This window comes from Pyrinomonas sp., assembly GCF_040289685.1.
Lineage (GTDB): Bacteria > Acidobacteriota > Blastocatellia > Pyrinomonadales > Pyrinomonadaceae > Pyrinomonas.
In genome coordinates this window covers 1-43,826 of record NZ_PSLQ01000010.1, presented here as the reverse complement: position 1 = coordinate 43,826, position 43,826 = coordinate 1, and the positions used below count along the sequence as shown (strand labels likewise).

The following is a 43,826-nucleotide window of genomic DNA, read 5'->3' as shown; positions in this document are numbered from 1 at the left end:
TGAAACTTGGGAAGGAAGGCGCAAGTTGAACCCTCTCTTTATCCTTATCTTGATCTTGTACAGCGCGCGAGATTGAAACCGAGACAGCTCCGCATCGCCGGCGCGTGCTTACTCCTCTTCGCGCGCTGCTTTGGCGCGATTGCCGACGTTTTCGACGAGCCAAGAGAGATACGGGGCGGAAGATTCCACGATGGGCAGGGCGATGATTTCCGGGGTCTGGTAGCTGTGAAGCGCGCGCACCTGTTGTTCGAGTTCGGCAAAGCGCGCGCGCGTCGTCTTCACGATGAGAAGTATTTCCGGATCGCGGTGAACCGCGCCTTGCCAATGATAGACCGATTCCATCTCGGGCATGAGTTGAACGCAGGCAGCGAGGCGAGAGCCGACCAACATTTCGGCCAAACGCGATCCCTCCTCGCGACTCGGCGCCGTGATCAGGACGACGATAGCTTCGTTATTCATTTCCAATCCCCCTCGCTCTCTCCGGTCAAAGGCGTCTCATCTTCGCCGAAGAAAGCGTAGTAGACCTCGCGCGCTCGGTCCAGATCTCGCTCATCGACGAGGACGACCGAGCCTTGTGCCGTGGTCGAAAGAAGCGGCGCGAAAGCATCGGCGCCACCCGCCTTCACGACAGCACGCACCTCGTTCTTCTGCAAGATGTCGGCGACCATCTCAGCTTCCGCTGGGGAGCCGAAAGCGTGCAGGGGGATGAATCGCGCTTCGCTTTGATCGCGCGCGCTCTTCTCCTGTGGAAGCTTTTCGACCAACTCAGCCCCGTCATCAGGGCAGCGCGTGATACCGGCTTCGTACTCCGACTCGCAAACTGGACAGAACATCTGGTTTCGCCTCCCAACCTTCTTCGGCGTTGCAGCCGCGGGCTTCGCCCAACGTCGGCGCTGATCGATTCGTGTTAGTTTAACGCCGTCGGCTCTTTGGCGGCAACAGGCGATCTGTCCGACTCATCCGGCATCGCTAAGCGCGCGATCCGCTCGAACGGGATCTCCTCAAAGTGCGTGAAGCGTTTGAACTCGCGGAAACGTTCGTTGATCTCCGCATGCGTCAATCTTTGTACGCGCTCGGTGCCGAACTCTTCAACGTTGAACGAAGCCATCACCGAACCGAAGATCATCGCGCGCCGCATGGCCGCCTCATCGATCTTTTCGCAACTGGCCAAGTAGCCCATGAAGCCGCCGGCGAAAGTGTCACCGGCGCCGGTCGGATCGAAGACCGATTCGAGCGGATAGGCCGGAATGGCAAAGTAGCTTTCGCGCGTAAACAGCGCGGCGCCGTATTCGCCCCGTTTGATCACTGCGGCGCGCGGTCCCCATGAGAGGATGCGTCGTGCGGCGCGGATCAGATTCGGTTCTTCGGCCAGTTGGCGCGCTTCGGCATCGTTGATGATCACAGCATCGACCTCTTCGATGGCGCGCCGCAGCGCTGGACGCGCCGTCTCGATCCACAGGTTCATCGTATCGAGCGCGACGAAACGAGCGTCCGAGACCTGCGCTCGCACTTCGCGTTGAAGTTCGGGCTGGATGTTGCCGAGGAAGACCAAGCGCGCGCGCCGCGATTCAGCCGATAGCTTCGGTTTGAAATCGGCGAAGACGTTCAATTGCGTCTCGAGCGTATGGGCTGTGTTGAGATCGTAGTCGTAGCGCCCGCGCCAGAAGAAGGTCTTCCCATCGGCGATGCACTCGAGGTCGGTCGTATCCACGCCATGGCGTTGGAGCAACGCGATGTTCTCTGCGCCGAAATCGCTGCCGACCACGCCGACAATGCGCACCTCGGCGAAAAAGCTCGCCGAAAGCGAAAAGTGCGTGGCCGATCCGCCGAGCATTCGGTCGCGCTTGCCGAACGGCGTCTCCACGGCATCGAACGCGACCGAACCCACCACCAATAAAGACACGGTCGAATTTCTCCTGTGATTCGAAGATGGGGTAGAACGTCTTCATTTTTCCGGCAAGTCAGTTTTGGGACCGCCGAGTTTGGCTAATCGCTCTTCAGCCTCTTTGCGAAAAGCGCTATCGGGAAACTCGCGCACGAGGCGCGTCAAATAGGCGCGCGCATCATCGCGCAGCTTTTCGGGGGAGAGGCGCGGGGCTTGTTTGCCCTTGTTCTCGGCCAGATAGAGGCTGCTCATGCCTGCGATGTAGAGCGCTTCATCCAAGCGTGAAAAGTTCGGGTTGCCGGCGATGATCTCTTCGACGCGATCGAGCGCGGCGCGGTAAGCCTTCTTCATCTTGAAGTAGTGTCGCGCCACTTCAAGATTGTGCAGCGATTCCTTTTCGAGCGCCGCATCGCGAATGGTCGTCGGATCGGGTCCGCGGCGCACGCCCGTTTGTGCCGTGACGGCGGGTGCGGCAACGAGGATCGCCAAAACCACCGCCCAACTCCGCAGCTTGTTTCCCATCGACCTTTCACCTCCCGCTCGGTTTATACTTTGCGATGATCGCCTCGAGCCGTTTGGTTGTCGCTTCGGGCCACAACTCGGGCGCGGTGAAGATGGCGTTCTTCAACGCCGAACCGCATGCACAGCGACGCTCCGCAGCGCTCAACCGGCGGACGGCTTCGCGCATGACGAGTTGCGCGTTGCGAACGTTCTTGTTCAAGTTCTCGACCACGGTCTCGACTGAAACCGCATCGTGCTCTTCGTGCCAGCAATCGTAGTCGGTGACGAGCGCAAGCGTCGCGTAGCAGATCTCGGCTTCGCGCGCCAGCTTGGCTTCCTGCAAGTTCGTCATGCCGATCACGTCCATGCCCCACGCCCGATAAACGTTCGATTCAGCCTTGGTCGAGAAGGCCGGTCCTTCCATGCAAAGATAGGTGCCGCCGCGATGTACGCGCACCCCAACAGCGCGACACGACGCTTCGAGCACGTCGCCCAGTTCATCACAGACCGGATGCGCGAACGTGATGTGCGCGACGATTCCATCGCCGAAGAAGGTCGATTCGTGCGCGCGGGCGCGCGTGCGATCAAAGAATTGGTCCGGGATCACCATGTCGAGCGGCGCGTATCGCTCTTGCAAAGAGCCAACAGCTGATGCCGATAGGATGCGTTCAACACCCAGCAGCTTCATCGCGTAGATGTTCGCGCGAAAAGGCAGCTCCGTCGGCAAGATGCGGTGGCCGCGCCCATGCCGCGGCAGAAAAGCGACACGGACGCCCTCGAGCGTCCCGACGATGAAAGCGTCCGACGGTTTGCCAAACGGCGTTTCGACCTCGACCTCTTCGACACCTTCGAGTTCGGGCATCTGGTAGAGTCCGCTCCCACCGATGATCCCTATTCGTGCTGTTACCATAAGCTATCGGTCCTTCGTCGTGAACTTTCCCGCTTGTTCTCTCGACCGCTCGGCGCTTCACGCGAGCACATCTATCCCCTTCAATTCGACGGGCACGATGCGCCCCTCTTGCTCGACCAACTTGCAGAGCGGCGCATCCCAGTCGTGATAGAAGTAGCAGATCCAACCTTCGCGCACGGCTTGCGGCAGAAGCCTCTTTTTCGCCGCCAGCGTCTCCAAAGGGAATAGATCATAACTCATGATCCAAGCGTATGGCACGTGAGCGCGCGTCGGCACGATATCGGCGAAGAAATAGAGCGTCCGTCCGGCCTGTTCGAGCCGTACGCACTGCATCGTGCGATTGTGGCCGGGAACTGTCTCCACGTGAAGGCCGGGAACGACCTCGTAGTGTGAGGGGATGAGTTCCAATTGTCCGTTGCGACGCAGCGCCTGCCAATCATCGGGCACGTAGCTGGCCCGATCTCGCTCGGTAGGCGCTTCGGCGTGCTCGTATTCGCCGCGCGAGACGAGATAGCGCGCGTTGGGAAACGTCGGCACGACGCGCTCCTCTTGCGCGTCGCGTATGGTGTTGCCGCCTGCGTGATCGAAATGGAGGTGCGTGTTGATGACGATGGTGATCTGTTCGGCGGAGTATCCGGTTGCGGCACGCACCGCTTCGCGCAAACTCCGTTGCCGCGCGATGGCGTAGATCTCCGCGTGCTTGGCCGACCATTTATCGCCGATGCCGGTTTCGATGAGGATGCGCTCATGTCCTGCTTCGATGAACAGGCAGTTCAGTCCGAGTCGGATGCGATTGCGATCATCCGGCGGGGCCACTTTGGACCACAGGACGCGCGGCACGATGCCGAACATCGCACCGCCGTCCAGACCGAACGCGCCATCCGAAACGATTTCAAGGCGATAATCACCGAACCGCACGAGCGCCCTCGCCTCCTATCACAGCGTCACGGCAACGCTCATCTTTGAAAACCTTTGCCACTCCTCATCGTTCAGCAGGCGATGGCTGTGTGGTGGGCGGTTGTGCTGGTGGCGGCGGCACGTTGTAATTCTCCGCGACGCGCACGCGCGACCGCCGCGTGATCTCCTCAAAAAGCTTCTTCTGCTTCTCTTGTTCAATGGCGGCGCGCGCTTGATCGCGTGGCGACATCGGCGGCAGGAACGGGTCGTTGGCCTGTTCCCTTCCGGGAGCGATCAGGATGTGGCGCGCATGGACCTCTTCCTCTCGCTTACCCTCTTTGTTCTGCGTGCGCCGCTCTTCGACCTTGATGATGTGAAAACCGAAAGGCGTCTCGACGATGTCGCTGATCTGGCCCGGTTGCAGCGCGAAGGCTGCCTCTTCAAAAGGTTTGACCATGGTCCCCCGCCCGAACCAACCGAGATCACCGCCCTGCTCTTTGCTCCCCGGATCGGCCGAGTACTGTTTGGCCAACGTCGCAAAGTCCTCGCCAGCCCGCGCGCGTTCGAGTATCTGTTGAGCTTTGGCGCGCGCCTGTTTCGGGTCCAGCTCCGGGTGCTGCGCGATGTACTGGTCTATCTCCTGATCTGTGGCGCGAATACGCGGTTCGAGATCACGCACGTAGGCGCTCGCCAGCAAGTTCGCCTCTTGCAGCGCGATCTGCAACTGCACACGCCGGTCACGGTCGAGTCCCGCTTCCATTCCTTTGCGCGCCGCGATCTGAATGCGCGCCCACTGCCGCTCAAGCTGCTGGAGTTGTTCTTTGAAGACTTCTTCGGGCGCGCCTTTCTTACGCAACATTTCCAAGAAGCTCTTGAATTGCGCCTGTTGTGCCGGATCCTTCAGGAAGCTTTCCACCTCAGCGGGCGACACGATCTGATCCGGCGACTTGCCTTCGCGTCGTAAGCCGCTTTCGTACTGCCGTGCGATGACCAAAGAGCGCAACAGCTCCAATTGCTGCCGCACTTCGGGCCGATTGTCCACGCCAGCAGCGCGCGCCGCTTCGGCGACGGCGAGCAACTCTTTGAGGTTTTCGGCAAACTCCTTGCGCGCCTCCTCGCTCGCCGCAAGCTGCGCGCGCACCGGAGCCGGTTGATCACTGGCGATCAACGCCATGTCTTCTGCGGTCAGCACCGTGGTCGAAGCCTTTCCGGCGCGCGTCCACCACGCGATCAAAACGATGGCCACGACGACGGTGATGACCGCCGCGATGATGCTCTTCTGTTTGGTGTTCAATCCTTTCTCCTCTGCTATTTCAACGATCTCGGCACTCAAGGTCTTGTCTTGATCCTCGCCATAAGGGTCTCAAGCGTCTGCGCATCCCAGCGCTCTCAACACTCAGGATCTTGCCCCCCATGCCGGACGAGTCCCGAAACGCCCTCAGTTTGCTCCGCCGATTCGCGGATGCGCGAACCGTCAAGATTATGTTTCTCCGGGCGCAGATGTCCAGTTGGCGCAAGGCAGGAGGCCCCCTGCTCCAACCGACGATGAGGGTGATAGCAGCGCGCCGCTGACCAGTTTTCGGGCGACAGAATAGCCACCTGAAGACGCATTGCCGCAAAGCGACCCGCTACCGCCGAAAGCCTTCCCCGCCAAACGCGATCCGACGCGACAAGCATTCGCCGCGGCCTGTTTCCCAGCGCTTTCGCTGCCGAGGCTGCCAGTTGATGTGCAAATAGAGGGCCAAAAGGTTTCTCGGCACCTTCACCCTTGAGATACCCGCTTCGCCGAAGTCGCGTCACGACGGTTTATTGTCGCACCGGCGCGAGCTTCCGGAATTCATTCTCAGGAGACGTTGATTTTCAACTCTTTCGCTCGGCACGCTCGACCAGCTCGATGAGCACGCCGCCCGTGGCCGATGGATGAATGAAAGCGATCGAACAACCGTCGGCTCCAATGCGCGGCTCTTCATCGATGAGACGCACGCCCCGCTCTTTCAAGCGCGCCAGCGCAGTGCGAATGTCGCCGACGCGCACGGCGATGTGGTGTATGCCGGGACCGCGTTTAGCGATGAATTTAGCGATGGGCGATTCCGTATCGGACGCCTCGATCAACTCAATGCGCGTCTCGCCAATGGGAAGCATGGCGACGCGCACGCGCTGATCGGCGACCTCTTCGACGTGCGCTAGCTCCAGTCCCAACGCATCGCGCCAAAAGGCAAGCGCCTCTTCGATCCTGTTAACGGCAACGCCGATGTGTTCGATCCGCGTGCTCTTTTCGTCGCGCATAAACGGATTCCGACAAAGCGAGATCTCTAGAGTCTGCAAAAAAGCTCGAAGACGGCCCGCAATGCCCGCTATTCAAGGATTGGCGTCCAAGCGAACCGTTCTTCTCCGTCCTTCCCCCCTGCTCTCTCTTCTTTGAATTTGAAGCTCCTGTGGCGATTTAGCGCCCTAAAAGTCCGGATGCAGGGCGAACCACATGACCCTAGCTCCCCATACGGCGCGCTTCAAGCAACGGATGGTGCCCCCCCATCTCCGCCGAGCAGTTCATCCACAGCGGAATAGGGATCGCGCTTCTTTTCGGCCACTTCTGCCGCCAGCTCCTCTAGCCGCGTCCGCACGTCTGCACGACTCAAAGCTTGCGCCAGCAGCTTGTCGCGTAATAGCTCCAGAATACGCCAACGCGCGATGGCCGCGCGGCGAGCGCGCCCGCTTTGTCGATCCGCTGAAAACGCCCGCCAACGTTCAATCGCTGCCGCCAATTCATCAATTCCTTTGTTCTCGGTAGCCACCGTGCGCACAATGGGCGGCGACCATCCATCGTCGCGTTGAACGAGCGAGAGCAACGCCTGCAATTCTTTCTCCGTGCGAAGCACGCCATCGCGGTCGGCCTTGTTGATGACGAAGATGTCGCCGATCTCCATGATGCCAGCTTTGATCGCCTGCACGTCGTCGCCCATGCCGGGCACGAGCACAACGCAGGTGACATCAGCCGCCTTGACGATCTCGATCTCGTCTTGGCCGACGCCGACGGTCTCGACGATGATGCGCCCGAAACCGGCCGCATCGAGAATGGTGACGGCATCCACCGTTGCGCGCGCCAATCCCCCGAGCTGTCCGCGCGTGGCCATGGATCGAATGAAGATGCCGGAATCGAGCCCCAATCGGTTCATGCGGATGCGGTCGCCGAGAATCGCGCCGCCCGAAAAAGGACTCGACGGATCAACGGCGACGATGCCGACTCGTTCGCCGCGCTCCCGATAAAGCGCAGCGAGCCGATCGACCAGCGAAGATTTTCCGGCGCCGGGCGCGCCCGTGATCCCGATGACCAATGCACGACCAGCGTGCGGAAAGAGCGCTCTCATCAGCGCGGAAGCATCTTCAGCGCCGTCTTCAACCTTGGAGATGGCGCGCGCAATGGCGCGTTCGTCCCCCGCCAGTATGCGTTCGACCGCAGTGCTCATTCGGTCAGTTCCCGCAGAAGTTGCCGTGCGATGATGATGCGCTGAATCTCCGATGTGCCTTCGCCGATGGTGAGCAGTTTGGCATCGCGCCAGCACTTCTCCGGCAGGTAGTCCTTGGTGTAACCATATCCGCCATGTATTTGAATCGCCTCTTCGCAAACGCGCACGCACATCTCGGAGGCGAACAGCTTTGCCATTGAAGCGTACTTGGTCACGGGACGCCCGAGGTCCTTCATGCGAGCGGCACGCAACGTCAACAAACGCGCCGCCTCGATGCTGGTTGCCATGTCGGCCAGTTTGAACTGGATGGCTTGAAATTCGGCGATGGGCTTGCCAAACTGCACGCGCTCTTTGGCGTACCTGATGGCCGCTTCGTACGCCCCTTGCGCGATGCCGACGGCCAACGCGGCGATCGAGATGCGCCCGCCGTCGAGCACCTGCATGGCGTTGATAAAGCCCATCCCCTCTTCACCCAGACGGTTCTCATCCGGTACGAAACAGTCTTCGAAGACGACGCTCGCCGTCTCCGATGCGCGCATTCCAAGCTTGTTCTCCTTTTTGGCGGGCGAAAAACCCGGCATCCCCTTCTCGAAGATGAAGGCCGTGATCCCCTTGCTCCCTTTGGAACGGTCGGTGGAAGCAACGGCGACGCATGTATCAGCGTGAATCGCGTGCGTGATGAAGTTCTTTGAACCATTAACGACCCAACCGCCATCGCGCCGCACGGCGGTGGTCCGCGTCCCCGAAGCGTCCGAACCAGCGCTCGGCTCGGTCAACCCCCACGCGCCGAGATGTTGACCACGCGCCAACGGAACGAGGTAGTCACGTTTCTGTTGCTCGGTCCCGAACATATAGATGTGGTTCGAGCAAAGCGAATTGTGTGCCGCCACCGACAGACCAATGGCGCCATCAACGCGCCCTAGCTCTTCGATGATGGTCGCATATTCGACGTATCCCATGCCAGCACCGCCGTACTCTTCCGGGAAGATAATCCCCATCAACCCGAGTTCGGCCAGCTTCGGGATGAGTTCCGCGGGAAAGTGTTGCGTTTCGTCCCACTCGCGCGCGTGCGGAGCGATTTCGGCTTCGGCAAACTCGCGCACGCTCATTTTGATCTGCTTCTGATCTTCGTTCAGTTCGAAATCCATGCTCGCTCCGATATAGAAGGTGTTCGGGCGCTCGACGCCCCCTTTTCGCCTTCTATTCTAGCCCAATCGCCGCCATAAATCTTCTTTATCCACACCAAAACAACGTCAATCTTCGGCGAGCGCAGCATAAGGCGGCTTTATGTGCGCCCGCGGCTGCGGCGCGAGAGCGTGCGCGAGCGCAGCGGCGCTTTGGCTGCGCGCAAGGCTTTGATCTCTTCAGCGCGTAGCAAGCGCCACTGGCCGGGAGCGAGCCGTTCATCGCGAACTGGACCGATGGCGACGCGACGAAGCTTGACGACCGAATAGCCGATTTCGTCGAACATGCGCCGGATCTGTTGATTCTTGCCCTCGCGCAGGACCACTTCATACCACGTGTTGGCGTCGGTTTCAGCTAGTTTGCGAATCTCTGCCGGAGCCGTGCGCGTCTTGTCGTCGAGTCGTAAACCGCGTCGCAGGCGTTCAATGGCCTCCTCAGGCGGTTTGCCTTTGACCTTCACTTCATAGACTTTGGCGACGGCGCGTCCGGCGGCGATGAAATTGGCCAATTCGCCATCGTTGGTCAAGATGAGCAATCCCTCGGTGTTGAAGTCGAGTCGGCCCACGGGCACGAGCCGCCCGAGCGAAGGCGGAACAAAATCGGTGACGAGCGGGCGTCCTTTGGGATCGGAGAGGCTGGTCAGTACGCCGCGCGGCTTGTTGAGCAAGACGTAGACCTTCTCGCGCCGTTGGAGCAAGGGATTGATGAGCCGCCCGCCGACCTTGATGTGGTCTCGTTCAGGGTCAGCTCTGGTGCCGAGTTCGCGCACCGTCCGACCGTTGACGCTCACCTCGCCGGCGAGGATCAATTCTTCGGCTTTGCGCCGCGAAGCGATGCCTGCCGCCGCAATCAACTTTTGCAATCGCTCTTCCATTTCCGCCCGTTCAAAGGCAAACCGATCGCCTTGCACTAAAGACTCCCCGCAAAAAACGGCGCTCTGCCAAAGTAGGACCAATTATCACTCGTGGTTATCGCCCCTGCCGATTACGGATTGTAACGCATCTGACTCGCCCGTTGCCATCTGCACGCCGTGCGCCGATGGTCGTTCTCGCCTTGATTTCGCGTCGATCTCAGCGGAACATCTCGCCTCGATCTTTCAGCAACGGCGGGGCGCTTGGTTTTGTGGCCCACCTCCTGACGTAGATCCAACCCGTGCAGCGCGCGAAAAAGCGCGCGAGCTGAAGCGAGCCGGAGATCGAAAGGCGCAACCGGTCAGGCGTTTTCCATCCGCAACCCCAGCGGGGAGCACAGCCCGTCAGAATAAGCTTTGCATCCTCGTTTGGTTAGCCGCCGTGCCTCTTGATCCAATCGGCGATGTCGGCGATCACCGTCTCGGCGACGTGACCGGGCACGTTGTACTCCGCGGGTGAACTCTTGCCGTTTCCTTCGATGAAGAGATGATTTAGATCAGGGTAGTACTTGAATTCGACATTTGGCCTTTTGGACAAAGCTTTTTCCCATCTTTGAAAATCACTCATCGTCACCTGATAATCCCGTCCGCCTTGCAAGATCAACATCGGTTGCTTCAAAGACTTCGCCGCCTCCGTTGGATCGTACCCTCGTAAATCGAGCCAGTAGGAGACGGGAGCGCCCAATATGTTTGCATCGGGGTTCGCCTCCGATGGCCTCAAACCCTTGATCTGGGCCACTTGCCTTTTGATCTCTTCCAGTTGCGCTTCCTCCTCTTTGGAGATCATTCCATCGAGCGAGAAAACATAGGTCATCTGTTCAAAGATCGCATCCTCCAGCGGTTTCGTCGCGCCAGCCAGCACGATGAATCCAGCGATGTTCGGATCAGATGCTCCGATGCGCGGGACCAACATCCCGCCTAAGCTGTGGCCGAGCACGAAGATTCGTCTCGCATCTACTCCTTCCGTCCGACGCAAAAGGGCGACGGCAGCGAGCGCATCATCAACGACCTCTTCCTTGACGGTGAAACGCTCCCTCATCGTTTTGATTTTGTCGGCGTGCTGTTTGGTTCGTTTCTCGTAACGCAAGACGGCGATCCCGCGCGACGCCAATCCCCAGGCCAGATCGCGAAACGGTTTATTCGGTCCAACCGTTTCGTCACGGTCGTGCGGCCCCGACCCATGCACCAGCACGACGGCGGGGAATGGTCCCTGCCCAGTCGGCAACGCCAAGGTGGCGGGAAGAGTCCACTCCCCTGAGCCGATCGTCACCTCTTTTTCTCGAAAAGCGTTCGGCTTCACATAGCTGGGCGGCTTGTATTCCACTGCCTCTTTGGCCGGCGCGAAGAAAAGACCGGCGATCCGTTTCGCTGAATCGAAGACGATCTGTGTCTCTACGTTCGCCCTGGCAAATTCGCAGGTGATGATCACCACATCGTAGCCGCCGCGCTTCTCCGTTCTCGTGCGAACCTGCCGCTTGAAGGCTCCTGCTTGGGCGACGATCGCGTTCCAAGTCTCCCGCAGCTTCTCCGGCGGCAGCGCCGCTTTCATCGCATCATCGAAATAGCTCTCAGCGCGAAGGAAATTCCCGCTCGCAAGCAACTCGACGACCTCTTGCGCTGTACTGACGAGATCGGATGATTCCATAGCTTTTCGTTCTTGAGAGATGACAAGCGTATGACCGATCTGACCGATCAGCAACAAAGCCAAAACGACGAGCGCGCATCTGACCATTTCATCCCAATGAAGTAGAGCCGCATAACTCCGCAAAAGTTGTGCGCCGTCTCCTCACGGCTAAAGCTTGCGGATTCCGGCACCGAAACGGCCGGTGAAAGGCGCGCGAACAAGACGCGCTTTATCTAGAGCATCGCTTCTTTCACACCTTCCTGCAGTAAAAGGCGACGCGCACGCAGTAGGAGCGCGCTTTGTCCGTACCGCAAGGTTTTCGTCTGAGGCGCGCAAGCAGAAGCACCCGTTCTTGCGCACGGTCGTGCGCTGCAAGTTTTCGCCCGAGGCTTGGTCCAAACGTCGCTACGTTTCAGTCCCTGCGGTCAAGTCCTCGAAATCCTCGATGCTCGGAAGTTCTGACAGGTCCTTTAAGCCGAACTGTAACAGAAACTCTTTCGACGTGCCGTACATCATCGGGCGGCCCACCGTCTCTTTTCGTCCTTTGGCGACGATGAGCCGCTTTTCGAGCAACGTCTTGATGGCCGAGGTCGATTGCACGCCGCGTATTTCGAGGATTTCAGGGACAGTAATCGGTTGCTTGTAGGCGATCACGGCCAGCGTCTCGAGCGCGGCCAATGACAACCGCGCGTTCGGTTGTGCGCGCAAAAAGGCGCGCACGTACTCGTGATACTCCGGGCGCGTTGCGATCTGCCACCCGCCCGCCACTTCGCGCATCATCAAGCCGCCGCCTCGTTCGTTGAACTCGCGCGCCAACGCTTCCACAGCCGTTTCCACCCAACCGCGATCTTCGCCCAGCACTTCGGCCATGGCCTTGACCGACAACGGCTCTGCTGAAACGAAGATCAAAGCCTCGATGATCGCCATCAATTCGGCCATGCTGCGTGCGCTGGATGTCGTCGGCACGGCCTCTGGACCATCGGGCGCAACCTCTGTCAGAACTTCTTCCGGTTGCACGACCTCTTCTTCCGCTCGGTGCCCGTTTGTCGGCAGCGGTTCATGCGGAAAGGGATCTTCGATTTCGTTCGTGGCTTTCTTGCGTCTGCTCATGTTTCAATCGAACGTTCAACTCTTCGGGCGATGATGTCGCCGAAAATTTCGCGCTGGATGAGCGAGATCGCCGCCGTGCGCACCAGTTCGAGCACGGCGAGAAAGGCGAGCACGAGTTCGCGCCGCGAGCGGAGCGTTTCGAAGAACTCGCGCAAGTTTAACTCGCCGCGCGCTTCGATCGCCGCGCTCATCCGTTCGATCATGTCGGTCATGCGAACCTCGTCACGCTCGATCTCAAGCAAAACCTCTTGCCGTCGACGGGCGAGGATCTGCTGAAAGACCCTGAACAGATCGAAGACCGTGGCAGCGATCTCTGGATTCTGCTCGTCGGTTTCCAGCGGTGCACGCGTGAAGATCGCCTGTTCGATGGTCGCTTTGGACCAAAGCATCTGGGCTGCCGCCTTATACTTCTGGTATTCGAGAAGACGCGCGACCAGTTCTTGCCGCGGGTCCTCTTCAAGGACCGCGCCCTGACTATCAGCCGACGGTTCGCGCGGCAAGAGCATGCGCGATTTGATCTCCAGCAGCGTCGCCGCCATAACGAGGAATTCGCCCGCTACGGCGATATCAAGCTCCTGCATCAAACGCAAGTAGCGCAGATATTCGTCCGTGATGCGCGCGATCGGGATATCGTATATGTTCACGCGCTCCTGACGAATGAGATAGAGCAACAAGTCGAGTGGCCCGGCAAATTCGCCGAGGACCAGCTTCAACTCCTCACCGCCGCGCTCGACGACGAGCGCCGGAGCGGCCCCCGCGACGTTGATCGGAGTCGCCTCTTCTTTTTCGATTGCGCTCTCCTCGCCCATCTCGCTATCGGCGCGGAATCCTTAGCCCGCCGAAGATCAACGGATTGTACCCCGATCGCGACACGACCACAACATCTAGAAGCCAGTCACGTCTTCTGGCCGGGCATCGAAACGGACATCAATGCTGTAGCGAGGGGGTGCAGTGAGGGGGATTACAGCCCCCTCGCGCTCCCCCGTTTTTCTAAAAGGCGCCCACGAGCCCCATGCGTTCTTTGACCAAACGGTAAGTCTCTCCGGCGATGCTGCGTGCGCGCTCGGCCCCTTGGGCCAAGATGCGGTTCAATTCCTCATCGCTGACGGCGCGTATGCGCTCTTGCAGCGGGCGCAAGAATTCGATGGTCACATCGGCGAGCTCGCTCTTGAGCTGCGCGTAGCCGCGCCCGCTGAAACGCTCTTCGATCTCTTGTCGCGTTCGGCCGGTAAGCAATTGGTAAATGGTCAACAAGTTATTGATCGCCGGGCGTTGTTCATCGAACTTGATCTCCATGCCCGAATCCGTCACGGCACGACGGAACTTGTTGCGCACCGTATCCGGGTCGTCGAGCAACCCGACGGCGCCCTTTTCGTCGTCGTCCGATTTAGACATCTTCTTGGTCGGATCGCTCAGCGACATGATGCGCGCCCCAACGGGCGGGATGAAAGGCTCCGGCACGCGAAACGTTTCGCCGTAGTCGCGGTTGAAGCGTTCGGCGAGATCGCGCGTCAACTCCAAGTGTTGCTTCTGGTCTTCGCCAACTGGGACGAGATCGGCTTGATAGAGTAAGATGTCGGCGGCCATCAAGACCGGGTAATCGAAGATCCCGACGCCGACGTTTTCGCGCTGCCGCCGCGCTTTCTCTTTGAACTGCGTCATGCGTTCGAGTTCCGACATGCGCGTGATGCAATTGAGCACCCAGGCCAGCTCAGCATGTTCCGGCACGTCCGATTGCACGAAGATAGTGGAAACTTTCGGATCGATGCCGACCGCCAGATAAATGCGCGCCAGCTCGCGCGTCTTGGCGGCCAGCTCCGCTGGGTCTTGCGGAAGCGTGATCGCGTGCAGATTGACGATGCAGAAGAAGCTTTCGTATTCGTGCTGCAAAGCGACCCAGTTGCGCAGCGCGCCGAGGTAGTTGCCAAGATGTATGTTGCCCGAAGGCTGCACTCCGCTGAGAATCCTCTTCTTCATAGTTCACCCCAACTAACCCATCCTTCCGCTCAAGCGTTGAGCACCGCTTCTGCGCTCCATTCGCTCGATCGCCCGAGAACGCTCTTTTGGCAGTCGCACTCAGCAGCGCGCTCCCTTCGAGCAAGGCCCGCGACGCGTGCCGCCCTTTAATTGTAACCGAGCAACAAGAGCGACCATGCGATGGGCATGACGAAACGAAAGATCACGCCGAAGACGCCCGTGAAGACGGCGACAAAAAGCAGGATGAAGCCGATTTGATCGAGCGCTCCGAGCGCTTGGCCGAACCGTTCGGGCAGCAGACTGCTCAGGATTTTGCTCCCGTCGAGCGGCGGGATCGGAAGCAGGTTGAAAATCGCCAGCGTCACGTTAAGGACGAAGAGGACGACGAGCAATTCGACCGCGCCGCGCGCGATCGCCGAATCCGTCGCCGTCGGGACGAACCATCCGCCGCCAAAAGCGATCATTCCCATCTCCAACAACAGGCGAAGCGTGATACCAGCGACAACGGCGATCAACGCATTGGCCAATATTCCAGCGATGGAGACGAAGAAATTGGCGACGCGGTAATTGGACCAGTTGGCCGGATTGATGGGCGTCGGACGCGCCCACCCGAGAAGCGGCGCGTTGGTGAAGAACGCCAGCGCCGGAAAGAGCAGCGTCCCAACCGGATCGACGTGCGATGTCGGATTGAGCGTCACGCGCCCCAAAGAGCGCGCCAGATCGTCGCCGAAGCGATTCGACATCCAGGCGTGCGCCGCTTCGTGCGCCGAGAGCGAAAAGATCAGCGCGATCATGTAAAGGATGAAAAGCCCGATGTTCAATTCGCCCATACGAGATCTTACCGTAAGATGGCGTCGCCGGTTGACGACGTTCGCTCGAATGAGTCGAGCACGCTAACACGCGCCCTTTCGCCTGTCAAAATCGCGTCCTTTGCGGGGGACGGAGCTTCACGGCGAAGAGGTTCGGATGCTCATCAGCCTCGGGATCAGTCGAGCAACAACCCGCGAATGCCGAGCGCCAAACGATAGATGGCGTCGCTCGTCGCAACGACCATTTCGCCTTCCGGACCGAAAGCGAGACCGACCACGTTCATCCCGGCAACGAACATCTCCGCTTCGTTGCCATCAGGACTGATGCGCACGACCCCGCGCCGGCCATGCAAAGAGGCCGCAACGTACAGATTACCTTCGCGATCGAAAGCGAGGCCTTGTGGCCGACCGAGTCCGCGGTAGAAGACCTCGGCTTTGCCGCGCTCATCGAGCCGCAGAACGACCTCATAACTCGATACGGTTGGACCAGTGACGTAAAGCGCATCATCTGGTCCAAAGGCCAGATGATAGGCTGCCACCGACGGTTCAAGCCGCGCCCAACTTTCCGCCGCGCCCATTTGGTCAACGCGGTAGATGGTCCCGGTTCGGTCGCCGACGTACAAAACGCCTTCGCGGTCGAAGGCCAACCCGGTCGCCACACCGAGGTCAGACGCAAACGGCATCAGTTCGCCGAAGACCGAAACGCGGTAAACCGTCCCGTCCAAGCGGCTCGTCACGTAGAGCTGACCCTCGCGATCAAAGGCCAATCCGGTTGGATTGACGATCTCGTCCGTGACGGGGAGCAGCTCGCCCGCGGCGTTGAGCCGCAGTAAAGAGTTCGCCATGCGCTGCCCGCGCGAGCCCGAGCGCGTCACGTAGAGCGAACCGTCGTCCGGATCGAAAGCGGGATTGGCCACCATGTGCAGATCGTCGGCCAACTTGTTCCCGACCAGCAAACGCGCAGCCGACGTGCGACCGCTTCTGGAGGCAAGATGGACTTCGATCTCGCCGCTGTATCCGACATCCGGCACGAGCACCAGCACGCGCCGCGGCGAGGCCGCCACTAGCCACCCCGGCGTGCCGTTGAAATGCACCACGCACGAACGAAGATCGCTCGTATCGAAACCGCTGCATTCAATCGCCACTTCTCCGCCCGGGATCGCCGCGGGCGGATCGATGCGCAAAATCTTTCCAGCTCCGCTCATGCTCTTGCCGACATGCGTCCGATCCGCTCAAACAAAGCGAAGGTTCATCATACGACGGGCGCGCAACCGATGTCCAACACGCCGTTTGCCGCTGCACGCGCGGTCGCAAACGCGCGCGCCGTGACTCGATGCCGCCATGAAAACCTAGAGCAAGCTCGAGCGGAAAGTCCAACCGAGGGCGCTAACGATTCGGGCGAAGCGGTTTCAGCGGTCCAGGGCGCACTTGGGCGAAGGTCTAACTGAAGACGGATCGAATTCGTTCGGTTGCCGATGCGGCTTTTGTGCGCCTCGGCTGGTGAGAAGACGCAGGCAGATCAGATCGGCTCGGTTTCAACTCTCTTGATGGATGCCGTAGAAGGCTCTTCCGCCCATGCGACGGGCACGCTCGAGCCGTGAAAGATCTGGCGAGAAAAAAGCGTTTGCTGCCGCCGGCAATGTGGTATAATTTCGGCTTCGGGCATAGAGCCCAACATGTCAAAGCCGTTTTCACAAAAGCACGCGCTGCCCGAGCTTTTCGGCGACCATCCACGCTCGCCATTCGACGATCGTGCACCGACGTCCGCGCCAGCTTCCCAGTCTCCGTTTCGGATCGCAGCTTCGAACGATGACGCGACGGCCACGAGCGCGCAACCACGCTCGGGCGCGACAGGATGAAAGGAGGGCGAAAGATCAGCCAGATACACGGCAACACCGCCGGTTTGAAACCCAATCAGTTGCGTCGCATCGCCAAGCTCTACGAGCGGCGGATCGCGCCGCAGCAGGTCGTCACGCCTGAATTCGCGCGTCAAATTGCCGAACTGTCGCATGAGACGCGCCGTCAAATCGGCGCGCTCGTGGACCGCAAAGGCTACATCGAATACGTCATCGTCGGAGACGCGCATCGCATCGAGTTGCCCGATTTTCGGCGCATGCGTACTGGGCCAGAGCGCTTTCGCGGGCTGCGTTGCGTGCACACGCACCTGCGCGGCGAAGCGTTGACGCAAGATGACTTAACCGACCTTGCGTTGCTTCGGCTCGATCTGATGGCGGCCATCGGCGTGGAGGCGCAAACGGGGTTGCCGACCGTGGTTCATGCAGCCCACCTTCTTCCAAGCACCGCCGATAGACTGCGTGAGGACAACGCCGAACATTTCGTCTTCCTCGAACCACGACCGCCAACTCAGATGAACGTCGATTTCCTCGCGCTCATCGCTTCGCTTGAAGAGGAGATGGCGCGCAATCGCCGCGCCGCGCGTCAGGCCGGCAGCGGCGACCGAGCGATTTTGGTCGGCGTGGCTACGGGGTCATTAGCGGAAGCCGAAGAGTCCATGACCGAGCTGCGCGAGCTGGCGGCCTCGGCCAACGTCGCCGTGCTCGATTGCATCATTCAGCGCCGCGCCGAGATCGATCCACGCACCGTGCTCGGACGCGGCAAGCTCCAAGAGCTTCTCGTGCGCGCCATGCAGCTCGGCGCCGACTTGATCGTCTTCGACCGCGAGCTGCAACCGGCCCAAGTGCGCTCGCTGTCGGAAGCGACCGACTTGAAGGTGATCGACCGCGCGCAACTCATCCTCGATATCTTCGCGCAACGCGCGCAATCGCGCGAGGGCAAGATCCAGGTCGAACTGGCTCAACTCCGCTACCGCTTGCCACGACTCGTCGTCGGGCAGGATTCGGCCTTTTCGCGTCTGGCAGGCGGCATCGGTGGACGCGGCCCCGGCGAAACGAAATTGGAGACCGACCGTCGGCGCGTGCGCGAGCGCATCAACCGACTGGAGCGCGAGATCGAACGACTGCGCGAGCAACGGCAAGAGCGCCGCAAACGACGACTGCGAAACGAACGCCCGCTCGTTTCCATCGTCGGTTACACCAACGCTGGCAAATCGACCCTGATGGGCACGTTGACGGCGAGCGACGTTCATGCCGAGCAGCGCATGTTCGCCACGCTCGATCCGACCTCTCGTCGCTTGCGACTCCCGCACGAACAAGAGGTGATCATCAACGATACAGTCGGGTTCATCCGCGACCTTCCGCCTGATCTCGTGGCAGCTTTCCGCTCCACGCTCGAAGAGATTCAGAACAGCGATCTGCTGCTTCACGTCATTGACATCGCGGATGAGCGTTGGCCGCAGCGCTTTGAATCGGTGGAGCGAATCTTGCGCGAACTCGGTTACGGCGCGATTCCGCGCCTGATCGTCTTCAACAAGATCGATCTCGCCGATCCAATAGCGCTCGATGCGGCGCGTCGGCTGGCCCAAGGGTTGGGCATCCTGCGCGAAGCCGTCTTCGTCTCGGCGCGCGATGCCGCGACGCTCGATGAACTGCTTGAACGCATTCGCGCCGCGCTCGCACGCCGCTTCGAGTTGCTCGACCAGCACGCTTTCCGAGAAGCCCCATTCTCATCCGTCCCGAGGAGCATCTGATGCGAGCGCTTCGTCGGCGATTTTCCACCTCCCTCATGAGCGATCTTCGCGAAACGGCGGCACGTTTGATCGACCGTTGGATCGTGCAACGCATCCCGCCGCGAGTTTTGAAGCCGATCGGTTTCGTCGCTTTTACGCTGGTCACCACGCTACTTCTCGGCGGAGAGTTCTTGCGAACGCGGACGGAGAACTATCGCGAAGGCGACATCATCCGCGCCACCATCATCGCGCCGGCTGATATCACCGCCCCGGATGAACGTGAGACTGAACGCCGACGCGCCGCCGCCATCGAAGCGGTGCGCCCCGTTTGGCGTTACGAACCGCAACGCGCTGCTTCGGGAGCGCAACGCTTCCGCGCCGCCTGGCAGGACTTACAACGACAGGCCACAGAACCAAAACGAAACGAGACCGACGCCGAACCGGTCTGGGCTGGCGAAGGCGGCGACCGCGTCGCACGGTCCATCATCGCACACCGTTTCGACATGGCGACGCTGGACCGCTTGGTCCGTCTGCTGCGCGAGGTCAACGACGGATACGTTTACGACGACGGCGACGCGGATAAACTTCGCCCCGAGATACGCCTCATCGACGGACGCACCGGAGCGCAAACGATCATCTCCACTGCCAGCATGCGGCTCAGACCGCTGTCGGGAGCGCGCCAAGCGTTGCGTTCGCGCATCAACTCGGCGCTCGATGGCTGGTCCAGCGAAGAACGCGAAGCGATGGTTGCTGCGCTCGTGCCGCTCCTCACCCCGACGCTCGTCTTCGACCCGCAAGCAACCGAAGTCGCGCGTCGTGAAGCGCTCGCCTCGGTGCCGCCCGCCGTCATCACGCTCAAGCGCAATCAGGTCATCGCCCGCGAAGGCGACACGGTAACCGATCGCGTGCTGGCTCAACTCGAAGCGGTGCGCACCTACGCCGCAACGCAAAGGCGCTCGCACCATTTCATCGGTCTGTTCGTGATCATCGCGGCGCTTTATCTGACGGCTTGGCGCTTCGTGCAAAAAAGGAGCGCAAGCACGAGTTTCGCGCTCTCGCCTGAACGCGCTTTCATGCTGCTCGCGCTGAGCGTCATCGTTCAGACGGTGCTCATGCGCGTCGGTTTTCTCGTCGCCGATAGTCTCGGCTCGCAGAACCTTCATCCGCCGGTGAACGATCCGACACTCTGGACCTTCTCCATCCCGTTCGCTTCCGCAGCGTTGCTGGTCGCCATACTCGTCGATACGCAACTTGCCTTCCTCACCGGACTGATCACCGCCCTCTTCGCCGGGCTGCTCGCGCCCAACGGGATGTTGATGACCTTCTACGCGCTGACCTCCTCTTCAGCGGCGATCTACGGCATTCGACGCTATCGAGAACGGCAGTCAGTGACGATCGCCGGGCTGTTCGCTGGCGCCGTCAACGCCGTAATGGCGGTGGCCGTCATGCTCGCAGCACAACAACCGCTAACGCTCAACGCTTGTCTGCTCGCTGTCGCGTGCGGCGCGGCCAGCGGATTACTGACGACCATCTTCACCTCGGGTGGCTTGCCGATCAACGAATCCCTCTTTGGCATCCTAACCGACGTTAAACTGCTGGAGCTTTCCAACGCCGACCTGCCGATCTTGAGTCAACTGGCGATGCGCGCTCCGGGCACCAACCAACATTCGCATGCCGTCAGTCAGTTGGCCGAAGATGCCTGCCGCGCCATCGGGGCCAATGCGCTGCTGGCGCGCATCGGCGCGCTCTATCATGACATCGGCAAGCTCGCGAGGCCCGAGATGTTCGTCGAGAATCAAACCTGCGAAAATCCGCACGATCGTCTGCCGCCAGCGCAGAGCGCGCGCATCCTGATTCATCACATCACCTACGGATTGCACCTCGCCAAAGAGATCGGCTTGCCGAAACAGATCGCCGACTTCATCCCGCAACATCACGGCACGCGCACGCTCCACTTCTTCCTCCGAAAAGCGCAAGCGGAAGCCGCGCCGGGCGAAACGGTGGATGAAGCGCTCTTTCGCTATCCCGGACCCAAACCGCAATCGAAAGAGGCTGCCGTGATGATGCTCGCCGATTCATGCGAAGCAGCGGTCAGATCCCTGGCCCACCCGGACCCAGAAAACATCCGCGTCATCGTCGGTCGAATCTTCGACGCCGTGGTCAGCGATGGCCAACTCGATGAATGCGACCTGAGCCTGCGCGAATTGAACAAGATCAAAGAGGCGATAACTCACTCGTTGATTGCCATCTACCACCCACGGGTTGATTACCCTGACTTCAATGCGCCCGCCGAAGCCTTGTCGCGCGCTTCGCTTGATGCGGGGCGCGCCACGGTTTACGAAAAACCGTCGCAAGTTCCGATCAGCAAGGGAGGCGAAGTCGAAGACGAAGCCGTCCCACGCTCGCTCTTTTGAGCGCGACGAGACCGCCCCACGCGCTTTCCGAAAAGCCCGCTGCGAGCAGCCCGCGCCTGTTCTTCCAAATCACCTGTGCCACGGGAGCAAGACGGAAGATTGACGTGCCAAGCCACGCCCACAACTTCTATGCCGCTCTTGATAAAGCTCGCAACACGCTCTCTTCACCGCGTCACTTCGGGGCGCTCAATCGTCTTTGCCGAATTCGACTTCGATGGGCCACTGCGCGCTCGGTTCGCGGCGCGGGTTCGAGATGTTCAACCCATATGGCAGATCGGCGGTCGGCTCCACCACGAACCGCACGGCAAGCGGGCGCCCCAAAGAGGCGCGGGCAAGGACCAACCACGAGCGCACGCGCCATTCATAGACGACCTCACGCCCATCTGCGGGCACGAACGCCACGCCGCATGTCGTGCCATCAATCTGCAGCTCGACCCGCGAGCCGCCGATGCGCCCACGCGCATCAGCCGGCACAACCGGTTGCAAGCGAGCACGCACTCTCACTTCAAATATGCGCTGCCAACGGTCGCGCGGCGGAACGACGTATTCGAAGAATCCGGCGCCAGCGCCCCACACATATCCTGCTCCGCTGCCGAGCTTTTCGAACTGCCCTCGTGCAGCTTGTTCGGGCTGAAAACGATAGAGGTCCGCGCGATCTGGCGATGCGTGCGGCAACGCGGCTTCGTCATCGGCGCGACGCGCAAAGGCGAACTGCACCGGCGCAAGATGGCGCGCCGCATCGAAGAGTTCGGCAGGCGGGTCGGCCCGCTGGGCCATGAGTTGCGCCCCGCGCCCCATTTCGTCGCGCACATCTCGATCATCCGGCGTGATGCTGTAGTCGCGACCTGCATCTGGCGTCAAAATCCAAAGCATGGCGCCCGCCACACCGAGCCGTGCGGCGCTGTTGAAGTAAGCGCGCAACCAATCTCGTCGCGAACCTTTGTTCAATCCGCCGCGCGGTATGCCGAACTCGCCCATCACGAGCGGTTTGCCGACGGTCAAGGCCGCAGCCATGCGGTTTTCGAGAAACGGAAGCAGCTCTTCCGGAGCGTTCACGAAGCTGTCTTCATCGTCGCGCGGGTAGTGGTGCACGTCGCAGAAATCGATGTTGGGGATCCGGTGTTCTGCGATCCACTCGCGCCTCTCCCAAGATGTACGGTATCCCCACGTTCCTGGAGTCACGAGATGAAATGGATCGAGCGATTTGATGTACGCGCTCATGTCGGCGACCCATGCCCGCCGCTCGGCCCAACGTCCGGTGGACGCCTGCGCTTCGTTGATCAATTCGTAGCCGAAAATGGTTGGATCGTCGCGGTAGAGGATGCCGGTGATCGTGTTGCGCCGAAGCACGATGCGCGCGACGTGTTCACGGTAAAGGCGGCGCGCCGTCGGGTCGGAATAAAAGGCCATGGCCCGCTCCACGTCAATGCCGTAAGGCGCGCGCTCATCGACAGCATCGATGCCGGCCCAACGCAGGTATTCGGTCACGCCTCCGGTATCGCGCCACCAGTTCGTCAAGCAGAGTTGCACGCGCAAACCCAGGTGCCCGGCTTCGGCGATCACGCGATCGAGATGGACGAACGCCTCTTCGTTCCACTGCTCAGGCGAGCGGCGAAACGTAAGCGGCTCGTCGTCGGCGCTCGATCTGATGCCGCTTCCATCGCCTTCGCCAAAAGCCCAGACGCGCACCACACGCGCCCCGCTCTCTGCCGCCGCGCGGAGCGTCTCGCTCATGTGCTCGCGCTCGCTTCTGCCGTAGATGACGGCGACGTTGGCTCCGACGAAGCGAAAAGGCTGTCCGTCGAGCACGAACTCCGTGCCCCGTACAGCGACGAATCCGGCGCGCGGCGATGGCGAACGCGACGCGCGAAAAAACGCGATGGCCGCACCCGCCAAGATCAGCAGCATGACCACCAGCGCGCCAACGCTCCGTCCTGCTTTAGACATCGCTCGAACGGACGAAACCGATGATGGCGAAAATGGCGCCGAGAACGACGAAGATGTTGAAGAAAGCGCCGACGCTGAGCGTCAAGTTGGCATCGTTGCGCACTGCGCCGACGGCCAGCAACAACAGATGCAAGTGGAACAGGATCATGCAAACCGCGCTCAAGGCGAACCAACGAAACGAAGCGTGCACGCGCCGCGCGCGCGAGAAGCCCAGAAAAGCGGCGATCGCCCAAGCCACGATGCCGCCGACCAACAGGGTGATCAACACCGGAGCGAAAAAGGAAGGGACCGTGTAGACTTCAGACTGCTGCCACAAAAACAGAGCCAAAGACATTCGTTCCTCTCCACCGCAAGATGAAACCACAACGCCCGGCTATGGTATAACTTGACCAGCCGGGCGCAAAGCTCGAACGAGACAACAACAGGATGGCGAGATAAGCCCCGCTCTCGCCGCTCGGTGCCGAGCGATCTCTCTGGTTCCATCCAGACTCTTCGGCGCGTCGGCGTGGTGCGCCTATTGCGTGATGTGTATCTCTTCCTCTTTGTTAACGTGGCGCAAGAAGTACGCCAACGCGCAAATGCACGTCACGGCGATGGCGCCTATCGCCATCCATAGGTGATTGGTCCCGCCCTGCCAATCGACTTGCCCCGTCTCCGGATTGCGATAGGTGGCGAAAAGGTAGAACTGCCAGATGCCAACCGCCAGCATGATCAACCCTACGACCCAGCAGAGGATGTCTATGGTTTTGCTGCTCATATGGACCTCCGGCGTTCGTCTCGATGATCAAGATGAATCGCATGATGACGCGCGTCGCATGGAACGCTCACAAGCCGTGTCGGGGGCGTCGGTTGACCTTTAACGCAGGTACATGTTAACTCCGCTCGGGGCGGGAAGCAAGGGCTTTTTCATGCGACGTTGGGCGATGGTCTCCGCAATCGCCTACACTGGCGGTTTGTTTCGCCGAGCGGGTGAATCGAGCGCTCAAAGGGGCGCGGCGAGCCGAATTCAAAGCGCGAAGAGCGAGCCGTCGGCGTGCGCCTTCGGCGAAAAAGTTCAGTCCGATCACAAAAGAAGCCGCCGCAAGTCGCCTTCGCGTCGCGTAACTGCCTGCCGGTCCAAGTATTCAAGCAAGGGGATGGCGTACTTGCGCGAAACGCCGACAAGCTCCTTGAATGCTGGCACGCTGATCGTCGCTCCGTGATGTCGTTTGTAGGTCTGTAGGCTCGTGAGCAGATCGCGCGCGGCATCGCGGTGAATGATCAATCCCTGGTTCAACTGCACCAAGGTGCCAGCGTCGAGAAGAAGTTTGATCAAGCGACGTGCTCTCTGCTCATGGGCGCGTCCGACGACGCGCGCGCGCGCCAGAGCCTCATCCGCCGTCAGCGCCTCCAATCCCGCACGGCGAAAGATCGCTTCGAATGCATCTCTGAGTGCGGCCTCTTCTGCGGAAAGCTCTATGCGGTGCGTCGCCGCGCGGACCAGTTCTTTTTCTCCGACGAGGCGTCCAAGCCGCTCGGCCTCGGCGAGCGCGGCGCGAAAGATTTCAGATGGGGCGCGGGCCATGACCTTTTCGCGCAACTCTTCGCGCGCAAGACCGCGCGCCAGCGGCTCGCGCAGATGAAAATCCTCGACTACCGACGTCAGCCGTTCAACGAGGGAATTCAATTGCCGACGCGAGATGAACAGGTCTTCGGCAAGAACTACGGCATGGCGCGTGCGGTCCTGATCCAAAATTTCCGTCAAGAAGTCATCGGTCCAGCCCGTGCGCGCCAGCACGTCGGTTCGGCTAATGCCGCGTTCGCCCGCAGCCTCCACCATCGAGAGGAAACGTTCCGTTCCGTCCGCCTCGATCCAGTGCTGCAGGCGCTCGCGCGCTGTGGCCTTTTCGCGTCCGCGGTGTTTCGGCGGATGCGCGTCGATGACGAAACCGCCGGCAATGGTGCGCGCGGGTGCGACGGATCGAACGATGAAACGGTCTTCGGGCAACGCGACCACCGGTTCAGCGAGCAGAAACTGCGCGAAGCCGCCAGCACGAGGTTCGATCCTTCCCGTCGGCTCAAGCACGCGCACGCGCGCCGAGGTCTCGGCGGCGCCGATGTGCACATGCACGTTTGCGCGCGTCACCAGCGGTCCCCCACCTTCAAGCACTTCGATCCAAGCATCGAATGCGCGCGTTGCGCGCAAACGTCCAGCGGGGACGAGCGTCATGCCGCGCCGCAGGCTCGCCGCCTCGACGCCGCTCAAGTTAACGGCCGTCCGCCATCCCGCTTCCGCCTGTTCGACGCGCCGCCCGTGCACTTGTAGTCCGCGCACGCGGACGCGCGTTGCAGCGGGAAGCAGTTCGACCTCATCCGCCACACGCAACGACCCGGCGATCAACGTGCCCGTCACGACCGTGCCGAAACCATGCACGGTGAAGACGCGATCGATGGGCAAGCGCATCACCAAGTGCGACCGTCGCGACTCGAGCTTCAACGCAATGCGACGCAGTTCATTCTTGAGTTGGACCAGCCCCTCGCCTGTCAGCGCGCTCGCCGCGATGATCGGTGCCCCGTCAAGGAAGGAGCCGCGTACCAGATCCTCGACCTCTTCGCGCACGAGCGCTAACAGGTCATCTTCAACTAAGTCGCTCTTGCTGATGACGACGAGACCGCTTTTGATGCCGAGCAGCCGACAGATATCGAAATGTTCGCGCGTCTGCGGCATAACGCCCTCATCCGCGGCGACGACCAACATGACCAGATCGATGCCGTGCGCACCGGCGAGCATGTTGCGCACGAAACGTTCGTGCCCCGGCACATCCACGAAACCCAGATGCACGTCTCCCAGATCGAGTTCAGCGAAGCCCAGATCGATGGTGATGCCCCGCTTCTTCTCCTCCGGGAGGCGATCCGTGTCCGTGCCCGTCAGCGCGCGCACGAGCGCCGTTTTACCATGATCTATGTGGCCGGCTGTGCCGACGATGACCGCTCGCATTGGGTCTCCTTCCACCACCTCGCCGTTTCTGAACAGGGGGCACATGCTTTCAACGAAGCGCTAACACCGCAATCTATTTGACGATCTCGAAATCGGTCCACTGTGTGGCGATGCGCTGCTTGTCGAGCAGATCGGTGACGATGATCTGCAAAACGTATTCGCCCGGCGCAATCTCCTTGCTCAATCGAAGTCGGCCTGCGGCTTGCAACGCCCGCATGTTGGTGTTCGGGCCTAGTTCGAAGTCGTTAAGCTTGCCGACGAACAGGGGCTGTCCATCGCGATACAGACGCACTTGTGTCCGCAGTTGCGGGCGTCCGGTCTTCCCGTCAAGCTTCGGATTGTAGATGATGAAACCGTAGTCCACCAGTGCGCCGGGGGGAAAACGTCGCACGGCTGGTCCGATGGTGGCCACCGTAGCTTCGCCCTCGCTCTTTTGCTCGCCTTCTTTCGGCAGACTCCCGGCGAGAATGATGCCTGAGAGCGCCAGACGCCTCTGCTTCAGGTCGGGGACCTCGATGAAACGATTGGCTGAGCCGATCCGTTCGGAGGCCGCATCGCGCACGGCGACGCGCAGTTGATATGCGCCCGGCTTCTTGACAGGGACGTTCATCGTGTAGATCAAACCGTTCTTTCTCAATGTTTCGAGCAGCTCACCGCGCGCGCGCATGGTGTAGGTCCGGTTCGTCTCGCTGACGGGCTTGCCATCAGCATCGAACGTGATTGCCCATATGTCCATCACGGACTTGGACCAGCCATCGGCTTCCAGCTTCCACGTCAATTCGCCCCCGTTGATCAGCAGCAGCGACCGCATCACGGGACCGAACTTCGGATCGGCGAGGAAGATCGAAGTCAAACGTAGATCAACCCCTCCGGAAGCGAAGGGAGAAGTGAGCGCAGCCATCAACTGTTCGCTGCGCGTGCGGCGCACGGGGCGCGCCTCTTCATCGGTGACGCCGTAGAAGCCCGTGCGCGACCGAACTCGCAATCCAGTCCGTCGCACCTTGACGACGATTCGATGGTAGCGGCGCCGCCCTGCTTGGTCGAAGGTTGATTCGTCGGGGCGGTAACCGAGCAGGTAGTAACCGCGCTGATCTTCCAGCACGCGGTGAATCCCCTTGGCGATGTCGTTCGTGTTGCGGATGAAGAGGCCGCCCGTTTGTTGCGCCAAGTAGTTCAATCCGTTCTGCGACTCAAAGTATGAGAGGCGACGATCGCTCAAACTCCGTTCGATCTCCTCTGGCCCCATCCCGCCCACCTCATCCGCTGCCGTCAGACCGAGCGTCGGCAGGCCGCGCGCATCAACCGTGTAGATGACGACCGATGCGCGGTTGGCGAGATCGATCAATCGGCGCAAAGCGTCGAGCACGCGCGTGCTCTCGCCCGAGCGGTTGAAAATCGGTACGCCATCGGAGACGAGCACCACCGCTTTTCGCCCTGGCAATTCGCGCAGCCCCCGAATGACGAAATTCAACGCGCCGAGCGTGCCGACAGTGAAGATCTCTTCGCGAAACTCGTCAAGTGCTTGTTCGCTGCTCGGACGAGCAAGACTGCTCTCCGTCGCCGCCCCATTCGTTTGCGCGCTCCTCGCATCGTCGGATGGATTGTTCGGTCCGTTTCTCAAGAGGTCGCGACGAATGGGCGCGAAGGCGCTGATGCCGCCTCTTCCGAGCGGATACCAGCGTATGCGCTCAATGGCCGCATAGAGCTGCCTTTTGTCAGTCGTAAACTGCTGAAGCGCGCCGACGCCGGCGCTGGTGCGGACGATGGCGACGAGATCTTCCGGGCCGACCGCATCGCGCACGAACTTTCTCAAACCATCGCGCACAAAGGCCGTGCTCTCGAACGACAAGCTGAGATCATCGACCACCACCGCGATGATGCGCCGTGCGCGTCCCGGTTCCACTCGTCGCGGCGGCATTGGGATCACCGGGTTCGCCTCGCGCCGCATCGGCGTTGGGTCGGTGGCGCGCGAACCGAAATCGATGTAGGCGAAGTTGGTGATCTTTTGCGGTCGGCCATCTTCGAGCAACTCGAAATCTTCCGCTGTGAGATCCGTCACCGGTTGCCCATTCTTATCGGTGACGACCGCATCAACCTGCACCAAGTTCGTCGTGACCCGAACCACCGCATCTTCTTCCGCGGGCATCTGCGTCGCTTGACCGCTTGCTGAAGGAGCGGGTTGCTGTCCTGAAGCCGACAGCAACACAGCACATAGAACCGTGATCAGGATGAGAAAACGTCCGCTCATCTTCTGCTCCGAAGCCGAAATCTTTTGCGACGGACTAGCTTTTTTCCGCCAAATGTGCCATGCTTCGCCAAATTAAACATAGTTGGGAGAGATTATGCCAGAACAAGCGAAAAATGGTGATACCGTTCGCGTCCACTACACGGGGCGGCTGGAGAGCGGCGAGATCTTCGATTCTTCCGAGGGCGGCGAGCCGCTTGAATTCGAGTTGGGGGCTGGTCAAGTGATCGCCGGATTCGACGAAGGCGTGCGAGGAATGCAGGTCGGCGAGACGCGCACCATCGAGATCCCAGCCGAAGAGGCTTACGGCGAACGGGTCGAAGCGCTAGTGCAAACCATCCCGCGTCAAGGGATCAACCTTGAGACGGAGCCGGAGGTCGGCATGAACCTCGTGCTGCAACTTCCCGACGGCAGCCAAATCCCGGTCGCCGTCACGGACGTCACGGAAAGTTACATTACGCTCGATGCCAACCATCCACTCGCCGGGCAGAAGCTTATTTTCGATGTGGAACTCGTAGAAGTGAAGCGCTCCGCATAAAGCTGTTCCAAAACCTCATCCCGGACGAAACCTTCTCGGCCCATCTACATGGTCGAGAAGGCTTCGTCGTCTCATCAAATCGCCCGACATGAGCGAAGGATCTTTCGCTTGCGCTCGGTCGGTTCTTCGGAAGTGAGAAGATAGGCATGCACAAGCGAAAGAGATCACGAGTAAAGACCGTTTTTCAGCTCATCGCCAGACGGCACGTCGGTCGCGGGAAGATCGCGAGGCAGCGATCTTGCGCTCAAGCGCAAAGAGTGCACGCAGGACGAGTCTGATCGTCACCTGCGCCAGACGATCTTTCCGCCAACAATCGTTAGCTTCACTCTGCCATCTTCGTCGAGCGCCACCAAGTCAGCCCGTTTCCCTTGTTCGATCGTGCCGCACAAAGCTTCGACGCCGAGCAACCGAGCGGGATTAGTGGCTGCCATGCGCGCGACCTCTGTTAGCGGCGTCCCCAAAGAGAGCATCATGCGCACAGCATCGCTCATCGAGATCACCGATCCAGCGATGCTGCCGCGCTCGTTGCGCGTGCGCCCATCTTGCACCGTGATCGTCTCGCCCCACAGACGATAATCGCCATCGCCGAGCCCGGTGGGCGCAACCGCATCGCTGATGAGCGCTAATCGTTCCGCCGTTTTGCATTTCAAAATCAGACGGAGCGTCAGCGGATCCAGATGAACGCCGTCGGCGATCACGTCACACGAAACATCGTCGCGCAGCAAACCCCATCCGATGGGGCCGGGTGCACGATGATGTAGCGGCGCCATCGCGTTCATGAAATGGGTCATGTGATGCGCGCCCGCTTCGCACGCTTCGTCGAGCGTTCGGACATCGGCACGCGTGTGGCCGATGGCGATCACCCAACGGCGACGACGAAACTCGCGCACCAATTCGATGCCGCCCTCGATCTCCGGTGCGAGCGTCGTCATGTGAACCGCGCCCGGCCTGCGGATCGTTGGAAGCACGTCGAGATCGGATCGCGTCGTGTATGTGCGGAAGTATCGTGTCCGCAACGCGCCGCATTGAGCGGCATTGACGAACGGTCCCTCGTAATGCACGCCAAGCGCACGCGCCGCCAGATCACCTTTTGCCGCGCGCTCGTCCTGCTCTGCCATGAGCTTTTCGATCGCCTCGACCGCGCGACGGTAATCTTCGTCCGGCGCAGGCACAAGCGTCGGAAGCCAAGCTGTTACGCCGTGTTCAACCAGAAAGCGCGCAACACGACGGAGACCTTCGACCTCCCCTTCCGTCGCATCTACTCCCATTGCGCCGTGAATGTGCACGTCGATGAACCCGGGAAGAAGGGCGAGGCCATCGAGATCGAGCGCCCTATCGGCGCGCGCGCTTTGATCCCATTCGAAAACGCGCGCGACACGCCCATTCTCGACCAACACGCTAGCTCCTTCGACAACCCTATCCGGCAGGACGAGACGCACGCGACGCAACAGCAGTGTTTCGCTCACGTTGTCAGTCATGACGTGAATTCGAACTTTGACCTCCTCACAGCGCTTAATACGGGTCCACAGCGGTCATCCCCGAATGACGTTGATCCCTAACGCAAGGTCCGGGATGACGCGCGAGCTAATCGAATCGCCGCGTTTACACACTATGAGACTCTAAGTATTCGAGCAACGGATAGCGCGCGAGCTAATTGAATCGCCACGTCCCATAACTTCACGCGCTTGATTATGACTCACCTGCTGACTCGGCATACAGTTCTCGCGCGCCAGATCTACAAGCCAGGCTTTCCGAATGCGAGTCCGCACATAAAGCGGCACCTTCACGTTCCGGTTGTGACCCGCTTTCCGCCGATTTGACGATCACGTCTTCTTCGCTGATTGATCGCCGCCGTTAAATACCTCGCATCGATGATAACACAAGCAGAAAACGCAATCGGTGAAGTTTCAAAGGGGGCGGAAGGCAAAACTCCCGCCCCGCAAGATCATGCCGACTGCGTTCAAAACTGGTAGCGCAGGGAGAATTGCACGACGCGCGGGCTGTATTGCGTCGCCACTCTGACGATGCGACCGAAGGTCGAACTAGCCAGATCTTCGATCGGAAAGCCGTATTGCACGTGATTGAACGCATTGAACATATCGGCGCGAAAGATCAGACGATGGTTCTCGAAAGGCAGCTTGAAAGTCTTATAGATGCCGATGTCGAAGTTTTTCACGCCATCGGCAAAGAACGTATTGCGACCGAGAATGCAGCAACCGTAATCGCGCACGGTCGGAGCGCGAAAAGACTCGCGTGGAAGCAAGGCTTGCGAATTCGCCGGGTCGTTGATGCGCCGATAAAGGACCGACGGATCAACAAGGGCCGGGCGGGTCTCATTAAAGCCGTCGAAGTTTAAATCTCCGAACCCAGCACTGCTGCTGACGGTAAACGGAGTGCCGCGAACCAACTTCACCACTGTGGAGATGACCCAACCGCCCAGCGCTCGTCCGAGAAGACCGCGCTGTTCGCGGAAGAACGGCAACCGATAGGTGCCGAAGAGAGTGAAGCGATGGCGCGTATCGAACCGCGATAATCCGCGCGACGCGCGCGGATCGGGCCCCAAGATGTTCGAATCGCCGGGGCCAAGAAAGGTCGCTTCCGAAGTCGTATCTATCGCCTTGCTCCACGTGTAAGCCATCTGGAACGATGCCCCTTGACTCAGCCGTTTATTCCATTCGATTTGCAAGCCGTTGTAGTAACTCCACGAACCATTGCTCACCAATGTGTTGGTCGTAAAGCGCGGATCGGGACGCCGTTCGTTCAAACGCGGCAAGCGCACGCTGTACTCAAACGGACCGATGGGAACCGGGTTCGGGCACTGTGCAGTGGTTGGGATTCCCGTCAATCCGGTGCCCGCACATTGTGGATCGGCGGCCAAACGCAGAGTCCGCCCGCGCACATCGACGCGACGCGGATCGTTCGCTGGAAGACTGCTCAAGTTGTAGAGCGCCGAAGGCGCGTTGTTCGGATGATCAACGACGACGACATCGCCCGCAAGCGGGAGGTTTTCGAGCGCGTAACGCAAAAGCCCAATGCCGCGATTGCCCGTATAGCTTAAACGGAGCGCCGATTTCCACCGAAGCTGCCGCTCGAAGGTCAGGTTCCATTGCTGCGTGTAAGGCATGCCGAGATTCGGATTGATGTGCGCTTCGGCGTGGCGGACGGTCTGCGGACCTGGGACAAAGACGAACCCGTTGGTCGGATCAGCCAAATTGTTGCTGTTGCTAAAGCTCAAGAAGATAGCATTGGGCGGATTGAAACGCACGGTCGCGCCCGATTGCGAAAAGATCGATTGAAAGAGGCGCCCGTGGAAGATCCCGTAGCCGCCGCGAAAAGAGGAGCGCCCCGGTCCACCGAACAGCTTCGCCCAGAACCCCTTTTCGAAATCGGGACTCCACGCAAAGCCGATCCGCGGCTCAATGTTGTCTTTGTCGTCACTGAAGCCATAATCGATACGCTTCTCCCGTTCGCGCGGGGCCGAGACGTACTCGTAGCGGATGCCGAGGTTGAATGTTAAGTTCGGACGTACCTTCCAGTTATCTTCGGCATAGAAGTTAGATTCGTTGATCCTGTTTTCGAGAAAGAACGGCCCGTAACCCTTCTGAAAGGTCGTCACGCAACCGTTCAAGAAGGCGATGTAAGCTGAACCGTAATCCGTACCACCGCAATTGCGGCCGAACGTGTAAAAGCCGCGCGAGAAGTTATCCGCGACGTCATCCAAGTTCTGGCGCCTGATGTCTGTGCCAGCCTTGAAGAAGTGATTGCTGCCGAAGACGGTCGAAAGGTTATAGACGAACTGATTATCGGTTTGCCAGCGATTGATCGGGAAAGCTCCCGCGTTGCCGATGATGCTTCCGGCAACGGGACTGCCGCTGAAACGGATGATCGGCGTGTCATTGCCAGCTTTGATGCCGACGAGCGTGGTGCGCAACCCCAGACCGTAACGGAATTCACCGACCGTCTGTGGCGTGAAGACGTGCGTCCAAGTCAACCCCGCGTTCTGCTGCTTGTTGTTCTGTTTCGTCGCCTCTCCGATAATGATATCTTCGTTATCGAAGATTTGGCGCGTGTATTGATAGCGCACCGTGACGGTGTTCGATTCGTTCGGCACCCAGTCCAAACGCCCCGAGTAGTCCTTGAGCGGTCGGTCGAAACCAACCTGTCCGGTGAAGGTGCGCGGACTGCGCGGATCGTTGGGCGCAAGATTGGCCGGAAAGCGCGCGATCACCGATTGGATGAAGGCGCGGTTCGATGGTGTGTCGTTGGCCGGCGTGACTTTGAAAAACAAACTCCCATCCCGCTCCTGCGGCAACAGAAGATCGCGCGTATAGGAACCGGCGCCGCTGTTGCGCACTTCGTCGAAACTGACGAAGCCGAAGAGCCTGTTCTTGATGAACGGGAAACCGAGCGTGAACCCGTACTGGTTGCGCCGATTGACCGGCTTTTTCGCGCCGGGAGAGAAGATGTTCAAAGTCGCGTTGAGCGCGCTGTCGTTGTGATAAAGATATAGGTCGCCGTTCACGCGGTTCGTCCCCGACTTCGTTTGCACGAGGACCACGGCGCCGTAGCCGCGCCCGAATTCGGCGCTGAAGTTATTGGTGATCACCTGAAACTCTTTGATCGTCGAAAGCGACACGCCTTGTCGATTCTGATTTTCCGATGAATCATCGTTGTTGACGCCGTTGATCTGAAAGGTCGCGCCGCGCGTCCCCGTGCCGTTGAAATTGATCGAAGATCCTGAAGAGAGGGTCGGGTTGTTTTGACCGCTAGTCGGATTCTCTTGAAAGCCCGTAAAAGTTTCAGCCAATGAGAGGAACCCGTTGTAACCTTGATTGAAGGTCGGTTTATCCAACACCTCTTCAGCAGTGAGCGATTGTTTGATCTCAGCGTTGGTCGTGTTGATCGGCGGCGGCTCTTCCGTCACCGTCACTTCACCCGTGAGGGTCGGGTTGAGCGTGAAATCGACGATCACCGTTTGGTTGAGCGTGACTTCGACGTTTTCACGCACGACCGTCCCAAAGCCTTGACGCGAAGCGGTCACGGTGTAACGTCCGAGCGGCAAGTAGGGCGCCGCGTAGAAGCCTTCCGCGTTGGTCATCACGTTGCGCTCCTGTCCGGTTTCGACGTTGCGGATACTGACGCTCGCCCCGGCGATCGCCGCACCGTTCGTATCAGCGACCGTGCCTTGCAACGTCCCGCTGACGGTCTGTGCTCGAACGGTGGAGGCGAATAAGATGAGCGTTGCGAGGACCGAAGAGGTAAGCCCGGTGACGATTTTCCTGTGCATCTCTCTTTTCCAGCTCGCTTCTCGATTGGATGAGTGACCTTGAATCGTCGCCATTTTATAGGTCGGCCTCCCATAACTCAAACTGTAAGATCTTATCCATAGCATCATGTTTCCTTATGCTTGAGGGAGTTGCCGTCTCCGGCGTGCGGTGAGCCGTTCTGCCAGTCACCCCCTTTCAAAAAAGACGAGGGAGGATCAGCGTCCTCCCTCGAAGAAAGCATGAGACCAAATTTTCCTAGAAGAAGAATTTCACTCCGAGCTGAATGACGCGCGGGTCGCGCGTCGAGGTTACAGCGCCGAAGTTGGCCGCCGTAATGCCGGTGCTGAGCGTTCTGAAGTTGGTGTGATTGAAGATATTGAACGCTTCGCCGCGAAGCTGCAGCCGCGTGGTCTCGCCGAAATAGACGTTCTTGGTCAACGTGAGATCGAAGCGGTAAGTGGGGAATCCGTTGACCACGCCGCGCCCCGCATTCCCGACGCGATTTTCGCCGACGACGTCTCTGAAGCAGTTCGTGTTGAACCACTGCTGCGGCGTATTTGGCGCTCCCTTGTTTGGGTCGCAGATCATGTCAGGACGCGGGCCGGAAGCCGAGAGGCCGAGGAAGCCTAAACCGGCGGGATCAGCCCCGGCGGTTGTTACGGTGAAAGGCAGCCCTGAGTAGGCAGTCACGATCCCGGAGACCTGCCACCCACCGAGTAAACGACCAGCGAAATCTCTGCGTTCCCTGAACCAAGGCAATTCGTAGATGTAGTTGATCGAAAGGATGTGGCGCCGGTCAAGCTGCGCTCTCCCGTACTCGGAGCGGATGTCGTAGGGATTCTGCGGTGCGGTCGAGCGATCGGTTTGGTTGTCGGTCAGGTTCTTCGACCATGTATAAGCCAAGTTCACCTGCGAATTCCCGCGGAACCGCTGCTGGAGGAAGAACTGCATGCTGTTGTAGTTGGAATTGAAGCGCGTTTGGATCATGTTGATGGCGCGGTAACCGCGATACGGGCGTATCTGGTCCAAGATCAATTCCTGCGCCGAGCTGGTGAAGATCTGTCCCGGCGATTGACAGGGCACCGTGTTGCCCGAAGCGTCCCGACACTGCTGCCTGAGAGCAAATCCTGGAGGCAACAAGTTTATATCGACGATGCCCGGCAGATGCGTTCCCTTCGACCCATAATAGCCGATAGTGAACAACGTTCGCGAGAAGAGCTGATGCTGCACGTCGAGCGACCAGTGCTGGTAGTACGGCGTCTTCCAATTCGGTTGCACGGCCCGAACGGTCAACGCGGCGCTGGACACGAAGGGCGTTCCAGCTGTGGGGTTGTCAAGCCGCGTTCCGGTGATGATCACCGAACGATTGAAGGGAGGGTTGATGCCGATGTTTTGCAACCAGATTCCGACCAGCACCTGATCGTGATAGACGCCGTAACCTGTGCGTACGGCGGTGCGTCCCTTGCCGAACGGATCCCAAGCAAGGCCGATACGTGGCGCGAAGTTCGTCTTCGGCGTTTCAGCCAAATATTTGCCGTAAGGTGACGGTTTTCCGCCCAAATTGGTGTTCGTCGTGTTGACGATGATCCCGTTGAGCGGGTCGCCCGTGTTGGGGACGACGTTTCCTCCGCCATCAACTTGTGGCGCTTTGGCTGGATCGAACGCACGTGGATCGAAGTTCGACAAGCTGTTCAACGCATCGTAGGGCTGGCCGAAATAAGAGTAACGCAACCCGTAGTAAAGCGTCAGATTCGGGCGGAGGCGCCACTCGTCTTGTCCGTACAGCTCGAAGTTTCGCAGCCGCAGATCGGCCGTGATGTCACGTGCGTCCTGCCTGAAATCCACTGGTCCTCCGAGGAGGAAGTAGGCCCACCGTTGCAAAGCAGTCAACTGCCCCGTAGTAAAGGGCCGTCCATTGGCTGGATTGATGCCGGAAGTTGGGCGTCCTGTAGAGGGGAAGTTGCTAAACTGTCCCTCATTGAAACCGCCGAGGGCGTTCTCGTGCTTGCGGTAGCGCGTGATCAGCGCGCCGAATTTCGTCGTGTGCGTCTCGATGATCTTCGAGAGGTTGAACTGCACGGCGTGATTGCTGGAGAAGTTGTCGTATGGACCAAAGCCAGCGATGCCGGTAAAGCCGATGCCTGTCAGCGTCGGCACGCGCCCGCGCGTGTTCGTAAAAGGCAGCGGGACCTGCACCGAGGGGCTGTTGGCTTGATTTATCTTGCCGACCACTTTGCTCAAGATCGCGCCGTAAGAGAAGGTGTATCCGCCATCAATGACCAACGTCGGACTGGCCACGTAGGTGAACCTGAAGACGTGTGTGCGGCCTGGTGAGTCGGTCTCGGTGGTGGAAACGCCTGGGATCGGCACACCGCTCGAAAACAGAGCCAAAGCGTCCAACGTGGGGATCGAATCGTTCTGGAAGCGATAGAAAGCCGACAACTTGTCACTGAACTTGTGATCGAGCCGTAGGATCTCTTGCCGGAAGCGGGACACATTGCGTGCGGTCGAGATGAGCGTGAAGTTGGCGTCCGGCTCCGGCAAGTTGGCGTAGAACTCGTTGATGTACGCCTGCGCTACGGGGTTGATGTTCGTGATGCGATTCGACCTTTCAAGGCAGGTTGATCCCGAGAGGCGCACGCAGACATCTACGGGGAAGATCCCCTGTCGCAAGGCTTTGGTCGGAATAGTGGCAAGCAGCGTCGGATAGCGGATATCGCGCCGCCACTCCTGCGAGAAGAAGAAGAAGGTCCGGTTCTTCCCGCTGTAGAAGAGCGGGCCGCCTTCGCCGAAGCGCGGCAGGTAGACCGGTCCGCCAAGCGTCCAGCCAAAATTATTGTAGCGGAAAGGCGGCCTTTTGGCCTTGCCGTCCTCGAAACCGACAGGCGCACGTTGATTATTGAAGAACGTGTTGGCGTTCAGCCTTTCATTGCGCACGAACTCGTAAAGAGTCCCGTGAAATTCGTTCGTTCCGGACCGCGTAACGACGTTCACTTGACCGCCGCCGCTACGCCCGCTCTCTGCTGGGTACAAGCTGCGCAAGACTTTGAATTCACCGATGGCATCTACGCTCGGGTAAGTTTGAATCGTCAGGTTCGATCCACGGTCTGTCGTATCGGCCCCATCCACCGCCCAACTGTTCGAACTGCTGCGCGCGCCATTGACGGAGATGGCGACGATGTTCGCCTGCCCTTCAGGATTGGTCGTGCCGACATAGACCTGATCGTCTAGATTCGACGACACGCCGGGCATCAACACCGTCAACTGAACGAAGTTACGATTATTGAGGGACAACTCCCTCACCTGTGTCCCGGAGATCAAGTTAGCAGCCGTCGGCGTCTGCAAGTCGACTTGCAACGGCGTCGATTCCACCGTCACGATCTCAGCGATGTTCCCCGGCTCTAGGGTCACCTCCAACGTCCGCCGTTGATTGACATCGAGCTTGACCCGGCTTTCTACATACTTCTTGAAGTTCGGCGCTTCGACTGTCACCTCGTAATTGCCGACCGGCAAGAAAGGGGCTGAGAAAGCACCGTTTTCATCGGTGGTGAGCGTTCTTACCGCGGTGCGTTTGTCCGTGTCGGTGATGACCACCGTCGCGCCAGCGACCACGGCTCCAGTGGGATCTTTCACCGTTCCAACGATCGCTCCCGTGATCTCTTGCGCCGAAGCGCCGCTGGCGCTTAGAAGCAAGACCGAGATCGAAAGAAGCCGAAACGCTATCATTTTGAGACTTCTTTTCATGATGATCCTCTCCGTGAAAGTAAAATCATTGCCCAGTAGAACAAAATCTTCTCGATCGGTCTCGACTCAATCTGCTGCGCCCGATGTCGCACCGCGCAGCGCGACGCCCGGACGCGCGCCGGTCATCCGACCTTCGCTCAAAACCGGCTGACCGTTGACGATGACGTAGCTGATCCCGACCGGGTATCGATGCGGTTGCTCGAACGTCGCCCGGTCGGCGATCCTCTGTGCATCGAAGATGACAATGTCTGCCGCATAGCCTTCACGCAACAAACCGCGGTCGCGCAAGCGAAAGGTCTGTGCTGGCAAAGAGGTCATCTTCCGCACCGCATCCTCCAAAGAGAGGAGGCCGAGTTCGCGCGCATATCGACCCAACACACGGGCATTGTTGCCGTATCCGCGCGGATGTGGCACGCCTTCGCCGAAACGACGGACGCCAGCATCCGCAGCGATCATCGCCCACGGTTGGCGCATGATCCGCTGCACATCCTCTTCGCTCATCACGTGATAGACCATGCTGGCCCCGCCAGCGACGAACATCTCGATGATCTGTTCGACCTGCGCATCGAGGCTGCTTTTACCGCGCGCCCGCTTTGTGACATCGACAATTGAAAGGCCATTAAAAGATTTGTCAGGCTCGTAGTTGGCGACTATCGCGTAAGAGTAGTCCTTGAAGCCTCGCCCCTTAAGACCATCTTTCATCTCTTTGCGGACGCGCCCGCGCGTTGCCGCATCGGTCAGTCGGGCTTTCGCCGCTTCGCGCCCTCCGGCACGCACCCAATCGGGCAGCAGCACGTCGAGCGATGTCGAAGAGGCTGTGTAAGCGTATTGGTCCACGGTCACCTGCAGGCCGCGTGCGCGGGCCTGTTCGACGAGCGCGATGCTCTCTGTGCTGCGCCCCCACAGCTTGCGGCTCGAAATCTTGAAATGAGAGATCTCCACCGGAATGCCGCTCTCTTCGCCCACACGAATGCTCTCGCGGATGGCATCGAAGACGCCGTTCCCTTCGTTGCGCATGTGCGTCGCGTAGATGCCGCCACGCCGCGCTGCCACGCGCGCGAGAGCGATTAATTCCTCCGTCTTTGCATAGGTGCCGGGAACATAGATGAGCCCAGTGGAGAGTCCCAACGCACCTTCTTTCATTCCTTGTTCGACGAGCGCCTCCATTTGCCGTAGCTCTTCCGGCGTCGGTGCTCGGTTCTCTTGTCCCATGACCTTGGCGCGCACGCTCCCATGCGCGATCAAGGTAGCGATGTTGACGGCGAGCGGCTGCTCTTTGATTCGACTCAAGAATTTTCCGACCTCGGCAGTCGATGTGCCGCAGTTGCCGGTGATGAGCGTGGTGACGCCCATGCGTATGAAATTCTCGGCATCGGGTTGGTTGTAGATGTTCTCGACATGCGCGTGGACGTCGATGAAACCGGGCGCAACGATTTTGTCTTGGGCATCGATCATTCGACGCGCTTCACGCGGATCGATCTGCCCGATCCGCACGATGCGCCCATCCTTGATCGCCACGTCAGCGCGATACCAAGGATTGCCTGTGCCATCGACGATGCGCCCCTGCGCGATCAAGAGATCATATGCGGGTTCCGTAGCGCGTTCGGCCTGCAATGCTTGAACGCCGGCCGCCACGGCGACTAGTAGGACGATGAGAACATTTGTGCACCGTGCTCTGAACATTCCTCTTTAAATCTTTGTTGAGAAAGCGGTCTCCGCAACTCGTTGCAGAGACCGCCTTCGTCGCCGCTAGAAATTGTACTTGATGGAAAACTGCACCTTGCGCGAACTGCTGACTACGCCATCACGTATGCGCCCGAAGACCGAACTCGTAATCGTCGCCGTCGGAATGCCGAAGGACGGCGTGTTGGTTACGTTCGTCGCCTCAACCCGCAGCTCGAGATTCTGATTCTCGGTGAAACGGAACCTCTTCCCAAGCATCATGCTGAGATCGAAGAACGAAGGGCCAGTGAAGAAGTTTCGCCCAGTGTTGCCGATCTGCCCCGGGGCTGGCGTAGAAAACAGCGCTCGCTGGCTCGGGTCGAAGAAGTAGAGCGTCGTTTCGGTCGGACCCTGTTCGTCGTGCAGCCTCCCCATGTCGGGACTGCAGCCCTGACAGTTAGCTGGCGATTGCACGACGTTGCTGACCGTGTTGGAACCCGAGTAGACCGTAAACGGCCTTCCCGATTGCCACCGGACAAGACCAGCTAGCTCCCAGCCGCCAATCAGCAGATCAAGGCCCCGGCCAACATCGCCAGCAAAGCGGCGCCCAGAACCGAACGGCAGTTCGAGGACGAAAGTACCGGTGAAGCTATGCCGCCGATCGAAATCCGAGCGCGCGTAGTTCAAGCGTCGGTTATAGATGTTGAATGGCGTGCTCGACGCGGATTGCGCGTTGCCGCGGCTGGCGACCGAAAAGGTCGGATCGAAAGAGCGCGTGTCGAGCGACTTGGAGAGAGTGTAGCCGAACTGGAAGCCGATGCCGCGACGGAAACGCCGTTGCACTTGCGCTTCGAAAGCGTGGTAGGTAGAGAAGTCGTTGCTGTCGAGCACGACCAAAGCGCTCGAAAACTGCGGGAAAGGTTGGAAGAAGAATGGACTGAATCCTGCCAAAGTGAAAGGCGCAACGCCGCCCTGATTGCGCTGCGCAATGGAAGCGGCAACAGCGGCCACCGATCCCAAAGCCAAAGACGAGGGGAAAAGGCGCCTTATTGTTTGCGAACCGGTCTCGCTCGGCAATCGTCGCGTATCGAACCTCATCAGATCGTTGATGAGCTGGCTTTCGCCGCCGTTGCGCACGATATTGAAGGCTTCCAAGAAGCCGTTTCTGAAGATATCCACTTGGTTGACATCGTAGGCGCCATAGAGATTGTGTGCTCGGCGACCGATGTAGTAGAGTTCGACCACCGTGTTCCAACCAATCTCTCGCTGCAAGCTAAGCCCCCATTGATGCGTTTGCGGAGAGCTCATGCTTGGATCGGTCACAGTGATGCTTCGCACGCCGAAAGGTGGAAGCTGGCGCAACTGAGCCGGAGTGGTGCTAGCTGGTGGTGCCAGCGCCGGAAGTCCCTGGCGCAATCGCCCGCCGTTTTGACCGAAGGATTGCTCCGTCACAGCCAGAGTCAATCCCGGCGTGCTCTGAAAGATGCTCGAGGATAGGACGAAAGTGTTCATGCGGTCATAAGCCAGTCGATAGTTGGCTCGAAGCGAAGTCTTGCCATCGCCGAACGGATCCCAAGCCAGCCCGACGGTTGGTCCGAAATTGTTCCAATCGTCGTCGAACAACTTGCCCTCGACCCACCGCAGATCGTTCGCCGGAGGCTCACCAACACGGATTGGCCGGTTGGGACGAAACACGCGGCTGCCTTTGCCACCCCGCGGCGAGAGTCTGACCTCCCATCGCAAACCGTAATCGAGCGTGAGGGTCGGCCGGATCTTCCACGTGTCTTGAACGTAGAAGTCGTATTCAGGATAGATGGCCGTAAAGAGGAAGCGCGTTCCTCCAGGTGCCCACTGTTGGTCGGAAGCAGCCACAAAACCTTGGCTGATGTTACCGATCCGGCCGAGCATGATATTGATCAGGGATTGCAAGGTGGGGCGATCGAAAGTGGTGTTGATATCAGCCGGCAAGCGAAAAGCGATCGGATCCACGGTATTCACGCCCGTGGAAAAATCCGCCAGAGGCAATGGCTGCGATCCGGCGATCGACCCTCGGTTATCGAAGTGCTTCTGGTAGCGGAAATTGATGCCACCTTTGATCGTGTGTGACCCCCGGACATACGTCAGATTGTCGACAAACTGATAGGTGGTCAGCGTCCGCGCGTTGTAAACGCTCTGGAAGTACGGCAATGGATCGGTGATCAAACCGAAAGTGAACGGCGGATTGTTGGGACCGTTCGGATCCGGGTTATTGAAGCTGAAGGTGAACCGATTGAAGCCTGCGACGAACTCGTTCGTGATCGATGGCGATGGAGAAGTGCGCCAACTGGCCGCCAAGTTGCGCGGACGCCGGATGGTATTCACAGTACACGGCGTATTCGGAAAAGCTTGCCATCCAGCATTGACGAAGTCGCACAACGTATCCTGACGACCATGCGCGTAACGCACGAAGACAGTATTAGTGGAGTTGATGACGTGATCCACCCTGAACACGTAATCTTCCTGTGCCTCGCGCTGCGGCGCAACGAATGTAAAGCCCGCCGTGTTAAGGCCATCGCCAACGGAAAAGTCGTTGGGCAGCGGCGTGATATTGATCACGCTCAGCACGCGCGGATCCAAGCCGATCCCTTGCGGATCGTTCTGCGCGATGTTGTAGGAACCGACACGCACGCCCGGCAAAACGTTGCCGCTGCGATCGACAACGCTCGGAGAATTACGCCCGCCAATGACGTAGCGGAAGATCCCTTGACGTGCCTCTCTGGTCAGCACGGTCGAGGTTACGGCGCGACTTTCGCTCGTCCTCAATCCCTGGAAGTTGAAGAAGAAGAAAGTCTTGTTACGCCCATTGTAGAGAACCGGCCCGCCTTCGCCGAACCGCGGGAAGAACACGGGACCACCGATGCTGCCGCCGAAGATGTGTTGCACGAATTGCCGCTTCGGCAAACGATTGAGATTGTTCTCGTATTCGTTGGCATGAAAGCGCGGCGTTTGGTAGAACTCGAACAAGCTACCGTGAAACTCGTTGGTCCCTGAGCGCGTAACCATAGTCACCTGTGCGCCGCTCGAACGCCCAAACTCTGCGGTGAAATTGCTGGTCACGACCTGAAACTCAGCCAGCATATCTGGGTTGGTCCGTAGCGGAGTGAAGTTTGAGCCGCCTGCGCTCGTTTCGTTGACATCAATGCCATCCAGCGTGAAGTTGAAAGCCCGATCACGTGAGCCGTGAACATGTACTCCGCCGCCAGTGTTGGCCCCGACATTGACGCCAGGTTGATAGTTGATGAAAGTCAATGGGTTGCGCCCGCGAACGCCAACAATCGGGAGCGCCTGAATGGTTCGCTGATCCAGCGTGTTGCCGAAATTCCCTGAGCTGCTCGTTTGCACCAACTCCGCCGTCGACTCAACAGTGACCACCTCGGAAACCTCACCCACTTCCAAAGTAACGTCAACAGTGGCAGGTTGGTTGATCTGCACGACGTTGCCTTTGGAGACGAAACGCTTGAACCCTTGCTTTTCGACCGTGATGGTGTAAGTCCCCACCTGCACCGAGTCGAAGACGTAAGTGCCTGTGTTTGTGGTCTGCGTTGTAAACGAAACGTTGGTCGCCTCGTTCGTCAACGTTACGGTCGCGTTCGGCACGGCAGCGCCGGAAGGATCAAGCACCGTGCCCGTCACACGCGATGTCGTCCCTTGCGCCCAAACCGCAGAGGAGAGAGAGATCAGTGCCAGCAAAATCAAACAGGCGCGACAAAGACTGCTCCTCGTCATAGGATCCTCCTTAGGATTTGGTAGAACCGCTCCGACCCCTTTGAGCGGATTTGCTTCGTCGATCTTCTTTGAACCTACGTTGGTTGGGCGTTCCGCACTGGAGCGAGCTGAATTTTACGTCGTCGTCCCCTATAATGGAAACTAAAACATCTTATCGTGACGATAATTTTCACTGATAAACCGGGGGAGCACAACTGATCCTCCAGTGCGAGGCACGCGCTGATACCTGCGACGGATGGTCTCGACCGCGTAGCGAACCGTCACCGAAGATAACAAGTCAACTACCCCACGGCGCGCAGTCGGGGGCTTGCCCTCGCCCAGCAAGCCGGACAGGGCTTCGGGGCCGGTTGACGACGGCCCACCGTCCCGAAAGACGGTATAGCGGTTGCGGATATTCCGCGCAGCGTTG

30 protein-coding genes are annotated in these 43,826 nt (G+C 59.5%); 3 read left to right on the top strand and 27 right to left on the bottom strand.

What is annotated here, in order from left to right; all coding sequences use genetic code 11:
* Positions 1–108: 108 nt before the first annotated feature.
* From cutA to C4334_RS03980, 17 genes are all read right to left on the bottom strand, one after another.
* Positions 109–459: a divalent-cation tolerance protein CutA gene (gene cutA / locus C4334_RS04060; protein ID WP_352430808.1), complete on the bottom strand. Its 351-nt coding sequence runs from the start codon at positions 457–459 to the stop codon at positions 109–111.
* Positions 456–833: a putative signal transducing protein gene (locus C4334_RS04055; protein ID WP_352430807.1), complete on the bottom strand. Its 378-nt coding sequence runs from the start codon at positions 831–833 to the stop codon at positions 456–458. Before C4334_RS04055 ends, cutA begins: the two co-directional genes overlap by 4 nt.
* Positions 834–907: 74 nt before the next feature.
* Entirely contained in the window at positions 908–1,903 is a 996-nt protein-coding gene (locus tag C4334_RS04050) for a PfkB family carbohydrate kinase (protein ID WP_352430806.1), read from the bottom strand.
* 42 nt (positions 1,904–1,945) lie between these two features.
* Positions 1,946–2,407: an outer membrane protein assembly factor BamD gene (gene bamD / locus C4334_RS04045; RefSeq protein WP_352430805.1), complete on the bottom strand. Its 462-nt coding sequence runs from the start codon at positions 2,405–2,407 to the stop codon at positions 1,946–1,948.
* A gap of 7 nt (positions 2,408–2,414) precedes the next feature.
* On the bottom strand, positions 2,415–3,296 hold the full coding sequence (locus C4334_RS04040; protein WP_352430804.1) for an S-methyl-5'-thioadenosine phosphorylase: 882 nt from the start codon (positions 3,294–3,296) through the stop codon (positions 2,415–2,417).
* A 57-nt stretch (positions 3,297–3,353) separates the two neighbouring features.
* Positions 3,354–4,214, bottom strand: a complete 861-nt coding sequence (locus C4334_RS04035) for an MBL fold metallo-hydrolase (RefSeq protein ID WP_352430803.1) — start codon at positions 4,212–4,214, stop codon at positions 3,354–3,356.
* 64 nt (positions 4,215–4,278) lie between these two features.
* A complete protein-coding gene (locus tag C4334_RS04030) occupies positions 4,279–5,526 on the bottom strand; it encodes a peptidylprolyl isomerase (protein WP_352430802.1) in 1,248 nt (415 codons plus the stop codon).
* Between the two features lie 527 nt (positions 5,527–6,053).
* Complete coding sequence (mce, locus tag C4334_RS04025) at positions 6,054–6,479, bottom strand: methylmalonyl-CoA epimerase (protein ID WP_352430801.1); 426 nt, start codon at positions 6,477–6,479, stop codon at positions 6,054–6,056.
* Positions 6,480–6,700: 221 nt separating this feature from the next.
* A complete protein-coding gene (gene meaB, locus C4334_RS04020; protein ID WP_352430800.1) occupies positions 6,701–7,657 on the bottom strand; it encodes a methylmalonyl Co-A mutase-associated GTPase MeaB in 957 nt (318 codons plus the stop codon).
* Complete coding sequence (locus tag C4334_RS04015; RefSeq protein ID WP_352430799.1) at positions 7,654–8,805, bottom strand: acyl-CoA dehydrogenase; 1,152 nt, start codon at positions 8,803–8,805, stop codon at positions 7,654–7,656. Before C4334_RS04015 ends, meaB begins: the two co-directional genes overlap by 4 nt.
* Before the next feature lie 137 nt (positions 8,806–8,942).
* Entirely contained in the window at positions 8,943–9,716 is a 774-nt protein-coding gene (locus C4334_RS04010; RefSeq protein WP_352430798.1) for a pseudouridine synthase, read from the bottom strand.
* Positions 9,717–10,125: 409 nt separating this feature from the next.
* Positions 10,126–11,484: an alpha/beta hydrolase gene (locus C4334_RS04005; protein WP_352430797.1), complete on the bottom strand. Its 1,359-nt coding sequence runs from the start codon at positions 11,482–11,484 to the stop codon at positions 10,126–10,128.
* Positions 11,485–11,781: 297 nt separating this feature from the next.
* Positions 11,782–12,486: an SMC-Scp complex subunit ScpB gene (gene scpB, locus C4334_RS04000; protein WP_352430796.1), complete on the bottom strand. Its 705-nt coding sequence runs from the start codon at positions 12,484–12,486 to the stop codon at positions 11,782–11,784.
* Entirely contained in the window at positions 12,483–13,295 is an 813-nt protein-coding gene (locus C4334_RS03995) for a segregation and condensation protein A (RefSeq protein WP_352430795.1), read from the bottom strand. The genes scpB and C4334_RS03995 overlap by 4 nt, the downstream gene beginning before the upstream one ends.
* Positions 13,296–13,476: 181 nt before the next feature.
* Complete coding sequence (gene trpS, locus C4334_RS03990) at positions 13,477–14,463, bottom strand: tryptophan--tRNA ligase (RefSeq protein WP_352430794.1); 987 nt, start codon at positions 14,461–14,463, stop codon at positions 13,477–13,479.
* Positions 14,464–14,609: 146 nt separating this feature from the next.
* Positions 14,610–15,293 carry a site-2 protease family protein gene (locus C4334_RS03985; protein WP_352430793.1) on the bottom strand — a complete coding sequence of 228 codons (684 nt, stop codon included), beginning with the start codon at positions 15,291–15,293 and terminating at the stop codon, positions 14,610–14,612.
* Between the two features lie 155 nt (positions 15,294–15,448).
* Positions 15,449–16,477: an SMP-30/gluconolactonase/LRE family protein gene (locus tag C4334_RS03980; RefSeq protein WP_352430792.1), complete on the bottom strand. Its 1,029-nt coding sequence runs from the start codon at positions 16,475–16,477 to the stop codon at positions 15,449–15,451.
* Between the two features lie 650 nt (positions 16,478–17,127).
* Here C4334_RS03980 and hflX point away from each other — a divergent pair.
* Both hflX and C4334_RS03970 read left to right on the top strand, forming a co-directional pair.
* The gene (hflX, locus tag C4334_RS03975; RefSeq protein WP_352430791.1) at positions 17,128–18,879 is read left to right on the top strand and encodes a GTPase HflX; all 1,752 of its coding nucleotides are present in this window, start codon (positions 17,128–17,130) and stop codon (positions 18,877–18,879) included.
* Positions 18,880–18,914: 35 nt separating this feature from the next.
* The gene (locus tag C4334_RS03970; protein WP_352430790.1) at positions 18,915–21,272 is read left to right on the top strand and encodes an HD family phosphohydrolase; all 2,358 of its coding nucleotides are present in this window, start codon (positions 18,915–18,917) and stop codon (positions 21,270–21,272) included.
* 186 nt (positions 21,273–21,458) lie between these two features.
* Here the strand turns inward: C4334_RS03970 and C4334_RS03965 are convergent, their stop codons facing one another.
* From C4334_RS03965 to C4334_RS03945, 5 genes are all read right to left on the bottom strand, one after another.
* Complete coding sequence (locus tag C4334_RS03965; protein ID WP_352430789.1) at positions 21,459–23,219, bottom strand: glycoside hydrolase 5 family protein; 1,761 nt, start codon at positions 23,217–23,219, stop codon at positions 21,459–21,461.
* Positions 23,212–23,553: a hypothetical protein gene (locus C4334_RS03960; protein ID WP_352430788.1), complete on the bottom strand. Its 342-nt coding sequence runs from the start codon at positions 23,551–23,553 to the stop codon at positions 23,212–23,214. Before C4334_RS03960 ends, C4334_RS03965 begins: the two co-directional genes overlap by 8 nt.
* A gap of 180 nt (positions 23,554–23,733) precedes the next feature.
* On the bottom strand, positions 23,734–23,976 hold the full coding sequence (locus tag C4334_RS03955) for a hypothetical protein (protein WP_352430787.1): 243 nt from the start codon (positions 23,974–23,976) through the stop codon (positions 23,734–23,736).
* 306 nt (positions 23,977–24,282) lie between these two features.
* Entirely contained in the window at positions 24,283–26,196 is a 1,914-nt protein-coding gene (gene selB / locus C4334_RS03950; protein ID WP_352430786.1) for a selenocysteine-specific translation elongation factor, read from the bottom strand.
* Between the two features lie 73 nt (positions 26,197–26,269).
* Positions 26,270–28,444: a VWA domain-containing protein gene (locus C4334_RS03945; protein WP_352430785.1), complete on the bottom strand. Its 2,175-nt coding sequence runs from the start codon at positions 28,442–28,444 to the stop codon at positions 26,270–26,272.
* A gap of 94 nt (positions 28,445–28,538) precedes the next feature.
* On the opposite strand from C4334_RS03945, the gene C4334_RS03940 reads away from it, so the two are divergent.
* The gene (locus tag C4334_RS03940; RefSeq protein ID WP_352430784.1) at positions 28,539–28,979 is read left to right on the top strand and encodes an FKBP-type peptidyl-prolyl cis-trans isomerase; all 441 of its coding nucleotides are present in this window, start codon (positions 28,539–28,541) and stop codon (positions 28,977–28,979) included.
* 281 nt (positions 28,980–29,260) lie between these two features.
* Here the strand turns inward: C4334_RS03940 and nagA are convergent, their stop codons facing one another.
* From nagA to C4334_RS03915, 5 genes are all read right to left on the bottom strand, one after another.
* Positions 29,261–30,457 carry an N-acetylglucosamine-6-phosphate deacetylase gene (gene nagA / locus C4334_RS03935; RefSeq protein WP_352430783.1) on the bottom strand — a complete coding sequence of 399 codons (1,197 nt, stop codon included), beginning with the start codon at positions 30,455–30,457 and terminating at the stop codon, positions 29,261–29,263.
* Positions 30,458–30,939: 482 nt separating this feature from the next.
* Positions 30,940–34,266: a TonB-dependent receptor gene (locus C4334_RS03930; protein WP_352430782.1), complete on the bottom strand. Its 3,327-nt coding sequence runs from the start codon at positions 34,264–34,266 to the stop codon at positions 30,940–30,942.
* 235 nt (positions 34,267–34,501) lie between these two features.
* A complete protein-coding gene (locus C4334_RS03925; RefSeq protein ID WP_352430781.1) occupies positions 34,502–37,972 on the bottom strand; it encodes an outer membrane beta-barrel protein in 3,471 nt (1,156 codons plus the stop codon).
* An 84-nt stretch (positions 37,973–38,056) separates the two neighbouring features.
* Positions 38,057–39,673, bottom strand: coding sequence for an N-acyl-D-amino-acid deacylase family protein (locus tag C4334_RS03920; protein WP_352430780.1), 1,617 nt, complete (start codon positions 39,671–39,673; stop codon positions 38,057–38,059).
* A 66-nt stretch (positions 39,674–39,739) separates the two neighbouring features.
* Entirely contained in the window at positions 39,740–43,417 is a 3,678-nt protein-coding gene (locus C4334_RS03915; RefSeq protein WP_352430779.1) for a TonB-dependent receptor, read from the bottom strand.
* Positions 43,418–43,826: the final 409 nt, after the last annotated feature.

Bases quoted from the DNA above. Each gene is read 5' to 3' on its own strand.
- nagA (WP_352430783.1), bottom strand. From the start codon at position 30,457: ATGACTGACAACGTGAGCGAAACACTGCTGTTGCGTCGCGTGCGTCTC.
- mce (WP_352430801.1), bottom strand. From the start codon at position 6,479: ATGCGCGACGAAAAGAGCACGCGGATCGAACACATCGGCGTTGCCGTT.
- bamD (WP_352430805.1), bottom strand. From the start codon at position 2,407: ATGGGAAACAAGCTGCGGAGTTGGGCGGTGGTTTTGGCGATCCTCGTT.
- C4334_RS03925 (WP_352430781.1), bottom strand. From the start codon at position 37,972: ATGATAGCGTTTCGGCTTCTTTCGATCTCGGTCTTGCTTCTAAGCGCC.
- C4334_RS04040 (WP_352430804.1), bottom strand. From the start codon at position 3,296: ATGGTAACAGCACGAATAGGGATCATCGGTGGGAGCGGACTCTACCAG.
- cutA (WP_352430808.1), bottom strand. From the start codon at position 459: ATGAATAACGAAGCTATCGTCGTCCTGATCACGGCGCCGAGTCGCGAG.
- C4334_RS03915 (WP_352430779.1), bottom strand. From the start codon at position 43,417: ATGACGAGGAGCAGTCTTTGTCGCGCCTGTTTGATTTTGCTGGCACTG.
- C4334_RS04055 (WP_352430807.1), bottom strand. From the start codon at position 833: ATGTTCTGTCCAGTTTGCGAGTCGGAGTACGAAGCCGGTATCACGCGC.
- C4334_RS03945 (WP_352430785.1), bottom strand. From the start codon at position 28,444: ATGAGCGGACGTTTTCTCATCCTGATCACGGTTCTATGTGCTGTGTTG.
- hflX (WP_352430791.1), top strand. From the start codon at position 17,128: ATGAAAGGAGGGCGAAAGATCAGCCAGATACACGGCAACACCGCCGGT.
- C4334_RS03965 (WP_352430789.1), bottom strand. From the start codon at position 23,219: ATGTCTAAAGCAGGACGGAGCGTTGGCGCGCTGGTGGTCATGCTGCTG.
- C4334_RS03960 (WP_352430788.1), bottom strand. From the start codon at position 23,553: ATGTCTTTGGCTCTGTTTTTGTGGCAGCAGTCTGAAGTCTACACGGTC.
- C4334_RS03955 (WP_352430787.1), bottom strand. From the start codon at position 23,976: ATGAGCAGCAAAACCATAGACATCCTCTGCTGGGTCGTAGGGTTGATC.
- C4334_RS04010 (WP_352430798.1), bottom strand. From the start codon at position 9,716: ATGGAAGAGCGATTGCAAAAGTTGATTGCGGCGGCAGGCATCGCTTCG.
- selB (WP_352430786.1), bottom strand. From the start codon at position 26,196: ATGCGAGCGGTCATCGTCGGCACAGCCGGCCACATAGATCATGGTAAA.
- C4334_RS03980 (WP_352430792.1), bottom strand. From the start codon at position 16,477: ATGAGCGGAGCTGGAAAGATTTTGCGCATCGATCCGCCCGCGGCGATC.
- scpB (WP_352430796.1), bottom strand. From the start codon at position 12,486: ATGAGCAGACGCAAGAAAGCCACGAACGAAATCGAAGATCCCTTTCCG.
- C4334_RS03930 (WP_352430782.1), bottom strand. From the start codon at position 34,266: ATGCACAGGAAAATCGTCACCGGGCTTACCTCTTCGGTCCTCGCAACG.
- C4334_RS03940 (WP_352430784.1), top strand. From the start codon at position 28,539: ATGCCAGAACAAGCGAAAAATGGTGATACCGTTCGCGTCCACTACACG.
- meaB (WP_352430800.1), bottom strand. From the start codon at position 7,657: ATGAGCACTGCGGTCGAACGCATACTGGCGGGGGACGAACGCGCCATT.
- C4334_RS04005 (WP_352430797.1), bottom strand. From the start codon at position 11,484: ATGGTCAGATGCGCGCTCGTCGTTTTGGCTTTGTTGCTGATCGGTCAG.
- C4334_RS03985 (WP_352430793.1), bottom strand. From the start codon at position 15,293: ATGGGCGAATTGAACATCGGGCTTTTCATCCTTTACATGATCGCGCTG.
- C4334_RS03920 (WP_352430780.1), bottom strand. From the start codon at position 39,673: ATGTTCAGAGCACGGTGCACAAATGTTCTCATCGTCCTACTAGTCGCC.
- trpS (WP_352430794.1), bottom strand. From the start codon at position 14,463: ATGAAGAAGAGGATTCTCAGCGGAGTGCAGCCTTCGGGCAACATACAT.
- C4334_RS04015 (WP_352430799.1), bottom strand. From the start codon at position 8,805: ATGGATTTCGAACTGAACGAAGATCAGAAGCAGATCAAAATGAGCGTG.
- C4334_RS03970 (WP_352430790.1), top strand. From the start codon at position 18,915: ATGAGCGATCTTCGCGAAACGGCGGCACGTTTGATCGACCGTTGGATC.
- C4334_RS03995 (WP_352430795.1), bottom strand. From the start codon at position 13,295: ATGGGCGAGGAGAGCGCAATCGAAAAAGAAGAGGCGACTCCGATCAAC.